Here is a 57671-nt window from a genome sequence, read left to right as displayed (position 1 = left end):
CGTCTGCGGTTGTTTAATCGCTGTTTTAAAGTTTTCTAAAAGTGTTAAAAGCAACCTGATGATTTCTTTATCGCTCTCGCCTTTTGTACGCAAAATGACTTTTACTTTTTTCCCTGCTGTACCAAGATGGATTCTTCGATCGATACTGCTTACGATGCCAAATAATTTTGAAGCATCAATCAGTTCGCCCGATTCCTCGGAAAACAAAATGACAAATTCCCCTTTTGACTCTTTAATTGATTCGATCCTCAGTTCTTTTGCACGGATTTTCATACGGGACATATCAAATAAATAGGCGACTTCATCCGGATAATCTCCAAATCGATCAATCATTTCATCTTGCAGGTCATCCACATCCTGTTCGTCCGACAACGCGCGGAACCGTTTGTACATATCAATTTTCTGCCGCTCATCACGAATATAACTCGAAGGAATGTAAGCGTCCATTTTCAGCTCAATTTCCACTGGCTGCGGTTTATCTGACGGCTTCTCGCCTTTCCGTTCTTCAATGGCTTCCTTGAGCATTTGTGAGTACAAATCAAAGCCCACAGAATCTATAAAACCATGCTGTTCCGCACCAAGCAAGTTACCAGCTCCACGAATGGATAAATCACGCATCGCAATTTTAAAACCTGAACCAAGCTCTGTAAATTCTTTAATCGCTTGCAGCCTTTTTTCCGCGACCTCTGTCAACACTTTATCCCGCTGGTAGGTGAAATAGGCATACGCCACACGATTGGAACGCCCAACACGCCCACGAAGCTGATAAAGCTGGGATAATCCCATCTTGTCAGCATCATAGACGATTAACGTATTCACATTCGGGATATCGACACCTGTTTCGATAATCGTCGTACTTACGAGTACATCATAATTCCCGTCAAGAAAATCAAGCATCACATTTTCAAGCTCACCCTCCGTCATCTGGCCATGTGCATGGGCGACGCGTGCCTCAGGGATGAGCATTTTGATTTGCTCTGCCATCCTTTCGATACTTTCTACACGATTATATAGAAAATACACTTGTCCTTCTCTTGCCATTTCCCGTTCAATCGCTTCACGAATCAGCGCCGCGTTGTATTCGACGACATACGTTTGGACAGGGAACCTGTTTTCCGGAGGCGTCTCAATGACTGATAAATCCCTTACGCCAAGCATCGACATGTGAAGCGTTCTAGGGATTGGAGTAGCGGTAAGTGTGAGTACGTCAATGTTTGCTTTCATTTTTTTGATTTTTTCTTTATGCTTTACCCCAAATCTTTGCTCTTCATCAACGACAAGCAAGCCTAAATCGTGAAAAACAACATCTTTTGATAGAATACGGTGAGTGCCGACGACGACGTCGATCGTGCCGTTTTTTAATCCTTTGAGCGTTTCATTTTGCTGTTTTTTCGTCCGAAACCGGCTAAGAACAGCAATATTAATGGGATGGTCGCTAAAACGCTCTCTCATTGTTTCATAGTGCTGCTGAGCTAGAATGGTTGTTGGCACAAGAAATGCCACTTGCTTGCCGCTCATAATTGCCTTAAAAATCGCTCTTAGGGCGACTTCGGTTTTTCCATAGCCTACATCCCCGCATAAAAGGCGATCCATTGGCCGCTCCATTTCCATATCTTTCTTTATTTCTTCAATTGCCCTTAGCTGATCCTCTGTTTCTTGATAAGGGAAAGACGCTTCAAATTCTCTCTGCTCCTCCCCGTCCTTATCAAACATAAACCCTTTACTAGCTTCACGCTCCGCGTACAGCTTAATCAATTCATCCGCAATATCTTCGACAGATGATTGGACGCGCTTCTTAACCCTCTTCCAATCGTTTCCTCCAAGCGAATAAATTTTTGGGACCTTCGCTTCAGAACCGACGTATTTTTGAACTTGATCGATTTGCTCAACAGGGACATAGAGCGTGTCGTTTCCTGCATATTTGATATTGAGATAATCTTTATGAATGCCGTTAATATCGAGCGTCTCAATCCCCAAGTATTTGCCAATCCCGTGATTGACATGAACGATATAGTCACCGACTTTAAGTTCAGAATAGCTTTTGATCCGTTCGGCGTTCGACATTTTTTGGGATCGTCGCTGTTTTCGGGTTCTTTTGCTAAAAATCTCTTCTTCTGTCACAACAGCAAGGCGTTGAAGCGGCAATTCAAAACCGCTTGATAGAGCGGATGTTAAAATTTGGATTGTTCCGCTTGCTAGCGGCCTCGTTCCATCAGATAGATGGGCTTCAATGCCGTAATCGTCCAAAATTCTTTCAAGCCGCTTTGCCCGCTCTTCGTTGGCGGCCAAAAAAGCAATTGAAAAGTTCCCTTTTTTCCACCTTTCAATTTCCGTCTTTAAGACGTTCATTTGCCCATGGAATTGCTGCATCGCCTTGCTGTTAGCATTGACAACATTTTGTGGGTTCGTATGTGGAATATGGCGCAAAAAGAGGGTGAAATGTATTTTGCTGTTTGCTTGATTCTGAAAAAGCGATTCAAACGAGAAAGACATCGCAAGATCAGCTACGGTTTCCCCTTGCTCAAGAACGGAAGTATGCCATTCTGCTTCTTCCTTATCCAGTTGTTGGGACATTTCTTGAATGCGGCTCGTTTCGTCAAAAACGATCATGCCATCTTCAGGCAAATAATCTAATAAACTTGCAGGTTGTTTATATAAGATAGAGATGTATTTATAGATTCCTTGAAAGGTTTCTTTATTCTCAAGTCTTTCGATCTCGTAACGAACATGCTCTGCAATGGCTTCTTTGACGCTTTTGTTTTTCACTTTTTTCAATGTTTTTTCCAGCGCTTTCGCAAGCTGTTCTTTTCCGTAATCAAAATCTTCGGGAAACAGCGGCATCTCAGAAGCAGGGCAAATTGTAATCGTGTCAATTTTTGATTGTGAGCGCTGCGTCTCTACATCAAAAAAGCGGATGGAATCAATTTCTGTATCAAAAAGCTCAATTCGAACAGGTTGTTCCTCTGTCAAAGGATAAATATCAATGATTCCTCCGCGCATGCTAAATTCCCCCGGTGTTGAAATCATCGGGGTTCGTGAATATCCACTTGCAATTAGCAAACTTAACGTTTCCTCAATTTGAAGCTCATCGCCGACTTTAAATGTCATTGTCGCCTTTTTCCATACAGACTTCGGTGTAATCATCCTTTTCACGCCTGCAATGGACGATACAACAATTCCCCGGGGGTTCTTTCCCCATTCCAACAATACTTGAAGGCGTTGGGCTCTTAGTTCAGGACTTGCAATTGCAATTTCAGATGAAATTAAATCATTCACTGGATATAAAAAAACATTTTGGCTGCCGACTATTTCTACTAAATCATCGTAAATCTTTTGCGCTTGATATAAATTATGAGTCAAAACGAGCTGTGGGCGCTTTGCTTGTTCAAAAAACGAGGCGATAAAAAGTGCCCGTGCAGAGCCTGTAAGCCCAGCGATTAACTGTTCTTGCAAACCGGCTTCGACACCGTTGATGACTGAACCCATCTCACTTCCACTCTGAAAATAGTGTCGCAATGCCAACATGAGTTATTTTTCCCCCTTCTCAGTACGAAAATGCCTATCTATTTATTCCAGTGCAACCGTCCGTAAGACCCCCACTTCAAGATTTAGAGATTTCGAAGAAGTCTAATTGGGGGATAACGGACGCTAACACCCCGGTAAGTCTCGCTTTATTGTATAAATGAATCAAGCTGGTGAAAGATTGGGTTTCGGTCCAGCGCTTCTTGACAATTTTCGCAAATGGTTTTTACCTTTACATCACCATTTTGTTCATAGGTGATCATTTCTAATCGTTCTTCATTTGTTAAAACTTGAAAGCCTAAGCTTCTTTCCTCCACTTCAATGGCATCAATTCTACCAACCTCTTGCTGGCAATGGCGGCATTCATAAACGATGGCCAATTCAAAGACCTCCTCTGTAAACTAAAAACTCCTTTTTATAGTATAAACAGAGGCGGGAAAGTCTATACAGCCGGCTTATATTAACCGTTAAACTCATTCATCACTTGAGAAAAAGGCGATCTTGCCCATTTCTCACACGCTTGGGCCGTCCGTGCGATAGCCTCATCAATGAGAGGCTGTTCATCTTTTGAAAAACGGGCGAGAACGTAATCAATTACATCCATTCGCGGATCCGGCCTTCCAATTCCAATGCGGATTCGCTTAAATTGCTCAGTCCCTACGTGTTTTATAATTGATTTAATCCCATTATGGCCACCAGCGCTCCCTTTTTGCCTGAGCCTAAGCTTGCCAGGAGCAAGATCGAGATCGTCATAAATCACGAGCAAATCCTCAAGCTCCATTCCATAGTAATCAAGCAGCGGCCTCACCGCTTCCCCGGATAAATTCATGTACGTAAGCGGCTTACAAAGCATGATTTTTTCTCCATCTATCATTTTTGTTCCATAAACAGCTTGAAACTTGTTTTTGTCGAATTCAAGTGAAAGCTTCTTTGATAAATGGTCGATGGCCATAAAACCAACATTATGCCGGGTTTGTTCATACTTCTTCCCAGGATTGCCGAGGCCAACTATTAACTTCATTCCAATCGTCCTTTCACCATAGTTAAAAAGACGTAACCGTTCGGTTACGTCAAATACATCGAGACGTGATTATTCTTCGCCTTTATTTTCTTCATTTGTTTCTTGTTCCTTTGCATCTTCAACTTCTGCTTCTCCTGAATCGCTCTCTTCTTCAACGCTAGGAGTGAGGACTGATACGATGGCTTCATCTTCATTGTTTAGAATCACGTAATCTGTTGATTTTGGTAAATCCCCAACAAGGATGGAGTCTCCAATTTGCAAACGATCGATAGAAACTTCAATGTTTGTCGGTAATTTTGCAGGAAGCGCCCGTACGTTTACTTCATACAATGAATGCTGGACAATTCCGCCTTCTTTCTCGCCCGGCGCTTCACCGACAAGCTGTATAGGTACTTCTGCATCAACCTCTACGTTCATATTTACTTTGTAAAAATCAGCATGGATAATCAAGTTTTTCAACGGATCGACTTGAAGATCGTACACCATGACCGGGTGGGCATCATTTTCAATTTCCAATGAGAAAACGCCGTTTCTTCCAACTTTTCGATACAATTTTGTGAAAGCCTGCTCGCTAATGGAAATCGCTTTGTTTTCGATTTCGTCGCCGTACACAATGGCGGGAATAAATCCCGTCCTGCGCAATTGATTCAAAACTGATTTTTTCGTTTTTCTTGGCTCTGCTTTTAAAACTTCTGTCATGTTCTTCATCCCTTTCTGAAAGTCGAGTCTAAGTAAACGCATTTATGCGTGAACGTCTATAAGTAGACGTAAGCTCCAATTGGTTGAATACCTATCTGTCTTTTATTTCCGATTCCAACTAGGTCTAAACATTAAACATCATTTTAAAAAACTAGAGGGCAGAGGATGTGCGAAGTTTATTATTTTCACGGAGTTTTCCGCTCTTATTGCCCTCCCTTTTGAAGCGGCATTCTATTGATTAATCAAATAACGTACTGACAGATTGCCTTTCATATACACGAATAATCGCTTCAGCCATGAGGGAAGCAATCGATAGCTGAGTAATTTTATCGATCATTTTTTCTTCGGGTAAAAGAATCGAGTTTGTGACAACAAGTTCTTTAATGCTTGAACTTTCGATGCGTTCAATTGCCGGCCCTGACAAAACAGGATGGGTGCAGCAAGCATACACTTCCTTTGCCCCTCTTTCGAGCAGCGCATTTGACGCCAGTGTAATCGTGCCTGCTGTATCAATGATATCATCAATAATAATCGCAGTCTTTCCTTCAATATCGCCGATTATGTTCATCACTTCAGCAACGTTTGGGCGGGGTCTGCGCTTATCAATGATCGCAATTGGTGTTTTAAGGCGATCAGCTAATCTCCTGGCGCGTGTTACACCGCCGTGATCAGGGGAAACGACCACAACATCGTATAATTCTTTCTGTTTAAAGTAACTTGCCAATATCGGAACGGCCATTAACTGGTCAACAGGGATGTCGAAAAAGCCCTGGATTTGCGGCGCGTGTAAATCGATCGAAAGGACACGGGTGGCACCAGCCGTTTCCAATAAATTTGCAACGAGTTTAGCCGTGATTGGTTCACGTGCTCTCGCTTTCCGATCTTGTCTAGCGTATCCGTAATATGGGATAACTATATTAATTGTCGCAGCGGAAGCGCGTTTTAAAGCATCGATCATAATTAATAATTCCATGAGATGCTCGTTTACTGGATCTGAAGTGGACTGTATGACAAAGACGTCGCATCCTCGAATACTTTCTTCGATGTTGATTTGGATTTCTCCATCGCTAAAACGCTGAACCGAAGATTTACCTAATTCAACACCAATGCTTTTGACAATTTCATTAGCTAATCCTGGGTTTGAGTTTAACGTGAAGACCTTTAAGCTGGAGTTGAGGTAATTTGACATGTCTCAGTTTTTCCCTTCGTCATTGTTTTGTTTACGTTTTACATATTCTTCTTTGTTTATTTGTCTTGACCGGGCAATCGAAAGCGCTTCAGCGGGGACGTTTTCCGTAATTGTTGATCCCGCCGCAACATAAGCATCCTTTCCAACGGTTACAGGAGCAATCAAATTCGTATTGCAGCCGATAAAGGCTCCTTCTTCCACTTTTGTAAGATGTTTATTCTTTCCATCATAATTCACTGTAATTGTACCGCATCCAATATTTACATCTTTTCCAATCTCGGCATCGCCTATGTAGCTGAGATGGGAAGCCTTTGCCCCGTCTTCGATGGTTGATTTTTTTACCTCAACGAAATTTCCAATTTTGATGTTGTCGCCAAGTGTTGATTGCGGACGAATGTGGGCGAATGGGCCAATGGCAGCGCCACTTCCGATTTTGCTTTCACAAACGACAGATTGCCTAATCGTTGTACGATCCCCGATGATGCTATCAACGATTTCCGTTTGCGGCCCAATCAGGCAGTCTTCGCCGATTTTTACACTTCCGCTCAAGATGCTTCCAGGCTTAATGATCGTATCCTGTCCAATTTCAACCTCTGCAGAAATATATGTATTGTCAGGGTCAATGATCGTAACGCCATTTTTCATGTGCTTCTCATTGATTCGCTTTTTCATGCTTGCTTCTGCCTTTGAAAGCGCGAGCCGATCGTTTACCCCAATTGTCTCATCGAAATCGTCTGTCGCATAAGCTGCAATCACTTCGTTTTTCTTTTTCAAAATTTCGATGACATCTGGAAGGTAATATTCACCTTGTGCATTGTCGTTTTTTACCTCACGCAATACGTCAAATAAGTATTTATTGTCAAAACAATATGTTCCTGTATTAATTTCCGTAATGCGCTTCTCATCCTCTGTCGCATCCTTTTCTTCAACAATCCGCTCAACATTGCCATCAGAATTGCGCACGATCCGGCCGTATCCTGCCGGTTCATTTGTTGAAGCGGTTAAAACGGTTGCTTTCGCGTTTGTTTGTTGGTGGTGGTTAATCAGCTTCTCTATTGTCTCTTTTGTAATAAGCGGTGTATCCCCGCACAGAACGATCGTAACACCATCTTGATGTGCGAGATGATCGCGGGCTTGCAAGACGGCATGAGCTGTACCAAGTTGTTCAGATTGCAGTGCATAAAGGACGGATTCGCCGACCGTTTCTTTCACTTTCTCGGCACCATGCCCAATGACTGTTACAATATCCTCTATACCAAGCTGTTTTACTTGATCAACAATATGTAAGATCATCGGTTTTCCGCACACAGGGTGCAGTACTTTATATAATTTTGATTTCATTCTCGTCCCTTGACCGGCGGCTAAAATAACCGCATAACGATTTTTCATAAATAGTTAATTACCTCCAGAAACGCAAATTCTACTATTCGAATATATCTCAAAAACACGTCTTTTTCAAGGAAAGCAAACTCCCCAAAAGAAAAAGAACCTAATCCCATCGTTAGGTTCCATGCTCCCTGGTGTCATCAAATTTTAGAAACATTCGTTCATATGGCATCAAATGCCTAACCCAAAAGTGAAGAAATCGACAGCTTCTGCTTTACGATGCGCCTGCTTCTTCAAGGGAAGTTTCTTCAGAATCGCCGACACGCTCATATTCCGCCAATACAGCAGTTTGAATCTTTTCTCTCGTATTCGATGTAATTGGGTGTGCAATATCCCGGAATTCACCGTCCGGTGTACGCTTGCTTGGCATTGCCACGAACAGCCCGTTATTCCCATCGATCACACGAATATCATGGACGACAAACTCTCGATCGAGTGTAATGGAGGCAATCGCTCTCATTCGCCCTTCTGTATTGACGCGACGTAATCTTACATCAGTTATCTCCATTGAAATCCCACCTTTTTGCAGAGTCAAAAATAAGCGTATATATCACTATTCAACAAGGCGGGAACATTTCCTTCTATAATTTGATAAAATCTTGAAATTAATTCCTAACTGTTTAAATTTTTCCAGTTTTAATACATTCGTGCGATCAAATCGATTTCAATCAATGCATCCTTCGGCAATCTTGCGACTTCGACACAAGATCTGGCAGGCTTGTGTTCGCCGAAATAGGAAGCGTAAATGTCGTTGATGACAGGAAAATCATTCATGTCTTTAATATACACTGTTGTTTTTATAACCGAATCAAAAGAAGCGCCTGCCGCTTCCAATACCGCTTTAAGATTAGCAAATACTTGGTGCGTCTGTTTCGTTATGTCTTGCTCAGCCATCTTTCCTTCAGGCGTTAGCGGAATCTGCCCAGAAGTGAAAAAAAAGTTATCGATCGCGATTCCCTGGGAATAAGGACCTATCGCTGCCGGAGCGCCGTTCGTTTCGATTTTTTTCATGTCTACCTTCCCTTTCCTAGTAAATGAAAAGTTCAAATCATTCTTCCTTTAAAGCAAGATTTATTGAGGTGTTACCGTCCGTTATCCCCGCTTAGACTTCTGCGACATCCTTGTGGGGGTCCTTACGAAGGTTCACCGGGATAAAAATTTTTCTTCTTCATCCGTATAATTGCCGGTGGCAATTTCAATACGTTTTTCTTTTTCATCAACACGAGTTAATTTTAACATTGAGACATATTTTTCAACAAGTCGTTCTTCTGTTCCTTCAGATTCCACGAAAACACCAATCCCTGCAAGAGTCGCTTGAAATTCATCAAGAAGGCTGATCATGCCGTTAATCGTTCCTCCCGCTTTCATAAAGTCATCAATAATTAATACATTGGCTCCTGCTGTTAAGCTTCTCCTTGCAAGGGTCATCGTTTGGATCCGTTTCGAGGATCCGGAAATATAATTGATGCTAACGGTTGATCCTTCTGTCACGCGGCTGTCCCTTCGGACGACGACAACAGGGACATTCAAATGGGAAGCAACAGAATAAGCAAGAGGGATTCCCTTTGTAGCGACGGTCATGACAACATCAATTTGATTGCCAGAAAAGACGGAAGCAAACAACCGGCCAATTTGATTAATATACTTCGGATGGCCAAGAATGTCTGTCATATATAAGTAACCGCCCGGTAAAATGCGCTCAGGAACTGCAAGCAATTGCTTAAGCTCTTCCTCAATTTTTATAGCTTCTTGCTTGCTCATTTTGGAAATAAATTTCACCCCGCCGGCAGCCCCTGGAACAGTCAAAATTGTTCCAATCCCTTGTTGTTCGAATTGTTCTTTTATAATCACCAAATCTTCGCTAATTGAAGACTTCGCCGATCGATAACGCTCAGAAAAAAAAGTTAAAGGCACGAGTTGATAAGGGTGTAGAAGCAAGTAATGTGTCATATCAACTAAACGCCCACTGCGCCTTATTTTCATGGGTAACCCTCCAAAATCCGAATGTTTTAATTAAAATATATCATTTTCATACGGGTTTAACAACCTAGTATTAACCGATCAGCCGTACAGCATACACTTGGTTGCAAAAACCACGCAACCCATTCACAAGCCTATGCTTCTTGTTTTCAAACCGGGTTAACCCAAATACGGTTGGCCCGCTTCCGCTCATTAAAACGCCGTCAGCGCCCAGCTTTTCCATTTGCTGTTTAATTTTCGCGACTTTCGGATAGTACTTCATCGTTACATCTTCAAGGGAATTGCCAAGCTGTTCGCACATTAATGCATAATTTTTTTGTTCAAGGGCTTTCACCATTTGCTCAACGTCCGGGTGCCTGCAAGTGTTCACGTCCAACTTTTGATAAATGTCTGACGTAGAGACGCTGATTGGGGGCTTTGCGAGCACCACCCATACAGGAAGGGGTGAAGCGATTTTCTCAATGATTTCGCCTCTTCCTGTTGCTAGCGCCGTACCGCCATAAACGCAAAATGAAACGTCCGATCCGATTTCGGCGCCTAATTCGGCAAGTTCCTGCGTTGTTAAGCCAAGCTTCCACATCTGATTCAACCCTTTTAAAACGGCGGCGCAATCACTGCTTCCCCCTGCAAGGCCGGCCGCAACCGGAATGATTTTTGTGATTTCAATTTTACATCCCTTTCTGATGCCAAAACGAGATTTCAGCAATTCTGCCGCTTTATAAGCAAGGTTTCGCTTATCAACCGGAATAAATCCGTCTGACGAATCAATTTCAATCACATCTTCACTAAGCTCCATTATTTCGATACGATCGGCTAAATCAATCGTCGTCATAACCATTTTTACCTCATGATAGTTATCTTCCCTCTTATACAGAACATCTAATGCCAAATTTATTTTTGCGGGCGCTTTTACGGATAATCTCAACCATGTCACCTACTCATCTCTTGACTTTCTATGATTAATTTCTTCATTATCTTATTAAAAAAGCTTCACGGTCTGCAAGCCTCAAGTAAGCAGCAAATACAGTATAACAAAAAACCGAAGCCACTAAGGCTCCGGTTCTACAAAGGCAAATTTATGAAAGATTTTCTAATGGCAATTAAGACTGCTTCTGGTTACCTAACTGTTCTTCGGCCTTTTGAATCGCGCGCTTCACCATGTTCCCGGCATCACGGGCGCGAATTCCTCCCCAGCCTTCTTTTTGAACGGTATCGTAAAAGCCCAATTCTTTTGCAATCTCTTCTTTTAAGCGATCAGACATTACGCCACCTCTTCTTGCCACTCTTTCCATCCCCTTTCTGCCCTTGCAAGCGAGGAATCATTCCTCACCTTTATTATGTGGGACAGAGAAAAAACTATAACGAATTTGTTTTTCCTTTTTTGGCCAAAAAAAAAGCAGTATGACATACGCCTTACTGCCCAACTACAACTGCCTTCTTTTTGTCATCTCCAAATGTAAGTTCGACTGTTTCTGTTAAAACATCTGTGTAGCTATAAGAAACCCGTTCAAATGAATTTGAATCTTGATCTAATTTTATAATAAATACAGATGGGAATGTTTCTTCTAGGATGCCGGATCTTTCAATCGTTTTACGGCGTCCACCATTTGCCTTTAATGTTAATGGTTTACCGATACGAGCATCTAAAGCTTCCTTGATCTCAACTATTGTTTTACCCATTAGACACATCCACCTCACTTACTCAAATTTTAACACAGATTGTTGTTTTTTGTCAAATGAAAGGAAACGAATCCTAAATTATAACAACGTATTAATTTTGTTGTCAATCATTATTTTTGTATTATGGCTTATCCTTTACAATTGGCAAATAAAATATGTATAAGAGGAAGAATCAATTAGAAGGCAAATCCTCTTGCTTTTCCAAGTCCTTTTCGATCGGCATTCCTGTTCTTAGCAGCCCGCGTGTCTCCACTCCGCCCAACCCGCCTTCGTTTGAAAGCGTATTGCGCAGAACATCCATGACGTGAACACGATCCATAAAAGAGGTAAGGCATATTTTTGAAACGATATATACCGGATCAAGGGCATGGATGTTAACACGTTCAGGCGAACTTGCAAAATTTGCGCCAGCTTTAATAAGGGATTCAAAGTGGGATTGGCATGCGCCGGCAAAAATAACGAGTTGATCAAGGTGGCGAATTTTTGTCCGTACTTCTTTTACTGTCCTCACAAAATGTTTAGAATGCCGGTACGCCTGCAAATCCTTTTTCCCGCCTTTCATTTTTAAAAAGGCATCATGCCCTGTGATTACCAAGACATCAGGCCGGACTTGATCAAGCAATTTGGGAACGCGCTGCGGCATGTCCGCCTCGCTCATATGGACGCCTACAACCGGAACGCCAAGCTTTTCATATAATTGAAGGCACTTTTCTAAATAGCGATTATCGCCGTCCACATGAAGTACTTTTCCAGGCAGTTCAAAATACCGTTCGTCATGCTTATACCCGCCCGTTGAAACGTATTCGCGTTTTTGCTGCAAAAGCTTAAAATCTTGGCGAAATAAACGAAAGGAACGATCGACTTTCTTTTTCAATTGATTCCGTAATTTATTTTTTTCTTCTTCTGGCATAAGGACAAGATCAGAAAGGGGAGCATCCGCAGAAAGCCGCATTTCTTCGCCAATGAGGTCAACAATTTGTGAATCTTCATGAATATGAACGACACGAAAGAGAATATCACAATTGTAAGACTTTCTTGCTACAATCGAATCTGCTTGAATCTTCACATTCCTTCCCCCTGACAACACATCGCTTACTTCACTATATGCCAGGCATTTGAGAAAAATGAGCTATCCTTTAAGACGACGATGGACTGCATTCGCAAGAAACGCAAACTCTTTGATTGAAAGCGTCTCTCCACGCCTTGAAGGTTCAATTTCAAGATCCGTTAACATCACTTGGAGGTCTGCTTTAGCTATAGGCACATTCAAATTTTTTGCTAAATTATTTAAAATCGTTTTCCGCCGCTGCGCAAAGGAAGCCCGAACGACTTCAAAAAACAGTTTTTCGTCTATAACTTGAACGGATGGCTCTTTAAGCATATGCAGCTTAAGAACAGCAGAATCGACATTGGGCTTCGGAACAAATACATTGCCAGGCACTGTAAACGCTGTTTCTGCCTGCGCATAATATTGGACAGCAATGGTAAGGGAGCCGTAATCTTTCGTCCCGGGCTCAGCGGAAATCCGTTCTGCTACTTCCTTTTGAATCATGCAGACAATTCCGCGAATGGGAAGCTTATCTTCGAGCAGCTTCAATAAAATTGGTGTCGTTGCGTAATACGGCAAATTAGCAACAACCATCAAATCCTGTTCTTTCTGAAATTCCTTTTCGATGACAGCATGAATATTGGCTTTCAATACGTCTTGATGGATGAGTGCAATATTTTTATAATCCGACAAGTTTTCTTTTAAAATAGGAATGAGCCGCCCATCAATTTCAAAAGCGACGACCTTGTTTGCTTTTTGCGCTAATTTTTCTGTAAGTGCCCCAAAACCGGGGCCAATTTCAATAATGCCGGTTGAATCTGTTACATTTGCAGCGGCCACAATTTTTTCTAAAACATTGGCATCGACTAAAAAATTTTGCCCCAAGCTTTTTTTAAAGGAGAAACCGTGTTTTTCCAATATTTCTTTCGTTCGTCTCGGCGATGAAATTTCTTTATTCATTTGTTTCCCCCTCTTTGATTTGATGGACCGCTTGTTCAAGCTCTTCCAGTGTAATTTGGAACATATTTAATCTTTTATACAACTGTTTTCCATTCATATAGCCAATATTTAATACGTTTCCGAGCTGCTCACGCAAGTTGCGGGCATTTCCCCCGCCAATTAGCTGAAGGCCAACGAGCACTTCCCATGGAATGGTTTCTTTCTCATCAGGCATCTCTTCCCTAACAGATGAGAGAGCCTCCCTTACCGCTTCAATTGGAGCGTGCTCAATGCCAAGCCCTTTTCCATTCTTTGCTTTCGCATCCTTTTTCATAAGGAAGGCATGCTTCACACCGGGAACAGATGAACTAATGATTTTACGGATTCGCTCTCCGGGATAATCCGGATCGGTGAACACAATGACCCCGCGCCTTTCCTGTGCAACTTGAATCCTTTTTAACGTTTCGCTGCTAATTTCTGAACCATTCGTCTCCAGTGTATCAGCATCAACTGCTTGTTTAATTTTTTCTGTGTCGCTTTTTCCTTCGACCACAATGATTTCACGAATTTTCATCGATTCCTCCAAAATTTTTTAAAATCTTTAAGAAAAAATGAAACTTTTCTAGGGCATAACTCGTCTCTATTTATAATAAAGAATTTCAAAAGAAAAACACAGGGAGGCACCCCTGTGTAAATTAATCGACAATTTTTACTTTCACATTTTTTCTTCCCCAGGAGGTTGCTTTTGAATTTGATGGAACGAATACATCGATTCTGTTCCCTTTAATCGCCCCTCCGGTGTCTGCAGCAATGGCATATCCATACCCTTCGACATGGACTTTTGTGCCTAGTGGAATGACATTCGGATCGACGGCAACCACTTTCGCTCCTGGGTTTGCTTTTAAGTTAACCCCTGTTGCTGTCACACCTGAACAGCCGGAACAATTTGCCGTATAAGCTGTGCTTGACATATAAATCGTTTTACCGCCTGATGGCGCTTTGGCAGCAGCTTGTGCAGATGGCTCGTTGGAAGACGCAGACTGCTTACGCGAAACGGTTTTCGGCACTTCCTTTGTTCCGACAGCAACAATTCGATTTTTGCTGTCCTTTACTTTCTCTTCTTTCACCAGTTTACGTTTGACTTCTTTGCCGTTCTCAAGAATGACCTCATAATGTTTCTTCACTTTGCCTTTTTGGCCCTCATCAATGACTTTTTCTTTCCCTTTGGACAGGGATCCATCTTTTTTCGTTACAGTCGCAAAGGCAACTGCTTCTTCCACTACATCGGTGACCTTTTCCACGCGAACGACGTTAATTTTCGTTTCAGGGGAAACTTCTTCATCTTTTCCAGGTTCTACTCGGTCAAGTTCATTAAGCTCTACCTTTTGTTCTTTTAAAAGATCAGCGACCGTAGTCGAAGTGGTCCACACTTTTTTCTCTTTATCGCCAATTACAAGTGGAATTTCAAAGGCGGACTCAAATTGAATTTCAAGATTTTCCTCAATCGCTTCTGACTGGGCTGGGTTTATTTTGTCATGCTCTTTCACTGTAATTTTGCGTTCTTCAAGAACATCCCCAACCGTATCTTTCACAGTCCATATATCATGTTTCTTCCCATCTATATTTAAAACAACTTGCTTTGCAGGTTTCCATACAACTTTCATTCCATCTTCAATTGCAGCATCTAATGCAGGCTCGATGAAATCGTGTTGATTTACGTCAATATCTTGCTCTTCAAGCACTTCAGCAACTGAATTTGCATGTGACTTAACTTGGATTTCTTTACCATCAAGAGAAAGTATGACATCGGATTTCATCGTCTCATACACCGAAAAACCAGTAACCACACTAAGTACAATCACACTAAATAGAATGAGTAAAAACTTCTTCCCCTTGAGCAGCCCGGAAAAACGCTTCCCGTTTGCTTCCATCATCATCCTCCTTTTACATGCGTGAAAGACCTTAAAAAAGAATTGACTCGAATAAAAACTCTATTGATTTTCTCTTAACATCCCTCCCAAATTGCGCTAATATTGGTAAACTATGTTAAGTTATCGCTTATTATGCATCTGGTAGAGAAGATTTAAAAGAGAAATCTCACGACAAAATTTCCCGCCTATTTGTAGAGCTTTGTTGAAACGTTATGGCTTAAAGCTATTCCAGCGCTTATTCGACAAACTTATCCATCAGTTTATGCCGAATAACTGTTTTGCATTGTCGGACGTTTTTTGGGCTAATTCTTGATAATCGATCCCTTTTAATAATGCAATTTGTTCTGCAACGTATTTGACGTAGGCCGGTTCGTTTCTTTTCCCCCGGAAAGGATGTGGCGCCAAATATGGGCAGTCCGTTTCAATTAATAATCTTTCAAGTGGAAGCTTGGCAACCACTTCTTTCAATTGCTTTGCATTTTTAAATGTGACAGGCCCGCCGATCGAAATATAAAAATTCAAATCGATGCATGCTTTTGCATCTTCAAGTGTGCTGCTGAAACAATGCATAATGCCGCCTACTTCATCGGCACCCTCTTCTTTTAAAATCGCGATCACGTCTTCCGTCGCTTCACGATTATGTATGATAAGCGGGAGATTTACTTTTTTAGCAAGCTGAATTTGCTGTCTAAAAACTGTTTTCTGTACCTCTTTCGGAGATTTATCCCAATGGTAATCAAGGCCTGTTTCACCGAGAGCAACCACTTTCGGGTGCGGACAAAGATCTTCAATCCAGTTTAAATCGTTCTCATTCATCTCGATGGCGTCCACTGGGTGCCATCCAACTGCCGCGTATAGAAAATCATAACGTTCGACGAGCGAGATGGCTCCTTCTATCGTTTTATGATCGAACCCGACGACGATCATCTCTGATACACCGGCTTCCTGCGCGCGAACAATCACGTCCTCTACATCTTCATGAAATTGTTCAGCGTTTAAATGCGTATGCGTATCAAAAAGCATCATAATCCCCTTTCATTTCCTAAGTAAGGATATCAAAAGACCTGGTCAAATACGAATGCACCACGGTTTCATTTCTGTTACATTTCGGTAACAAAAACCATAGGAATAACAAAAGACAGCCTTGCATATACATGCTAAGCTGCCTTCGTCACTATATTATTTAACGATTGTTCCATTTTTTAAACTAGGCACTTCGACAAGCTCTAGTTTACCTTCGCTTTTTCCAGCGAGAATCATGCCTTCTGAGCGTTCGCCGCGCAATGTAACCGGCTTTAAGTTTGTCACGCAAACAACTTTCCTTCCAATCAACTCTTCAGGATAGTAAAATTCCGCTATGCCGGAGACGACTTGGCGTGTTTCTTCTCCTAAATCAAGCTGCAATTTAAGCAGTTTGTCCGCTTTTTTAACAGGTTCAGCCGACACCACTTCCGCTACTTTTAATTCTACTTTGCTGAATTCATCAATTGTAATTTCGTTTGAATTTTGGACGGCTTCCACTGGATCTTTGTCTTCTTTTTTCGGTGAAGCGCCACCCATTTTTGATAATATGATATCGATTTCCTCTTTTACATCGAGACGAGGGAAAATCGGATCTTTTTTTACTACTTGCTTCCCGCCAATGTTGGATCCAAAGTCGTCTAAACTATCCCATGATAAAAATGCTTCATTCGGAATTCCAAGTTGTTCTGTTATTTTCTTTGGCGTTTCTGTCATAAATGGTTGCAAAAGAACAGCAATATGGCGAATCGATTCCGCTAAATGGACCATAACAGAAGCAAGCTTTTCCCGCTCTTCCTCTTCTTTTGCCAATTTCCATGGCTCTGTTTCATCAATGTATTTGTTCGTTCGGCTAATAAGCTGCCAGATTGCCGCTAATGCAATAGAGAATTCCATCTTTTCCAATGCATGCTCTACTTTTTCCTTTGTTTGGCTTACAGCTTTTACAAGGCTGTCGTCAAAGTCTGTCACAGCACCTCTAAATTCTGGAATCTTGCCGCCAAAATATTTATGAATCATCGCCACCGTACGGTTCAGCAAATTCCCTAAGTCATTTGCAAGATCGTGATTGATTCTTTCAACAAAACTTTCCGGAGTAAAGACACCGTCTGACCCGAATGGCACTTCACGCAGCAAATAGTAACGGAGCGCGTCCAACCCGTACCTGTCGATTAATGTGACGGGATCGACGACATTGCCTTTTGATTTTGACATTTTGCCGTCCTTCATCAAAAGCCAGCCGTGGGCAAATACTTTTTTTGGAAGCGGCAACCCAAGCGCCATTAACATGATTGGCCAGTAAATTGTATGGAAGCGAACAATTTCCTTGCCGACAAGGTGGACGTCGGCCGGCCAATACTTCTCATACTTCGATTCATCGCCTGATCCGTAGCCAAGCGCTGTAATGTAATTCGATAACGCATCAATCCATACATAAATCACGTGTTTCGGGTCGTTTGGCACTTTAATGCCCCAATCAAAAGATGTTCTTGAAACAGCTAAATCTTCAAGCCCAGGCTTAATAAAATTATTAATCATTTCATTTTTGCGTGACTCCGGTTGAATAAAATCAGGATTTTCTTCATAAAACTGAAGCAACCGATCAGCATACTTGCTCATTTTGAAAAAATAAGATTCTTCTTTGACCTTTTCAACCGGCCGGCCGCAATCAGGGCATTTTCCATCCACAAGCTGTGTTTCCGTATAAAATGACTCACAAGGCGTACAATACCAGCCTTCATACTCACCAAGATAAATGTCACCCTGCTTTACAAGCTGATCAAATATTTTTTCCACCGCTTTTTTATGCCGTGTTTCAGTCGTTCGGATAAAATCATCATAGGAAATATCCAATTTCCTCCATAGCTTCTGGATACCCGCTACGATATTATCGACATAGGCTTGCGGAGAGACCCCTTCTTCCTCCGCTTTTTGCTGAATCTTTTGCCCATGTTCATCAGTTCCTGTTAAATACAACACATCATAACCACGCAGCCGTTTATACCTTGCTAATGCGTCACCTGCTACTGTCGTATACGCATGGCCAATATGAAGCTTTCCGCTTGGATAATAAATTGGCGTTGTTATATAAAACGTTTTCTTATTCGGCTCCATCTTCGTTCCTCCTTTTTCCACTCAGGGCTTGAAAAAGCCCCCGCCCCTTGGGCGAGAGCATACAATACTTATCGGTCAAACATGTGCGAAAGCAAATTGAAAAATGACCGTTCAAGCAGGAAAGACATTTTTCATCCATCGCCGCCCGTACCAGTTCCTTCCCCAAAATATACCGAAAAAGCAAACGTCATGTCAAGATTTGCCTTCTTTTTCAAACTTGTAAAAAACATTCTTTATTTTAACACAGAATGTCATCAATTTGTAATTGACCCAGTTAATGGCACTTGGTATGATTTAAAGAAAAATGTCGAATTTTGACAAAGAATGAGGGGATTCATTTGAAATCTACTGGAATCGTACGCAAAGTCGACGAGCTAGGACGCGTTGTTATCCCAGTTGAGCTACGCCGTACACTTGGCATTGAAGTAAAGGACAATATCGAAATAATTGTTGAAAACGATCGAATTGTATTAAAAAAATATACACCGTCGATGTCTTGTCACATAACCGGGGAAGTATCGGATGACAATCTCGTACTCGCAGACGGAAAACTAATTTTAAGCAAAAAAGCCGCGGAAAAAATATTGGAAGAAATCAAAGCGATGTTCACCCCGCTATAATTAAGGGAAACTTCTCAGTGGGGGATTTTTATCCCCCCGTTAATGCGGGATAAATGAATTCAAAACCTCATTTTCACTCATGCTTTGGCTTAAGAGTCAATATGATAAATATGATATACTTCCCTTTTTGGCAATCCCCGATCTTTTGCTGCTTGTTTCACCGCTTCCTTTGTAGGCTGCCCTTCTTTTTCAATGTAGTAGGTGACATGTTCTTTCACCGAAAGATGGCTCCACCAATGATTCGTTTCAGAAGGTTGATCGTCTGAAGCCCCTTCAACAATGATGCAAAATTCACCTCGTATGGCGGCGTTTTCAGCCCAATTGGTTAAGTCTTGCACCGTTCCACGTATAAATTCTTCATATCGTTTTGTCAGTTCTCTGGCGATCACCGCATTCCGATCTCCGAATGCTTGGTGAATCTCTTTTAACGTTTCCTTTAAACGATGGGGCGCTTCGTAAAAAATGATTGGCACTTTCATGTAAACTAGATCCTGCAACGCTTGTTTCTTCTCTTTATGCGACCGCGGAAGAAACCCATAAAAGTAAAAATGATTGGTAAGTAGGCCAGAGGCAATCAGAGCGGTTATCGCGGCATTTGCCCCTGGAAGCGGTATAACTTGTATGCCTTCCCCAATGCATGCCGTAACAAGGTCGTTTCCCGGATCAGAAATGGCAGGTGTGCCCGCGTCAGTGACAAGGGCAATTTTTTTCCCTTTGATTAATTGTTCGATGAGGTGGGCGCCTTGCCTTTCTTTGTTATGTTCATGATAGCTGATAAGCGGTGTTCCAATCTCATAGTGATTGCATAATTTACGTGTCACCCGTGTATCTTCAGCGGCAATCACGTCGACTTCTTTCAACGTGGACACTGCCCGGAACGTGATGTCTTCCAAGTTTCCAATGGGAGTGGGAACGAGATAAAGACAGCCTTTGGAACCGGACGCTTCATCCATTTGCTTCTGGCTCATCCCTTTTCTTCCTTTCAATCAATGCCATTTTTTCACCGCGATTCAATGCTTTTATTTGATTTTCAACTTTGAGCGCTTCACTCTTTGTCTTGAACGCTTCTGTATAAACGACCGCTAACGGCCCTCTTCCCCTCGTATATTTTGCTCCTTTCCCTGACGCGTGCGCGGCCAGCCGTTTCTCGATGTCATTCGTGGAACCTGTATACAGGCTCCCGTCGCCGCAACGCAAAATGTAAACAAAATAGTTACCCACCATATAAAATCTCCTTTATTTCCGCTGTATACACATTGTTGTGATCGTAAACCGTTAATGGCGGCAAAACTTTTAAATCAGCCTTCCCATCTTTTGTTCCCTCAATTAAAACAATGTTCGCATCACTCCCGTTCTTTGGATGAACAAATTGCAGCCGCTTTGGTTCAAGCCGATACTTTTTCATTAATTCCAAAAGTTCAACAAGCCGGTTTGGACGGTGTACGAATGCACCTTTCCCTCCTTGCTTAAGCAACCGGCTCATCGTTCTTACACAGTCTTCCAATGTGCAATACATTTCATGCCTTGCCATTGCAGTGTGAAGGCTCTTTTTCACGTCTCGTTCATTCGTTCGTTTAAAATACGGGGGATTGCATGTGACAACATCGTATGACCCGTCCAAAAAAGAAGATTCCAATTGGGTTAAATCGTTGCATAAAATTTTAATGCGATCATGAAGCCCGTTCAATCGGACACTTCTTTCCGCCATATCGCACAGCTTTTCCTGCATATCCAACGCAATGATTTTGCCTTTTGTCCGCCTGCTTAACAAAAGGGGAATCACGCCATTTCCTGTGCATAAATCGATAAGCTTCCCTTTTTGGATCGGAACATAGACAAATTTTGCAAGCAAAACAGAATCCAATGAAAATGAAAACACATCGCCAGCCTGGATAATTTTTAAATCTTTTTGTCCAATATAATCGATACGTTCGTGCTTCAACAATTCTTCCATGCGGGTACTCCTTATAAAAATGTTACATAAAAAAACTTTCCTTTCGGAAGTTTTCTTCAAGGAAAGATCACATTATTTTTTATTTAAAAAGGAAAGGCAAAACAGGCAGTCTCCTTCTTGGCGGATGCTTCCATAATGCACATTGCAAATATGGAAGCCTTCCTGATAAAGCCTTGCAAGGTTGTCGTAGCCTTCACCAAATTTCGGTTGTTGTTTCTCGTCTTCCTTCTTTTCTGTTTCAGATAAACCTTCTTCACCAAAATCGTTTAATCGTTCACGCAAGTGATGGTTTTCAACTTCAAGACGGTGATTTTCTTCCATAAGGAACGCAAACTGTTCCTTCAATTCTCCAAGCTGGCGATACAAGCTGTCAATTTGCTCTTCCATTGAATTCACTTGCGAAAAGATTTCTTGTTTCTCCACTAACCATCCACCTCTTTTATCACGGTGCAACCGTCCATAGGGCCCAGTTTTAGAGAAATGGGGAAGTCTAAGCGGGAAAATATAACGGATGCTCATTTGCCGATAAATACCGCTTGATTGCGTGAGCAGCAAAAATCATTAGCATGTCGTTAGAAGAGAATACGCCTTCTCGTGTTTTAAGCTTTGTCAATCTCTTGTTTGCAATGAAACAATCTCTTCTTGAACGAGTTCTTCTAGCGTAAATTCTGTTACACGCTGCACTTCTTCCAATTCGACTAGGATGAGTCTTTCAAGAATGTTTAAGCCGACCACTTTCCCTTTTCCGTTCGGAGTTTCGACAACATGGCCAACATCCGGCATTTCCAGCTTTGCCTCTTCGTATTGATCGTTTTCATATTTTAAACAGCACATTAGCCTGCCGCATAAGCCGGAAATTTTCGTTGGATTAAGTGAAAGCTTTTGATCCTTTGCCATTTTGATCGAAACAGGTTCGAAATCCCCCAAAAACGTTGAACAGCAAAGCATGCGCCCACATGGGCCGATGCCTCCAAGCATTTTCGCTTCATCCCGTACACCAATTTGGCGAAGTTCTATCCTTGTCCGAAAAATAGCCGCTAAATCCTTAACCAATTCACGGAAATCCACCCTGCCGTCAGCCGTAAAGTAAAATACGATTTTATTACGATCAAACGTATACTCCGCATCAACGAGCTTCATCGGGAGATCGTGCTCAACGACCTTTTTTTCACACAGACTTAGGGCTTCTTTCGCTTGCTGGCTATTTTCTTTCACCATATCTTTGTCTTCAGATGTAGCTATACGGATGACTCGTTTTAGCGGAAGGACGATATCATTTTCCTCTACTTGCCGCTTTTCGATGACAGCTTTTCCTAATTCGACGCCTCTAGCCGTTTCGACAATAACAAATTCATTTTTCGGAATATCTAGTCCATTCGGGTCAAAATAATATACTTTACCCGCCTTTTTAAAGCGGACGCCGACAATATCATACAAAGTCACAATCTATATCACTCCTGTAGCTTAAGCACAGTTTGTTCAATCAATAATTGAGGATTCACATTGGCATTTAGGCGCTTTTTTGCTTCCAGGATAACTTCCATCTGCTTGATGACCTGCTGCTTCGTAAAGCGAAAATGAAATTGTTCAAGCTTCTCTCTTTCTTGAATAAATACCATTTCGTCTTCTTTACCTAATTTCAACTGCAACACATCCCGATGCCATAATAGAAGCAACTGAAGCCCTAGTTCCAATTGTTCCCTCTCTTTGAAGTGTGGAATCCATTTCTCGTGAATTGTAAGAAGAACCTGATAATGCCTTTCCAAGATTTCTTCCATCAATTGTATCACTAATTTTCGGGCTTGTGCAAACCACTCTTCTTCACATCGTGCTTTAGCCGACTCATAATCATTCGTAATCGCTGAAGCGAGATACGCAATTGATGTTGGAATGTTATATTCCTCAATAAGCATGCGGCGAATTTCGGCGCTTGGCAGTGGGTTAAATGTGATTGTCTGGCAGCGCGAGATAATTGTAGGGAGAAGTTGTTGGATCTGTTCAGTAAGTAAGAGCGCCGTTTCGTGTTCATTTGGTTCTTCTAAAAATTTAAGAAGGCTATTTGCGGCACTTTGTGTCATACGGTCAGCATGTTCTATAATGTATAATTTACGTTTTGACTCTGATCCCCGATATGAAAATTCTTTACGCAGCAAACGAATTTGTTCGATTTTTATGGAATGTCCTTCAGGCGAAAAAAAATGAACGTCAGGATGGTTTTTTGATGTGATCCTTTTGCAATCGCTGCATTCATTGCAAGGTTCAACGCCATCTAAAAAAGGGCAAAACAGTGTTTTTGCAAGCGTAACTGCGATGCCCATTTTTCCGGTTCCTTTACTGCCTTCAAATAAATAAGCATGTGAAAGGCGGTTTTTTTTCATGCTGTTTGTAAGCAATGCCGCTGCATATGGTTGTTTTCTTTTCCATTCTTTCCAGCTTGTCATGTTAAAACCTCTTACGTGTACAGGTTAATGAGCAACCCTTTAATTTCACCAATTTTTCCCATTAAGTCAATAGATTGTTTGTTTCTATCTAAAACGATCGTTGCTAAATTAAGAAGCTCCTCATCAATTTTTTCAACGAGTATGTGCGATTCCATTTTTCCAGAATGGCTGAACGTGCTTGAATGCTTCAGATTCATCCCGAAATGAACAGCTTCTTTTACGAAACGTTCGACGAGCTGCTTGTATTGGTGAAGCTCCTTAATCGTTTGAGAACGGGCGAGTTTTTCCCCTTGCTTTTCAATGTCGAATAACAGCCTTTTAAGCCTTTCTTTATGGGTTTTTTCATTTTCTTTCCTGAGCAGTACTTGAAAATCTTCTTTTCCTTCTTTTACATGACGTTGTTCTATCTTCGTTTTTTCAACAAGGGGGCGCATGTCTTGGCCAATTTTCATTTGTTCTTACTCCTTCTAAAATTGGTGAAAAGCTTCCACTGGCAAAACAAACACAGTCGCTCCACCCACTTCAACTTCTACCGGGTAAGGGGAATATGCATCTGCACTTCCGCCAAGGGGTGACATTGGTGCAACAAGCTGCTCCCTTGATTTGCAGTTATCTTTTATAATTTCAAGCAAACGGTCCAATTGTGTATCATCGGTCCCAATTAAAAACGTCGTGTTGCCAGCCCTTAAGAAACCTCCAGTCGATGCCAGCTTTGTTGCCCTGAAATTCTCTTTGATAAGTGCCTGTGACAACCTAACACTATCCTTATCCTGGATTACCGCCATAACAAGTTTCATTGCAATCCTCCCTTAAGCACTTACATTTTTAAATGCTTTCAAAGTCTTTTTTGATCAAAGAAAAAATAGCTTCTTCCGATTGGTGGCCATCGAGCAATAAGATACGGTCACGATGCTGCTTGTACAATTCCAAGAATCCGTAGCGAACTTGTTTGTGGTATTCGATTCCCTTTTGTTCAATGCGGTCAAGTGTTTCACCGCTGCGAGCAATCAGGCGTTTTTGGGCCTGTTCAGGTGAAATATCTAATAAATAGCTTCGATCAGGCGTAAGCCCGCCTGTCGCAAAGTCATTAATTTCAAGTATTTTCTGTACGCCTATTTCTAAACCATACCCTTGATAAGCAATCGAAGCATCGACAAACCGATCACAAAGGACGATCACCCCTTTTTCAAGCGCCGGAATAATCTTTTCCCTTACGTGCTGTGCACGTGAAGCAGCATAGAGAAGCACTTCCGTTTCTTTCATCATTTCCGTATGCCCAGGATGTAAAATGAGTGAACGAATCGCATCGCTTATTCTCGTGCCCCCTGGCTCCCTTGTTAAGAGAAATGGTTTTTCTTTTTCTTTCAAATAAGCTGCCAGTTTTTTGATTTGTGTTGTTTTTCCTGCTCCATCGGGTCCCTCAAATGTAATGAACCGACCATTTCCTTGCACTGCCCATTCCCCTTTTCATTTACCTCTTATAGAGGCCGTTCAAAAAGTTCAGGCCCCCTTTTTGAACACCCATTTAAAATGTATATATTTTTAGTTGTCCATCATTTAATAAGCTTCCGCCGTGAAACCGGGCCCCAGCATCGGCTAGCCGTTCAATTGCCATAAGATGCTCTTGCTTAATTTCCTCTCCCTTCAGAAGAAGAGGTATTCCTGGAGGATAGGGAATCACAGCTTCTGCGGCGACTTTCCCGATTGCTTTTCTTTGAGCAGTCCATTGGGGCAAAGCCTTAGCCATTGCTTTGTAATCCATCTTTAGTGTACTGAATGCCTGTGTGGGAATGATGGGCACCGCCTTTTTTAAGCGGGATGCTTGTTCGATTCCTTCCAATGCACAACTGATTAATCCGATTGTTTTTTCAATTTCCTGTAAAGGAGCAAACGGCATCACAAACAGGACATTCCATTCATCAGCCAGCTCCGTGTACACTCTTTTGTCTTCCAGCCGTTTTTGTAAATGAAATCCGCTGACATTCGTCTCACTTTGAATGACGATCTTTAAAGGATCTTGCTTATATTGACCGCATTCATTAAGCAATCGAATTCCTGGTATCTTACCAAGTTTTTCTCGAAAATCACGAATGTCCTTTATGATATGTTCTGTTTCTTCTTCCGATAATTGTGATAAATAATAACGTGCTAAATCAAGAGAAGCCATAATTGGATAAGATGGACTGCTGGACTGAAGCATTGCCAAAAATTTTTTTAGTTCTTTTCGTTTAGGAAAACATTTGTTGACGTGTAGATAAGAGCCCATTGTCATTGCCGGCAACGTTTTATGAGCAGATTGGACAACGACATCGGCGCCAAGCGCTAGCGCTGAAGTTGGAAACAGCGGGTGAATTCCTAGGTGCGCCCCGTGCGCCTCATCGACGAGAACGATCAACCCTTTAGCGTGTGCGAATTGGATAATTTCTTGTAAATCGACTGACATGCCGTAATAGTTTGGATTTGTTAAAATGATCGCTTTCGCATCTGGATACGCATAACATGCCTTTTTTACAACATCTATTGTAACACCTACCGCTATCTTTGCTTCACCGTCAACGAAAGGTGATAAAAAAACGGGATTGGCATTTGCAAGTTCCAAACCGTTCATAATCGATTTGTGGCTGTTTCTCTGTACGAGAACGGTTTCCCCTTCATGACATGAAGCGAGAATCATCGCGAGATTCCCAACTGTAGAACCACCGACAAGAAAATAGCTTTCTTCACACCCATACAGATTGGCTGTTAATTGCTGTGCTCTGCCAATTGCAGCTTCAGGTTCGTGAAGATCATCAAGTCCGTTCAATTCTGTAGCATCAATGGAGAGAAGAGATTTGTAAACTTTTTTGGCCCTCTCTGGAAAAAGGTTCCCATTTTTATGGCCCGGAACGTGAAATGAAAGCGGATTTTGGTCTCTCCAAGCAAGCAAAGCCTCAAATAACGGCGTTTCATTTTGGTCCATATAACAGTTTTTCCTTTATATCTTCGTTAAGTTTACCTATTATTCTACCATATTCCTCTACGTTTGTTACAGAAGAAAAAGTCAAAAAAACAGGCCTAAATCACCTGAAGCCTATTCTTTGTTTGTGATAAGGGCAGTCTTTAATTTTTCAAGCTGATGTAAATAAAACAGATACTTGGCATCATTCGTATCCGTTGAAACGACATTTCTCTCACATTCTTCACACATAAATTGATCGCTTATTGTTATGCCTGATGCTTGCTCTTTTTCACAAATGAAGCAAATATTTTGATGTGATTTTTTGTAAGCCAATCGCGCCATTTTTCCACCTCCAAAACAATGATGAGAATCAATTGTTTTTGGCTCCATTTTTCCCAACTGGAGGAAAAATATACATATAACTATCTTTATGTTTGCGATTAGCTATTTGTGTCTGTCTTAGGAAAAACGCCCTGTCGCGTTTTTTTTTAGAAGTGAGACTGCGAGCAAAGCGAGTTAGTGAGAGAAAGAACTCTGTGTGTGCTAACGATAAGCCTAACTTTTATAATAACAGCTGATCAATGGCTATAAGCGCAGCCACTCCGGGAATGCCAAGAAAACCGGAAACCGCTGCCGTTGCAATATTGATTGGGATATGAATATTTAACTGGACGCCGACAACATTTAGAAAAAATAAAAACAGGGCACCAATCATAATTTTTACAATGCCTAGACCAAGAAACCGCAAAGGTTTTATGGAAACTCCCATCAATAATAGTAAAATGATAAATCCGGCAAACAATGAAATGACAATCATGGATTCCACCTTCTTCCTCCTTTAAATAAACGTCATCAGCCTGTACATATATATATGAAAAAAGTTAAAAAAAAGAAGCCCCTCTTACGGCTTCATTGAAATCTTGCGTATCTTTGCTTCTTTTAACAAAAATAGATATTTTGATTCAGCAAGTTTTAATTCGTACAGAAGTTCATAAGGAGGTTCCACGCTTTTCTGAACAAGTTCTCTTTTTGTAAACCATTCCTCTTTCACTCTTTCAAGCGTCTCAATGAGATGTTCGTCATAGGTTTTCCGCAGTTTTTTCTTAAATAGCATCGTCTGCACCCTCTGCCTATAGCTCACGGCGCCCTTCAAGCGCCTTTGAGAGTGTGACTTCGTCTGCATACTCCAAATCTCCACCAACAGGGAGACCATGGGCAATTCGCGTAGTTTTTATTCCTACCGGTTTTACAAGCCTTGCAATATACATCGCGGTTGCTTCCCCTTCAATGTTTGGATCTGTCGCTAAAATTAACTCTTGGATCGTGTCATCACTTAGCCTTTTAAGCAGTTCAGGCACTTTAATATCTTCAGGCCCGATGCCATCAATCGGAGAAATGGCGCCATGAAGAACATGATACAATCCTTTATATTCTTTCATCTTTTCCATTGCCATGACATCTTTAGAATCTTGCACGACACAAATGACAGAGCGATCCCTGCTTGAGTCATCACAGATGTAGCAAGGATCGCGATCCGTTATATTTTGGCAAATGGAGCAATTTGTCAAATCCCGCTTTGCATTAACAAGTGCTTTCCCGAACTCAAACACGTCTTCTTCTTTCATTTCTAATACGAAAAATGCCAATCGGACAGCAGTTTTCGGCCCAATTCCCGGCAATTTCATAAAGCTGTCAATCAACTTGGCTATCGGTTCAGGATATCGCACATTACACTCTCCCAATCATTAAAAATCTAAAGCCTACAACTGCATCAAAATAGGCCTGGAATGTTCATTCCTTGTGTAAATTTCCCCATGCTTTTGTTTGCAAGTTCATCAGCTTTCTTTAGGGCGTCATTTGTGGCAGCCAGTACTAAATCTTGCAGCATATCAATATCTTCAGGATCAACGACCTCTTCTTTAATTTGCACGTCAAGGACCTCTTTATGGCCATTGACGATGACCGTCACCGCGCCGCCTCCAGCTGTCCCTTCAATTTTTTGCTCTTTCAATTCTTCCTGTGCTTTCATCATTTCTTTTTGCATTTTTTGCATTTGTTTCATCATGCCACCCATGTTGCCACCCATATTACCCATGCCTCGTTTCATTCACTTATTCCTCCCGTTTCTTTAATTTCTATAATTTCCTCGCCAAAAATCCGCTTCGCTTCGGCAATCAGCGGATCTTCCTCATGTTTACTGTTCTTCTTTCCTTCACTTTCTTCCTGCTGGTTCTGAACGAAAGACTCTTTTACTTTTTCCCAATCGCTGTCTATAATGGTGAGCATTGCCAACGGTTTATTAAGGATTTTACGGACCGATTGCTCTACTGTCGTCCGTATTTGGTCTTTGCTTGCCATTTGGCAATGCATTTCATAAGGAAAAGAAAGAAGAAAGGTATCGTCTGAACAGGCGACCGGCTGGCTGTCTTTCAACCATGCGTGGGCAGAAACTTTTTCCTGGCGAATCTCATTCATGATGTTTCCCCACATTTGCCGCAAATTGTTCAGCTCTTGTTTTGATGCTTTTTTTAACATCGCCTTTACAGGAGCGAACGGCTGCTTTCCTGAACTGGAAGAAGCTTGTTGTTTTGCGGGCTTATCTTTATTGGCCTCTTGAATTTGTCCAGATTCAACCGGCTGCTGTTGTTTAAGACGGTTCAATTCTGATTCCAGCTGTTCAATTTTGCCAAGCAGATTCGTATACATCTCGCTCTGTTCAGCGCTGCTGTCTTCCTGGCAAAGCTTAACGAAAGCCACCTCTAAAAAGATTCGCTTGCTATTGGTCCATTTCATTTCTTGCTGGCTGGCATTTAATGTATCGATGACTGAATAAATCCATTGTTTTGGACAATGCTGGGCAAGATTCCGAAAGCTCTCATCCTTTTCTCCCCGTTCACGGATTTCTTCAAGAGCAGGAGCAGTTTGAAACAAAAGCAAGTCACGAAAATAATAGATGAGATCCTCGATAAAACGCATCGGATCCTTCCCGTTTTCGATCAGTTCATCCACTGCTTCGAGTGCGCCCTCCGCGTCTTTATTTAAAAACGCACTGGCGATGCGCGACAAAAATGATTCAGATACCGTTCCGGTTACCGCCAAAACGTCTTGAACGGTAATCTTATCATCACTATACGAAATCACTTGATCGAGAATGCTTAGCGCATCCCGCATTCCGCCTTCCGCAGTGCGGGCAACGAGTGATAGTGCGTCGTTCTCTGCATCAAGCCCTTCTCTCTCCATAATGGTTTGCATGCGGCGAACCATCGCTTTATTCGGAATGCGCCGAAAATCAAACCTTTGGCATCTTGAAATAATCGTTGGGGGAACTTTATGGGGTTCGGTCGTCGCCAAAATAAAAATGGCATGGCCAGGAGGTTCTTCAAGCGTTTTCAGCAAAGCATTGAACGCACCTGTAGAAAGCATATGCACCTCATCGATAATATACACTTTGTTCACCGATTGGGCAGGCGCATATTTTACTTTTTCACGAAGATCGCGAATTTCATCGACCCCATTGTTTGAAGCTGCATCAATTTCAATGACGTCTGAATTTGAACCGTCCAGGATACTCCGGCAGGTGGAACATTCATTGCAAGGTTCCCTGACAGGAGCCTTTTCACAGTTTACCGCTTTGGCAACAATCTTTGCCGCTGTTGTTTTTCCTGTTCCGCGCGGTCCAGTAAAGAGGTATGCATGGGAAAATTTACCGGAAACAATCGCGTTTTGCAACGTTTTTGTCACGTGTTCCTGCCCGATTAAATCTTTAAACGTCCTCGGCCGCCAAACTCGGTAAAGCGCTTGATAGCTCATTCCCAATCCCCCTCGTCAATTCCTTCCTATTATACTGTTTTAACCGATATTTTACAAAAGAGAAAAGCAAAAATGATAAGAAAAGGTAAATAAAAAACCCACCCTTAAAAGAGTGAGTGAAATTACTTTTATATTATTAAGCTGCCGTGCACCTTCCATTGATAGAACCAGCCTAAGCGTTACTCAAGCAGTTAGCTCGATTCAGGCAACCCTGCGGCACACGAAAGTTCCCACTTACTGCTGCTTCCTTCCGGACCTGACAGGGTTCATGAGTTTCCGTTGCGCAGGACCCGAATGTCCACACCACTTACTTAAGTCAGGCCTTAAACTGGCTAAACCTCGGAAAGGAGTTCAGCCTCGCTATAGCGGATTGCGAGTACAGGGCACCGCTACCTCCCCGCCTAGCACGGCAAATTTGATAACAGGATTAAAATGTAACTGGCGGAGGCGAGAGGATTCGAACCCCCGCGGCGCGTGAACGCCCTAACTGATTTCGAGTCAGTCCCCTTCAGCCGGACTTGGGTACGCCTCCGTAGGGACAATATTAAATATAACATAAAAACAGAAAAAATTCAATTGGCACATTTCATCTCATCTGTCTTCTGCTTCCATTTTTTTCGTCTTTTTGCCTTCTCTTAATTTGCGGAAAAAATCACGCAGAAGTGTACTGCATTCCTCTGCCCTTACCCCAGTAACAACCTCTGAGCAGTGGTTAAATCTTTCTTCATTCAGTAAATTCATTAAGCTTCCTGCACAGCCGCCTTTCGGATCGTGTGCACCGAAAACGACACGATCCACTCTTGCCATCACAATCGCACCCGCACACATGACACAAGGCTCAAGTGTTACGTACAACGTGCAGTCTGTCAAACGCCAAGTGCCGAGCTTGCGGCATGCGGTGTCAATCGCAAGCATTTCAGCATGAGACGAGGCGCGCTGCTCAGTCTCCCGCAAATTGTAGCCAGCGCTTATGACTTCACCATCTTTAACGAGTACCGCACCAATCGGAACTTCGCCAATCTTCTCCGCTTTTTTTGCTTGTTCAATCGCCAGCCCCATCCAATACCCATCTTTATTTTTATCGATCATTCAGCCACCCCACACGCTTTTGTGCATTCCATTATACGCTTTTTTTCAATAAGAAAAAAGCTGCCCAACGCTTCAAACAGCTTCTTTGTCAAGGGGTTGCATTTTTTCCTTCATTCTCGGCCCCGGCCTTTGAATTCCGTCTTATACCCGTTTTCGAACAACAAAATTGTCCTGCACAAGCAGCCAATTCTGAGGAAAACTTCTACCAAGCACCCAATAGAAAAAGCCGCGAATGCCAAGCTCTTTCACTAAATTAAATTTCGCCTGGATGCTTCTCGCATCCTCAAACCATACTTCATGGCGTCGATTTTGTTCATCCGTATAAGTGAAAAATGGCGCTTGCGACTCTGTATCGTATTGAATGGCTGCATTGTACCTTGCAGCAAGTTCAATCGCTTGTTGTGGACTAATCGAACGTGCCCTTCTTCCCCCTGGCTCATAAGGCAGTGTCCAATCGTAGCCATACAAAGGAATTCCCATCATCACTTTATTTCTTGGTACGACAGAAAGTGCATATTCGAGCACACCGCGCACTTGATTAATCGGGGATACGGCCATCGGCGGGCCTCCCGACCATCCCCACTCGTATGTCATAAAGAAAATAAAATCGACAATCCTCCCGTGTGCAGGATAATCATGCCCTTCGTACAGCACACCTTGCTGCTCGCCACTCAGCTTCGGGGCAAGTGCTGTTGAAAGAAAAAAATTATGTTCTTTTACACGCCTACGTGCTTTTCGAAGAAATTGATTATACCGTTCCCGATTTTGTGAACCAACATATTCAATATCAAAATCTAAGCCAAGATAACCCTTTTCGATCATGATTCGTATTGCCTCATCGAGAATTTGATCTTGCAGATTTTCATCCGTAAAAAATGCGGTCGCCAGCTCTGTTGTAAACGTACCTTCTTCAAAATTTGTAACAACCATAAGCGGTACCGTGCGATGCGCATATGCTGCATTGATAAGCGGCTGGTCATTAGGTACAGGATCCAGCGTTCCGTCACGGTTAATCGAATACTGAAAGACAGTTAAAAATGTTAAATGTTCAGCAACTTGATCAATAACTTCCGTTGACTGCGCACCCGTTATTTTCGGATCGATATAGGCACTGACGTCGACGGCAGGACGGCTTTTCTGTGGAATATATAGCCTTAAGCCAACCGGGATATTTTGCGGATTAGAAATTTGATTGATACGGACAAGCTCTTCCAGAGAAACACCGTACCTTTCGCTAATTTGAGAAAGCGTTTCACCGCGTGTAACCCAGTGGTAGCTTCCCAAAATTGGAATAACGATCGTTTGTCCAACAACTAGCCGATCGGGATTTGGGATTTCGTTTGAGGAAACAAGTTCGTTTAAATTCACTCCATATGCCTGCGATATTCTCCAAAGCGTATCCCCTGGCTGTACTACATGAATTTGCATTTGACGTCCTCCTACATACGATTTATTTTATTAAATCGTATGTGAGACAGCGTAAAACATTACGAAAAAAGCTGATCCATCAACGATTAACTTTTTCATTGAATGGAACAGCCTTCTCATCTTATTCTATTTCATCCACTCGTTTACGAGATCTTGGTTCTTTTTAATCCATTCTTTTGCAGCTGCAATTGGATCTTCTTTTTCCTGGCCGATTGCCATCAGCTCTCCAAGCGAATCATCATCCATTTTCCAATTGTTCATCCATTCCACAACTTCAGGAAAATCATCCTTAAATCCTTTTCTCGTCATAAAATAAATATCATCAGCTTCCCCATAAACTTTCTTAGGATCTTCCAAATATTTTATTTTATATTCCGAAAAGGCCCAATGTGGATTCCACATTGTTACAACGATTGGCTCTTTATTTTGATACGCTTTATCAAGCTCACTAAGCATCGCTGTCTCCGAGCTTTCAATTAAATCATAATCCAAGCTGTATTCGTCAATCGCATTCCTTGTCAATCCCATCAAACTGGCACCCGCATCAATGCCGACAATTTTTTCAAGCTTGAATTCGCTTTTTTTATCATTCAGCTCTTCGATGCTGGCAATATCCATATACTCAGGTACCGCCAGCCCTAATCCTGTACCTTCATACCACGTTTCCCCTAGTTCAATATCATCTTTGTATTCTTCATACAGCGGCTCATCCGTGATGGGAAGCCAAACTTCCGGGGCGATATCGAGATCACCTTGCGCAATCCCTGTCCATACTGGCGCTTTTTCCATTGAACTAAGCTCTACCTCATAGCCCTTGTCTTCAAGCAGCACTTTCCACAAATTTGAAACAGCCACATTTTCAGCCCAGTTATTTAATCCAATGCTAACTTTACCTTTATTTTCTTTATTTGTTTCTCCATTTCCCCCGCCACCGGCATCGTTTTCTTGTTGATTCCCTCCACAGCTTGCTAGAAGAAATATAGAAACTAAAAATAGGAAGGCAAGCAAAATATTTTTCCGCATTTTCTCTCCTCCTAAAAATTTGTAACTAGTACACCATTATAAAGGAGTGAGTCAGTAAAGGCAAAATTCGCCAAAACTTAACTGCTTCTTGCCGCATCAATCATTAAAACAATCGCAGTTACAATATGCATCACCATTCCCACAAAAGGGATCCAAGCAACAAATGAAGTAATAATGCCTAAAATGCTTCCGTGTCTATTTTCACCTTCATTAATCGCAAAAATTAACGTAACAATATGTAAAATTGCCATAATGCCAAGGGGTGCCCATGCAAAGCCTAGAACAATCGTCGCCCCTAATATAGGAATGCCAAGCACGGCTTCAAGACCCCCGGAAATCCACTTTAAAATTGTTGATGTTTTCAAACTGATCACCTCCCATACTAGCAATATATCAATTAGATTTCCCATAAAACATATCGTGAAGTTTGTTCAATTATTTTGTCTTTTTTAAAGCTCAAAAATAATGAGATGAAGCATAGCCTCATCTCAATATACATCTTTGTAAAGTTTTTTAAAACGGCCCCGGAGAGATTCGAACTCCCGACGCACGGTTTAGGAAACCCTTTTATGAAGTTGGACTATAACAGTTATAGTTTGTTAAATGGCGTAAAATCAAGGTTTTTCAGCGTTGGTTTTGTTTTCATCCAGTTATTTTTGGGGACATTTTAGGCTATTTGTCCCCATTATGTCCCCAATTCATAAACGAAGTAAAACCCGGTATAACAATGTTTATGAGCGGTTCATTTTATGTTATGTCCCCAATTTATAAAAGCCTCCTTGCACCTTCCAGCCATAAACGTTCCCGCTGTGTCACACAATACATATACCTTTGCGCTATTTTTTCATATGTTTTCCAGTGCATGCCTTTGGGCTTATCCGGCGGGTAAAAGGCAGTAGGGTCATATTCAGCCCCTAATCGCTTACATAACTTCCTTAATTGGTCATGATAGTAACCCATGTCCCCGGAAAGTTGGCTGCTTCTGTAATTCAATTCATGGCATGATCTGCATGCAAAATATTTTCCCTTTAAATAAAGAATGGCTGCTCTTTTATTACAGGCAGGGCATAGAAACCACTTTCTAAGGCCATAGCCCGTTTTAGTGGAATCCAAATAAACGTTTGTTCTTATTGGTTCATCATTCACCTTGTATGCAAGGATGATATAATCTTTTTTGACAATCAAGCTAATGGAGCCTGTTTCCTCACCTTTTTCATTGCTCCATGTTAAGGTAAGAGCGGCGCCCGCCAATAACATATTTTCCCGCTGTAATTTCCTAATATCAATACTCCGGCAATGTTCCACTGCTGTTTTCCCTTTTGCTGCACCGCTTCCATAAAGGCCGCTACCATAACCACCCATTTGTACCACCTCCAAATGAAAATTTTTTTGCGCTATGTTTATGCAGCCGTTGCAACCTTTCTTTGTTCCGTTTTGTAAATATCCCTAAATGATAAGGGAATTCCATGCAACGTTTTTGCAACGAAAACCCCTTAACCCCTTGATACATAAGGCTTTAAAGAGGGTTGCAACGTTGCTATAAAAAGGTTGCATTTGCACCCGTTTTTGCACCCTTTTATGCATCATTTGTAGGTAATTTACCTTTAAAATGCAGGTTTATAGTCTGCATAATGTCAAAATACCGCTCATAATCCGACTTTTTCAGTATGGAAAAGTAGGTCAATGCTTCATCAAAGGCTATCCACCAATTAAGTTCATGCTTTTCATAAAAAGATTCATGGTCCATAAATGCTGCATCAATAAAAAGCTGTTCTTTATTCGTTTGAGTAACTTCCAATATTCGGACGTAGTTGCTTAATGATTCCTTGCGATCGTCGTCTATAACAACCTGCATGATAAGCCATTCCAGCCCGTTCACACCCTGTTTCAGCTTATCGGCTATGATGTCATTTTCCATTTTGAATATGGCCTCTGTGTCCTTTAAAAATTGGTTAAAGCTCCGCACCTTCATTCTATCCGCTCCCCTGAAAACTTCTCATTTTCCCGTGTACGCTGTTTTCTGCTTCTCAATATATATTTGCCCCGCTTAATCGCTTCTTTCCAAATAGCGGCATCTTTCTTCAATAGCTGCTGTATTTCATCATGGGTTAGAAAGACTGTATAGCCCTGTAGCTTTATTTCAATCAGTTTTTCCCGCATTGGATCCGCTCCCCCTAATATGTCATTTCCGATACAGAAAAAGGGCAGCCCTCTTGCTAACATTGCAAAAAGGCGATACCCTTATATTAGTTGTGTTTCACTGTTTACAGTGAAGCCTGTGCCGTTCCTGTTGCCCCAGGAGCGGCTTTCACTGTATGTACCATCAAATACCTATCAACCGTTACAATCAGCCTGTTCCGCTCTGTGACCAATTCGGACACGTTTAATCCCTCGGCTGAAAATTCCTCAATTTCCTCATTGATTGCCACGATCTCGCCAATAAGAAGATTCATTCTTTCTTCATTCATGATCTTTAACCTCTACCACGTTACTTTCATTTAATAAGCCAGCCGCTTCCAGTATCCTAATAAACAGCCAGTAACCCCGCATACCTTCAAAGAACCCTTTAATATACATATCATCCATATCATGATTTTCCGGGAGTGTAATACCATAGGATGCCTTTTGAAAGTCTATAAAAAGGTTTCTGCCGTTTGATGTTAATTCATCATAAAGTTTTTGTAAGTCCCCATTAATTACCGTGTGAAAGGTCCGTAATATAGCATCCATTGTGCCGCTGGGTAAGTCCATTTCTTTTTCTTGAATAAACTTCAAAAGGTATTCCATTTTACATGCTTTTGCTGTTGTCATTTTTCATTGCCCCTTCATCTAAAATATTTTTGGTTCATTGCCTGTTTGTATTGCATTAACCGCCGCCATCTGTTTTTTCTCCTGGAAGTAAATAGAGGGAGCTTTCCCGCTGCATTTACCTTGCTTAAAAAATAATGAAGCCGCCTTATTTTTTCTTTCTCCCTTGCTTCCTCTGCTGCTGTTAGATTGAACATGATCTCACCCCTTTCAAATGCCTGATTTCAGCGTTTCCCTAATAAGGTAATAGAAATGATGATATATATAATTCCCGCTTGTTTTAGGGGAAATAAAGACGCTTTGGAAGCCATACCGCATTTCAAACGCCTTTAAGGATGCAAGCAGGGCTTTTGCGTTGTATTGGCTTTTGTATTGGCCGGTAATGATATTTTGGTACCCGTCCGCTTCTTCAACCAGTAACAGGAATTTTGAACGCTGGGAGCGGATTAATTCATTTTCAAAGCGGATCCGCTCTTTTATGGTGCTTGCCAGCTCGTCCACGCTGTTTTTCCGCTCAATAGCCGCCGGGAAGTATAAAGGCCTTGGAATGTTTAAAACCTCGTTAGCGGGAATATAGGCAGCATAGTCGCCATATTCTAATTTTCTAGTTTTGTAGGATATGCCTTTACGATTAAAGTAATCGGTAATGTGTTTGTTCTGCTGCTCCCGGGTATCTATCAAAATAACGATGGAAGAAAGCAGCTCTTTCATTTCCTTGTCTGTAAAGTGGTATCTAATCGGTAAAGCGTTTATTTTCTTTCCCTCCGCTTCCGCTCGATGTAATCAAAATATCCCTTTGCCTTTAGCAGGACGTACTCAAATGTGGACCCGCTGCATATCACCTTTACGCTTATGGCTCTGTGCCTGCCTTTTTGGTAAGTTTCCCGCCACGCCTCCCACTGGCTGCCTATCTGTTCGATATAGACCATGCTATTTTTGCTTAAAGAGCGGGTATACACTTTGCCAGTAAGTCCAATCATAAAGCCGGCTTTTTTGGCCTTTATGTCCCTGTTTAAGGCTTCCAATATTACGTCCTTATTTTCCCTTATCTTCTCTTTAAGGGAAGCGGGAAGGTGTTTGCTGTCAGTTATTCGGATATGTTCATCCTCGGCCAATAGGTCACACCCTGCCCGATTCACTCCATCTATGATTTTCACGATCTCCATTTAAATAAGCTCGCTTCCATCATCATTTTTATTTTCATATCCTAGAAATTCATCCCTACTATTCCTAGAATTAGTTGAACCCTTGCTGTCATTGGGTTTAAAGTAGGTTTCTTGCTGTTTCCTATTAATCCTAGTATTCCTAGAATTGATTTTTTCGCTATCATTATTTAATTCTAGGGAATGTAGGTTATTAGTAGGGTCCTTTTCTTGATTGCTCGTAATCCTTGATATATCAACGCTTTGGCCATTTCTAGGAATACTAGGAATTGTAGGCATAGGGTTTAATAATAAATCATAACTTTTTCGGCCTCTTCCTTTTGTGTTACGATCAATCTTTTTAATGTAATTCCTTTGCTCTAGTTCATTAATGGCCATATCGTACCTTGAAGCGGTTTTGAATCTTCCTCTTGTTCCTTGCCAGGCGTCTTGCTTTGAATATTTTTGCTTCCCATTTTGAACAAGGTATTTTAAAAGATGTTTTGCGTCCTCGGCCGTTTCATCTATGGCCATTACTCCATAGGCTTCTTTTGCATGTTCAATAAAGTAATCAAGCAAAAGACAGGCTCTTAATAATGATTCCCGGCCAATTTCAGTTGGAATTTTGCTTATATCCGGGTTTCCAGGGGATAGGCTGCCTATGTGTTCTGATACATGTAATAGCCCGCTTATCCTTATTATTTGCCCCGCCAGTTTTCCACCCCATTCCTTCATATCCGCTAGCCGCTCACCATCTTTGAACATGGATTCTAAATGCTGCCTTAAGTCCAATTGAACTTTATGAGCGGATTGGCTAAACGTCAATTTGACGGGTTCCCCTGTTTGTAGCTGCATCATTGTTTTGATATTGGTTAAGTATTGGTTCTTAATCTCATTCGGTATAGATTCCGGGTCAATTTTTCGGTATCCCACAATAGAAGGGGGGAAAGAATATAAAAACCGCTGCATAAGCCCCCGTTCATCAAAGGAAGGCGGGACATCCCGGACAACCTCTGGCTGTACAAACAGGCCAATAGTCAAGCATGGTTCATTTAAAAGAATTGGTTCCCTGCCTATCCGATCAATGGGGGTATAGTCTCCTGTGTGGCCGTTTAAATAGATTTCAATATTCGCCCTGCCGTCGCTGGAATAACGGCCAGCCATGTTGCTGAAAACCCCGCCGCCCTCTGCCGATAAAACCGCTATTCGTTCATTGTTTTCTGCCATCAATACACCCAATTTCTCCGCTGTTACATCACCGGTAATGAAACGGGGGATGGTCAAAATTTCTTCACTGTCTATTTCTGCATTAAGAGTGGTAATTTCACTTAATATGGCGTTGTCTCCATTTTTGGCATAGTCCTTTTCCAATTGTTCTACTCTTTTTCTTTTCGCCTTCAATGTGGCTCTTTGCTCCGATACAAGGGGTTCCATCCGCTCCCGCTCTTCTTTTTCATAAGCGGTAATAGGTTCCTGTAATGCCTTGAAAACAGAACTTTTTCGATTGCCTGGGGGTAATGCTAAAATAGTGTAAGTATTTAATGATTCTTTCCATTCCGGCGTAATGCTCACATAAAACTTTTTTGTAAGAGCGGTTGATAAAATTGCAATAGCCCCTATGGCTGCCGCATCTATTGGCGTTTGTGTTGATTCTGCCACACCTTCCACATAAGCCCTTAACCAATTGGGGAATATGGAAGAGGGGAAAGGAGGCAGTGATTTTTCATCAAAAGGGATAGGCGGCTCCCATTCTGTTTCAGCGCTGTTGTTTAGCTTCTTTTGCTGAGTGGCTACACCGGGAGTATCTATATGTACGCCCAATGTCTTTTGAATCTCTTCCTTTGAAAAATGCTTTGACAATAATTCAGCGTTTGATTGATTCATGTATGGTATCACCAACTTTTCAAGTCCATTGTTTCAGAAATTGTTCCGCTTCTTTTACCGCTCCAAATTGTGTAATAGGATTTGGGTCTATTAAACAATCAAGCCAGTATTCTATTTGCTGCAAAGAGTGGTAAAGCTCGCCAATCCGCTCCATATCCTCGATTGTTTTAATGGCTGTTAGCTGCTTTTTTAAGTAGGTTTCCAGCCGTCTTAATGCCTCTATGTTCTCATTAACTTTGTTATCTAAGGCTTTAGATATGGCCAGCAGCTCCTGCTGCTCGGCTCTTTTTTTCTGCCATTCTCTCATTTGCTCACTATTGGGATTTTTCAATCCGTAATCATTCATCAATGTTTGAATGGCTTCTTTGGTGTCCAAATTGTAAGAAAGCCTTACGATGTCGATTACATCGCCCGGCTTGCCGTCATTGCAGCCGCTCCAGCACCTGAAAGTGTTTGTATCTGTGTAAACCGTAAAACTCGGGTTTCTGTCGGCATGATAGGGACAATGGATATTAAAGCGGGAGCGGTTTGTTTTAGCCTTTGAGAAATTGGCTCCGGCATACCGATCTAAGGCGTCCATGATAGGAACATGATGTTTGATTAAATCAATGGCCCCCATAAGTCCACCCGCTTATACTTCAATTTTCCGCAAAACTCCATATTCCTTATTGCTGACACTTTGCTGCATGGATCGCATTTCCTGCCCACTCATCCAGAGATCTAACGCCTCATTACGGAATAGAACCCTTTTTCCCGCTCTTATGCAGGGAATTTCTCCCCGTTTCGCCATTTCTAAAATAAGCCAGTAAGACACACCTATATATTGGGCTGCTTCCTTTGCCGTCATAGTTTGCCTTTCGATCATGGTTAGGCTCCTTTCCCTTGTTTATCAATAATAATTAGGTCATTTGGCGTGCAGTTAAAGAAATTACATAGAGTTTTGATTGTGTTAAAATCAATTCTTTTATTTTTTTCATGATAAATATTGGTGATTGTATTTCTTGAAATTCCCGTCACCTCCGAAAGTTGTGAAATATTTATGTTTTTCTCTGCCATTAATACCCTCAGATTGTTCCTGGTTGCCAACTTCACCACTCCTTATTTTGTTTTTATCATAATTTTGACATGTTAAGTTGTCATTTGACAAGTATAATAGCATTTATTTTATTGTTTGGCAATCAAAATGACAATTAAAGTTGTCGATTGGGTAAAAATATTGTAAGGTTGTATTAAATAATTAACATTTTGTGTAGGAAGGTGAACGTTTGTGATTAGAAATAGGCTTGCAGTTTTATTAGCGGAAAGAGGATTAAAAATTACAAGGGTAGCAAAGGATACCGGTATATCAAGGAATACCATTACGGCCACCGCTCAAAATGACAGTGAAATGATACGTTTGGAAACAATTAACACGCTATGTAAATATTTATCAATTACACCATGTGAATTTTTTGAGTACGAACCGGTTGATCTAAACTTTTCAGCTTATGTAAATAAAGTAAATCTTACTGGTAGTGTTTCTAATGATGAAATACGTATTGAAGAAATAAATATTGATTTGTTTATGGACGTAAAAGAGAGCCGAAATACTTCAAGTGTTGATTTGCATTGTTCGTTAGAGAAAGTATTTGAATTTGACCTAATACCATTCGGGGATAATATAATTCCTTTAAAAATTGAATTTGATAATGATAAAGAAAAGGAAAACTTTATTAAAGAAATTTTTAATCATATAAGTCCTTCATTTCAAAAGGATATTTATAATGACATCACAAGTGCTTTAAAAGGTGAATTAGTGAAGAAATTAAAAGAAGAGGCAAAAGATAGTTTTGTAATTGAATCTATAATGGAAAATTCATTTGGCCTAAATGAAAATATATTCGAGAATATTCAAATAGAGCTAATATCAGATGTATTTAAGCAATTTTAATTATCGTTTATTAGAAAAAAACAAGCGAAAGGGGAATAAACATGGCCGGCAGCATTGAAAAGAGGGGAAAGGATTCATACAGGTTGATAGCTTCCGGGGGAAGGGGACCCGACGGGAAGCGGATCAAGCATACAAAGACCATTAAAGCACCCAGCGATAGGGAAGCAAGAAAGGAATTGGCCAAGTTTGTAGCGGAAATTCAAAAGGGCCAGTATATTGAACCTTCTAAGCTGTCATTGGCGGAATTTGCTGCCCGTTGGGTTAGGGACTATGGGGAAAAGAATCTTTCTCCTACCACATTAAAACGGTATAGAGAATATCTTAACTCCCGTATCCTTCCGGCTATGGGACATTTAAAATTGGAACAAATAAAGCCGCTCCACCTATTAGAATTTTATAGGAACTTACAAGAGGACGGCATAAGGAAAGACGGCAAGAAAGGCGGTTTGTCTGAACAAACGATATTGCATCACCATCGCTTAATTTCTGCCATATTGGAAGCGGCCGTCAAATGGCAATTGATTGCATTGAATCCAGCTTCAAGGGTCCAACCGCCGAAAGTGAGTAAGAAAGAAATGAAGTATTATGATGAAGAACAAACGCTTAAGCTCCTGGCAGCATTGGAACATGCTGAACCTAAATATAAAGTATTGGTCACACTTGCCATTGCTACCGGATTAAGAAGGGGGGAACTCCTGGGCCTTGAATGGTCTCATATTGATTTTGAACGGAATACGATTGAAATTAAGCAATCCAGCCTGTATGTAGAGGGAAAAGGCGTCATAACCAAGACCCCAAAAAATAAAAGCTCGGAAAGAATGATCTCTGCCCCTGATTCCGTAATGGCCCTTTTGAGAGAGTATAAAAGAATTCAAAATGAAGAGCGGCTAAAATTGGGGGATATATGGCAGCATTCAGACCGCTTGTTTACTACATGGGATGGAAAACCCATGCACCCAAACACCGTGAATAATTGGTTTCCAAAGTTTTTGAGAAAGAACAAACTGGACCCGCTCCCGTTTCATGGATTGCGGCATACGGCAGCTACTTTGCTTATCGGAAAAGGTGTCCATGTAAAGACAATCAGCAATCGTTTGGGCCATGCGAATATTTCAACCACTATGGATATATACGGCCATGCCCTGCAAAGCTCAGATCAAGAGGCAGCCGATAAGATAAATGACTTTTTCACACCGGCAAATGAAAAAAGAGAACAAGCATAATGCCCGTTCTCTCGTTTTGCCATAAGCCTGTAATAGGCTTTTTATTTTTGTTTTGAAAGGGGAAAATGAGCCTAAATTTTAATGTTTGTCCCCAATTTGTCCCCATTTTTGATGTTTCACCCTAAGGCATATAACAGACCATTACAGTCTAACCGTTGGTATGAATGAGTTTATAAGCGGCCCCGGCAGGAATCGAACCTGCGACGCACGGTTTAGGAAACCGACGCTCTATCCCCTGAGCTACGGGGCCATACAAAAAAATTCGTTACACTGTAACGAATAATGTTTTTATATCATGGCGGAGGAGGAGGGATTCGAACCCCCGCGGGCCGTGAAGCCCCTGTCGGTTTTCAAGACCGATCCCTTCAGCCAGACTTGGGTACTCCTCCAAAACCAATTGTGACACGAAAAATATCATACTACAGCTTTTCAAGCTTGTCAATAAAAAATCGAGAAAAGGCAGACACGCATCTGCCTTTTTTAAAACCCAATTTTATCTTTCCCGCCCATGTAAGGCTTTAATACTTCAGGAATCTCAATTGTTCCGTCTTCCTGCTGGTAATTTTCTAAAATGGCGGCAACGGTGCGGCCGACTGCAAGGCCTGAGCCATTCAAGGTATGCACATATTCGGGCTTGCCATTCGCTTCGCGGCGGAAGCGGATGCCTGCCCGCCTAGCTTGGAAGTCTTCAAAGTTGCTGCAAGATGAAATTTCACGGTACGTATTGTAGCTTGGCAGCCATACTTCAAGATCGTATTTTTTCGCAGCCGAGAAGCCTAAATCGCCCGTACACATGCTCATGACGCGGTATGGAAGCTTTAATAACTGCAATACCTTTTCAGCGTGTGCAGTCAGTTTCTCAAGCTCTTCATAGGAATCTTCTGGCTTTACGAAACGGACAAGCTCAACTTTGTTGAATTGATGCTGCCGGATAAGCCCGCGTGTATCACGGCCTGCTGCCCCTGCTTCAGAACGGAAGCATGCACTGTATGCAGCGTAGGCAATCGGCAGCACGTCACCATTAAGAATCTCATCACGGTGATAGTTTGTGACAGGGACCTCGGCTGTCGGAATAAGAAAATAATCTTCTTCTCTAATTTTAAATGCATCTTCTTCAAACTTCGGAAGCTGTCCTGTCCCTGTCATGCTCATCCGGTTAACTAAGTACGGCGGTAATATTTCTGAATAGCCGTGTTCATCCGCATGTAAATCCATCATGAAATTAATAAGCGCACGCTCAAGCCTTGCACCCATTCCTTTGTAAAAGGCAAAACGGCTTCCTGTTACTTTCGCGGCACGTTCAAAGTCTAAAATATCAAGCGCTGCAGCTAAATCCCAATGTGGCTTTGCTTCAAAAGAAAAGGAACGGACATCACCCCATTTGCGGATTTCCACATTATCGTCTTCGTCTTTTCCAATGGGTACACTTTCATGCGGGATGTTTGGTATTTGCAGCAGCAATTCATTCAAAGCTGCCTCCACTTCTCGAAGTTCATCGTCAAACGCTTTGATCTTGTCGCCAACGTCACGCATCTTTTTAATAAATTCATCTGCCGGTTTCTTTTCGCGTTTGAGTTCCGCAATTTGTTTTGATACGTCATTCCGTTGCTTCTTCAGATTTTCCGTCTGTTGGATTAAATAACGCCTTTTTTGATCCAGTTCTTCAAATTGGCCAAGCCCGCTTAAATCTTCGCCGCGCGTTTTTAATATTTCTTTAATCTCTTTAAAATTTGTTCTTAATCGTTTAATATCCAACATATAAAAACCTCCTTAACGATTGAATTGTACCTAAAAAAACAAAAAACTCCCGCCTCTATTGATAGAGACGAGAGTTTTCTCCCGCGTTGCCACCCTACTTGCAGACCAAACAATCTGCCGCTTCATTGGATAACGGAGTGATTCCGGAAATGCTTACTCGTTTCAGCATTTCGCTCAAGGATGGATTCACATGGGCTTTTGGCCGGTTTTCAGCGGCCACCGGCTCTCTGGGCAAAAGCATCATGCTACTATTTCCTATCAAGAGGTTGTTCAAAAAGTCCAGAGGCTTGCAGGACGTGATGCTTTTAGTCAACTTCCTTTTTGAACGCACTTCAACGCTTTTTTTATATTATTTTCAATTACCAGCCGCGCTCTTGCATACGTTGGGCAGGATCTAAAGTTGAAATGTCAATTCCTTTCATTGCCGCTCCCAAATCTTTGGAAAGTTCAGCAATCAGCTCATAGTCTTGGTAATTTTCAGTAGCTTTTACGATGGCGCGTGCATATCTTTCCGGGTTGTCTGATTTAAAAATACCTGATCCAACGAAAACGCCGTCAGCACCAATTTCCATCATAAGCGCTGCATCAGCCGGCGTTGCGACACCGCCGGCTGCATAGTTGACAACAGGCAAGCGGCCAAGTTCTTTTACTTTTAGGAGCAATTCATACGGTGCTTGAAGATTTTTAGCCTCTGTCATTAATTCGTCTTCAGACATGCCGGCAACGGCGCGGATTTGTTTTTGTACGAGGCGCATATGTCTTACCGCTTCAACGATATTGCCTGTCCCAGCTTCACCTTTCGTACGAAGCATTGAAGCCCCTTCACCAACGCGCCGCAATGCTTCACCAAGGTTACGGGCACCGCATACGAATGGAGTAGCGAATTTACGCTTGTCAATATGATACTCTTCATCAGCTGGCGTCAAAACTTCACTTTCGTCGATATAATCGATTCCTAACGTCTCAAGAACACGTGCTTCGACAATATGGCCAATACGGGCTTTTGCCATAACAGGGATGGAGACTGCTTGCAACACTTCTTCGCAAATTGTCGGGTCTGCCATCCGTGCGACACCGCCGGCTGCGCGAATATCAGCAGGTACACGTTCAAGTGCCATAACAGCAATGGCACCAGCTTCCTCAGCGATTTTCGCCTGCTCCGCATTGACAACGTCCATGATAACGCCGCCTTTTTTTATTTCTTTCATTCTCGTTTTTGTGCCAAACTCTTGACTTTGAGACATGGCTATCCTCCTCCTGTGAATGAGTGATGCATTTTTCACGATCTGATTCCTTTATTTTACTAAAATTAGCTATAGATAACAAACCCTATCGCTAAAAAAGGTTTTTTACTTTTTCAGTTGTTTTATCCCATAGGTTTCCGAAGAAGCTTCCTGTGCTGCGCATGCCGAGCGTAAACCAGTTTGCTTTTTTCACTTCTTCTTTTGTCACAAGTGGTGTTGAATAAGCTTTTTCCCCGGTGATGTACCCATAATCTGATTCATTTCCTTTGTATTTTACTGATACGGTTCCAACTTTTTGCCCTTTTTTCAATGGCGCGACAAGCGCATCATTTTCAAGTTTCTTTTTATCCAATTGAAACGTTGGTTCATATTGGTCTTTTTCATTGTTTTTCATGATCATTTGAAGGGCTTCCGCAGCTTCGACTTCAACCTTTTTCTCTTTACCTTTTACAACAGGGACCGTCGTATTCTTTTTAAACTGATAGCCTTTTGGAACGACTACCTGCTTAGAGAAATTGCTGAATGCCCAGTCAAAAAGTTTGGCCGTTTCTCTAAACCGGGCAACATCTGAATTTGTTTTCATGATAACGGAAATAAAGCGCATGCCGTCTTTTTCGACAGTACCGGTAAATGAATATCCAGCTTGCTTAGTTGAACCTGTCTTTAAACCGTCAACACCAGGGTATTCTAGAACCAACCCTTTAAGCATCCAGTTCCAATTTTTCATTTTGATCGCTTTGCCTTCTTCCAACCCTTTTGTAAATTCCTTTGTTGGAATGCTCGCTGTTTCCAATACGTTAGGATGTTTTTTTAGCAATTCATAAGCCAATCGAGCTGTCGAGCGCGCGGACATCATGTTTTCTTCTGTCGCTTTACCTACAGGGTGCTTCCCAAGCAAATCTTTATTATTTAAGCCGGTTGTGTTAACAAATTTGGCGTCATCCAGCCCAAGTTCTTTCGCTTTTTCATTCATCATTTTGACAAAGTCGGCTTCTGAACCACTAACGAGTTCGGCTAATGCAATTGTAGCACCATTCGCTGAATAAATCGCCATTGCCTCATAAAGTTCTTTTACCGTGTACGTTACTTCTGTTAAAAGCGGCACATTCGATAGGTTGTTGTTTTGTGATACCTTTTGTGCGTAGTCGCTTACTTTCACTTCTTGATCCCATTTAATTTTTTTATCTTCAATCGCATCAAGAACGAGATATTCCGTCATCATTTTTGTCATACTTGCAATCGCAAGTTTTTTATCTGCTTCTTTTTCATAGAGAATTTTTCCGGACTCTGCATCAATTAAAATGGCAGCTTCCGCATTGACATCAACACTTTCCGCAGCTTGTCCTATGTTTACGGGAGAAAATAAACCAAAAAACAAAAATACGCTTAAAAGCGTAAAAATATGTAGTTTCTTCACTATGCGTACACCCCTTTGTAAAATTGCACAATTGCTATTTTAGCACATCCCCTGCAATAAAAATAGATAGAGGCGGTGCCTCTATCATGCTGAATATCGTTAAAACCCACTGGCGCCACTGAAGGTGTGGACTCCAAGCTTTTTGAACATTTTTTGTATTTTTTTACCCCGATTAACTGGCCATTTGTGGCCTTTTTGAAAAACCTCTTATAGTGAATAGTTCGGTGCTTCTTTCGTAATTTGCACATCATGAGGGTGGCTTTCTTTCAGTCCTGCATTCGTGATTTTTGTGAATAAGGCATTTTCCCTTAAATCATCAATTGATGCGGTTCCGCAATAGCCCATTCCTGCACGGAGCCCTCCGACAAGCTGGTGGATTGTATCCTCAAGCGGGCCTTTGTACGGTACCCGCCCTTCAATTCCTTCGGGAACAAGTTTCTGGTTATTTTCTTGGAAATAGCGGTCACTGCTGCCTTTTTCCATTGCAGCGACAGAGCCCATTCCGCGGTAAACTTTAAATTGCCTTCCTTGGTAAATTTCGCGTTCGCCAGGGCTTTCTTCCACCCCTGCAAGCAAGCTGCCCAGCATGACGGCATTGGCTCCTGCTGCAATTGCTTTCACGATGTCGCCGGAGTATTTGATTCCACCGTCTGCAATGATAGCTACGCCATGCTTGCGCGCTTCCGTCGCGCAGTCATACACTGCAGTGATTTGAGGCACGCCGACCCCGGCAACAACGCGCGTCGTACAAATGGATCCTGGCCCAATTCCCACTTTAACAATCGTCGCCCCGGCTTTAATTAAATCGCGGGTCGCTTCTGCTGTTGCTACGTTACCTGCAATCAGATCAAGATCAGGGTATTTCTCCCTTATTTCGCGGACTTTTTCAAGCACGCCGGCGGAATGTCCGTGTGCCGTGTCAACGACAATAACGTCAACACCTGCTTCAACAAGCTTGTCCACGCGCTGCATCGTATCTTTCGTAACACCAACTGCAGCACCTGCAAGCAGCCTGCCTTGCGAATCTTTCGCAGAGTTCGGGAATTGGATGACTTTTTCAATGTCTTTTATTGTGATTAAACCTTTTAGGATGCCGTTGTCATCAACAAGCGGGAGTTTTTCTATTTTATGCTTTTGCAAAATTTTCTCGGCTTCTTTCAGTGTCGTGCCGACAGGGGCCGTTACGAGATTGTCTTTCGTCATGACGTCGCTGATTTTAATAGAGTAATCTTCAATGAAACGCAAATCACGGTTCGTTAATATTCCAACAAGCTTTCGATCGTCATCAACAATCGGAACACCGGAAATGCGGTATTTTCCCATTAAATGCTCTGCGTCGAACACTTGGCGGTCAGGTGTTAAAAAGAAAGGATCAGTAATGACGCCACTTTCAGAACGTTTTACCCGATCCACTCGTTCAGCCTGTTGATCGATTGACATGTTTTTATGAATGATTCCAAGACCGCCCTGGCGAGCGATGGCAATCGCCATTTTTGCTTCCGTCACTGTGTCCATTCCTGCACTTAAAATAGGAATATTTAACTGCAATTTTTCACTTAATTTCGTTTTTACAGAAACATCGCGAGGCAATACGGATGATTTTTGCGGAATGAGCAATACATCATCAAATGTTAAACTTTCTTTTGCAAACTTGTCCTCCCACACCGTTATAAGCATCTCCTTTTCGTTTTTCTGCCTAAAAATATTATTAGTAGCTTATCAAGCGGATAAAATACTGTCAAGAAACGAACAATATGTTAGAGAATTCAATTAATTAGAGGTGTTTTCATGCAAAATGAAGATGAGATTTGGCAAAGTTTCACTTCTTTTCAGTCAACCTCTGCAGCCCAAAAATTTTTAAAGAAAAATTATGACAGGCTGGAGCTGCCTGAAGCCGATATGAAAAGCTATGACAATAGTTATGCGTTCATTTATTATATTGAGCATGGAAAAAAATATTATCATCTAGCAAGTCTTGCACCGACCGAGGTAAAGCCTGTCTTGCTTTTTTATGGCATGATCCAGCTTATCAAAGCCTGTATTTTAACAGTTGATCCGGAGTATCCCGCCACAACGGCCGTACTTGCCCATGGCGTAACGACGAGAAAACGAAAAAAAAGAGACTATTCCTTCTTGCTTGATGAAGTGAAACTTCAAAATCATGGCCTTTTAAGCCACTTTTCTGCCCACTTATTCGATGTCAATCACTTCCCGTTCGAACGCATAAACATGGAAACGCTTTTTGCAAGAATTCCTGAGATGAATGGGACGTTTGCCGAAATAAAAAAATGGAAGCCGTTATTGGAAATTCAAGTCGAAAAGAATTCCTTAACCATTTCTCCATCATTGCTTGATGAATTAAAAATGACGGAGCGGCGTTTTAGAGACTTTTTCTTGAAAAAAACATCCCTTGCTGTATCTTCTTTTGAAATGAAAAAAGATGGATTTACGTTACAATTCGATGGTTCGTTTCCTTGTTATTCCTGTCAACCATTTCTTTTTCATAAAAACGGCCAAGCTTTCATACCAAAACGAAGAGAGCTTTATTTTATTCTTGATGAAGTCATTGTCCATTATTTACTGCTTTATAATTTAAGCATGATATGCCGTTATGAAACAGAATGGTGGTATGAGCTATTTTATACGTTCGCGAGCGACGATTTGCCGTTTATCCATCAGTTTTTACACACGACGGCGACAAAAATACCTTATCTCCTATCGCTATATTTAAAGAAGAGACGGAACTAACAGCTCCGTCCCTTCCCTTATTATTCCTCTTCATTCGTTGTTGTATTATTTTCAATTTGTCCGTTTGGATGTTCTTCCGGCATGTCATTATCTCCAGTATGTTCGTCAGAATCATCGTCAATATTTACCTGTGCGACCGTGCCGACTTTTTCTCCTTCCTCCAAACGAATTAACCTTACACCTTGCGTATTTCTTCCCATTTGTGAAACACCGCTTACAGCCGTACGAATTAAAACGCCGCTTTCAGTAATGATCATGAGATCGTCTTCTTCAGATACTGTTTTTAGCGACGAGACCATTCCATTGCGTTCAGTTATATTAACCGTTTTTATTCCTCTTCCCCCGCGGCTTTGCACACGGTATTCTTCAACTGGCGTCCGTTTTCCGTAACCGTGTTCTGTTACGATCAAGACATCCTGATTATCTTGTACAATTCCCGCTCCAACTACTTCATCATTGCCATGCAGCCTAATGCCCCTGACGCCGGACGCGGTTCTCCCCATTGAACGTACGTCTTTTTCATGGAAACGAATCGCCATCCCTTTTCGTGTCCCAATGATGACATCCCTATTTCCATCCGTTAATTTAACAGCGATAAGCTCATCATCTTCACGGAAATGAATCGCAATTAATCCGCCTTTGCGAATGTTTGCGAACGCAGGCAATTCTGTCCGTTTTGTTAACCCATGCTTTGTAACAAAAAGCAAATACCAATTCTCTGTAAATTCCCTAATTGGGATAACAGCAGTAATTTTTTCATCCTTTTCAATTTGGAGGAGGTTAATAATCGGGATGCCTTTTGCCGTTCTTCCGAAATCAGGAATTTCATAGCCTTTTAATCGATAGACTTTTCCTTTATTCGTGAAAAACAGTACAGTGTCATGTGTTAGTGTTGTGAACAAATGCTCAACAAAATCGCCCTCATTCGTTCCCATACCTTGGACACCCCGTCCGCCTCTTCTTTGGCTGCGGTACGTGTCAATTGGCAAACGCTTAATATACCCATTGTGCGTTAACGAAATAATAATATTCTGCTTCGGAATTAAATCCTCATCTTCAATTAAATTAAAGCCTGCTTCAATCGAAGTCCGGCGTTCGTCGGCAAATTTCTCTTTCACTTCTGTTAGTTCTTCGCGAATTATGTCGAGTACTTTTTCCTCATCTGCCAAAATTGCTTTCAGTTCCGCAATTCGCGCCACCAATTCCTTATATTCATTTTCAATTTTGTCGCGTTCAAGGCCTGTGAGGCGCTGCAAACGCATGTCAAGAATCGCTTGCGCCTGTTCGTGGCTAAGAGAAAATTGGGCCATTAAGCCTTCCCTTGCAATATCTGTCGTTTCTGAACCACGGATTAATGCGATCACTTCGTCTAAATGATCAAGTGCAATTCGCAATCCTTCAAGAATATGGGCTCTTGCCTCAGCGCGGTTTAATTCAAACTGTGTTCTTCTGCGAATCACGATCTTTTGATGCTCTAAATAGTGATAGAGACATTCTTTTAAAGAAAGGACTTTCGGCCGCCCGTCAACAAGCGCAAGCAAATTGATCCCGAAGCTTGTTTGCATTGCGGTCTGTCTGTATAAATTATTCAACAGCACATTCGCATTTGTATCCCTGCGTACTTCAATAACGATGCGCATTCCATTTCTGTCTGACTCATCTGCTAAATGGGTAATCCCATCAATCCGTTTATCCCGGACCAATTCAGCAATTTTCTCAACAAGTTTCGCCTTATTTACTTGGTAGGGAAGTTCACTTACGATAATCGTTTTCGTACCGTTATCATGTTCAACTATCTCTGCTTCTGCCTGAATGACAATTGAACCTCTACCGGTTTCATACGCTTTTCTAATTCCTTCACGGCCTAAGATTTTTCCGGCGGTCGGAAAATCCGGCCCTGGAATAATATTCATCAATTCCGGCAAACTAATTTCAGGATTGGTGCTTAACGCAAGCACGCCGTCAATGACTTCACCCAGATGATGTGGAGGGATATTGGTCGCCATGCCGACTGCAATCCCTGAAGCGCCGTTGACGAGAAGGTTTGGAAAACGCGAAGGCAGTACGACAGGCTCCCGTTCAGAACCATCGTAGTTGTCTTGAAAATCAATCGTGTCTTTATTGATATCACGGACCATTTCCATTGCTATTTTTGACATGCGGGCTTCTGTATAACGCATAGCAGCAGCGGAATCGCCGTCAACTGAGCCAAAGTTGCCGTGTCCATCAACTAGCATGTATCGGTAGTTAAAGTCCTGCGCCATACGTACCATTGATTCATAGACAGGGGAATCACCGTGCGGATGGTATTTACCGATAACATCCCCAACAATTCTAGCTGATTTTTTATGTGGTTTATCAGCGGTCATTCCAAGTTCATTCATTGCATACAAAATCCGTCTATGCACAGGTTTCAAGCCATCACGGACATCAGGTAAAGCCCGGCTGACAATAACGCTCATCGCATAATCCAAAAACGATGTCCGCATTTCTTGACTTATATTAACTTCTTCAACTCTTTGATTTTCCATTTCGGACATAGATCATTACCTCCGTCTTTACTTGAAAAGTTGGAAAAACAGTGACATTAAAAGAAACACGACCTCACCAAGCATAGACAAAAGTCTTCAGTCGCATGTTCATTAAAAATTAATTTTTTTCGCTCTATATATCTAAATTTTTAACATACTGGGCATTTTCTTGAATAAAGTCCCGTCTCGGTTCAACTTTATCGCCCATTAAAATGTCAAAGATTTCATCGGCTTCAATGGCATCTTCAAGACTTACTTGCAGCGAAGTTCTTGATTCGGGATCCATCGTTGTTTCCCATAGCTGATTGGCATCCATTTCCCCCAAACCTTTGTATCGCTGAATGTCGGGCTTAGGACGTTCGCCAAGTTCAGCCAGAATTTGATCCCGTGCACGGTCGCTGTATGCGTAGCGAACTGTTTTTCCCTGTTTGATTTTGTAAAGCGGCGGCTGGGCAATGTAAATATATCCTTTTTCAAGAAGCGGGCGCATATACCGGTAAAAGAATGTCAATAATAAAGTTCGAATGTGGGCGCCGTCAACATCCGCATCTGTCATAATAAAAATTTTATGGTAACGCGCCTTATCGATATCAAAGTCTTCTCCGATTCCTGTGCCGATCGCGGTAATAATCATGCGAATTTCATTGTTTGACAAAATTTTATCTAGCCGTGCTTTTTCGACATTGAGAATCTTACCCCTTAAAGGCAAAATCGCCTGAAAATGCCGATCTCTTCCTGATTTTGCGGATCCACCCGCAGAATCACCCTCAACAATATACAGCTCCGAAATCGACGCATCTCTGGACGAGCAGTCCGCTAATTTTCCCGGCAACGAACTTACTTCAAGCGCACTTTTTCTGCGTGTCAGTTCCCTGGCTTTTTTGGCTGCCAGCCGCGCCCTTGAAGCCATCAAGCCTTTTTCGACAATTTGTTTGGCAACTTGGGGATTTTCCATTAAAAATTTGGAAAAATCTTCGTTGAAAAGAGATTCTGTAATTGTCCTCGCATCTGTGTTCCCAAGCTTTGTTTTCGTTTGTCCTTCAAATTGCGGATCGGGATGTTTAATCGAAATAATGGCAGTCAGCCCTTCACGGACATCATCGCCCAAAAGGTTTGCATCGTTGTCTTTAAAGAGATTATTTTTCCGCGCATAGTCGTTAATCACCCTTGTTAAGGCTGTTTTAAATCCAGACTCATGGGTTCCACCTTCATGGGTCTTAATGTTATTCGCAAAGGAATAGATATTGCTTACAAACCCTTCGTTGTACTGCAGCGCTATTTCCAAGGAAATACCGTCTTTTTCCGCTTCAATAAAAATCGGCTCTTCATGAAGAACTTCACGTGACCGGTTTAAATGCTTCACATAAGATTTAATGCCGCCTTCATAGTGAAACTCGAGTTCTTTTCCTTCTCCACGCTTATCAATTAAAACCATTTTTAATCCGCGATTTAAAAAGGCGAGCTCTCGTATTCTGCTTTTCAGCATTTCAAAGTCATACTCAACCGTTTCGCTGAAAATTTCTGGATCAGGCTTAAAATGGATCTTTGTTCCTGTGCGGTCTGAATCTCCGATAACTTGTAATTCTCCTTGCGGAATGCCGCGGCTGAACTTTTCATAATAAATATGTCCATCGCGGTGAATCGTTACTTCAAGGATGCTTGAAAGCGCATTGACGACCGAAGCACCTACACCGTGCAATCCGCCGGATACTTTATAACCGCCGCCGCCGAATTTTCCTCCGGCATGCAACACTGTAAAAATAACTTCAACAGCTGGTTTTCCCACTTTTTCCTGAATTCCGACAGGGATGCCGCGCCCATTATCTTCAACGACAATGCTGTTGTCTTCCTCAACAGTCACAATAATTTCATCACAGTAGCCTGCCAATGCTTCGTCAATACTGTTATCAACAATTTCCCAAACGAGATGATGGAGGCCGCGTACACTCGTTGATCCGATATACATTCCTGGACGTTTTCTTACTGCCTCTAAACCTTCAAGCACTTCAATTTGATGTTCATCATAGGTTTGATCTAATCGTTGTTCTAATGACATTCTACCACCCACATTTCCGTTTAATCCGTATCAAAAAGGTTGTTTCACTCTATTAGTCATTCACGACTTCCTCGATATATTCAGCAAATTGGGATTCTATGGAAGCCTGTGCCCTTCGTTTTAAAGTTAGTGAAGAAAGCGGCGATAAATAGAGGGTATCGTTCGTCACGACGATGGACTTAGTTAAATTTTTCCCGATATCGACAAGCTTTTCTTTCTCCTTAAATCGTTTCACACAGTCGTTCAGATTGTCAGAGAGCTGCCAATCAAGAATTGCGACAACATCGTTTGCACGAATGACAACGTCTTCGCCTAAGTGGATAAACAATGTGCCTCACCTCATTCCATCTTATAAATTTCCCCTTGCACCACTTTGTAACGCGCCGCTTTTTGCAATGTGTCATGATAAATCCCGCTTACACTCGTCGTTGTTACGAATGTTTGTACTTTTCCTTGGATCGCGTTCAATAAATGGGATTGCCTGTTGTCGTCAAGCTCTGATAAAACATCGTCCAAAAGCAAAAGGGGGTACTCGCCGACCTCTTCTTTCATACATTCAATTTCAGCGAGTTTTACCGACAAGGCTGTTGTGCGCTGCTGTCCTTGTGAGCCAAACGTTTGCACATCTTTTCCGTTAACATAAAAACTGAGATCATCGCGGTGTGGCCCAGCAAGTGTCATACCGCGTTCAATCTCTCTATCTTTTATTTTATCAAACTTTAGTTCATACGCTTCTATTATTTTCGACAAGTTCGCTTGTTCTGATACCTCTACAGATGGAAGATAGCGTAATTTGAGCACTTCTTCACCCTGGCTGATCTTGTGATGAATTGGCGCAGCCCATTCTTGAAGCTTTCCTATGAACTTCAAACGCCTTTCAACAATTTTTACCGCTAATTCAATTAAGTTTCCGGTTAAGATTTCAAGCATGATGAACCGTTCATTTTCCTTCATGCGCTGCAAATCTTTTAATAAAGCATTTCGCTGCTGCAACATTTTTTGGTATTGCCCTAAATCATGTATATAAACAGGCTGAATTTGGCCGATTTCCATATCAAGAAATCGCCGCCTTACGCCTGGGTTTCCCTTTACAATGTTTAAATCTTCCGGTGCAAACATAACGACATTAAGCGCGCCGACGTAGTCGCTAAGTTTCCTTTGCTCCAGGGAATTTAGCTTTGCTTTTTTCCCCTGTTCAGAAATGACGATTTCCAAGGAGAGAGGTCCGCTTTTTTTTTCCACTGTCCCTTTTATTTTAGCATATTTTTCATCCCAACGAATGAGTTCCTTATCTTTCTGTGTCCGGTGTCCCTTCGTCATCGCCAGCGTATAAATGGCTTCCATCATGTTCGTTTTTCCTTGTGCATTCTCGCCGAGGAAGACATTGACATGATGATCAAACGAGATGTCGGCCTTTTTATAATTGCGGTAGTTTGTTAGTTGAATTGAGTTTAGATGCACCGTTGGACCTCCATTCAGCTTGTGACGATGTATTCGCCATATCCGTCAATCGAAATATGATCCCCAACGTAAAGCTTGCGTCCCCGCCTTGATTCTTCCTCACCATTTACCAACACTTTATTTTCTTGCAAAAACCATTTTGCCGTTCCACCTGAATCGATGATTCCCGCTAATTTGAGAAGCTGTCCCAATGTAATGAATTCATTTTGGATGTTTATTTCACTTTTCATTTTGCCCACTTCCTTACTATATCTAATTTTAACATAGAAAAGAAAAAAGCTATCGGTTTATGATTACCAATAGCATGTAAATAAAAACCGTTTTTGTTTTGAAGGGTAGAGGTGAGAAGTTGGATTTGATAAATTGGCGAACTGCTAAAATGTCCGGACAGGGAGGATAAGCTGCAAAATTGAGCTGTCATCAACAGGGCGGATTAGGAATGGGCGCATTGCCCCTGTAAAATCGATAATGATACTTGTCGCATCGATTGTTCGAAGTGCGTCTATCATATATTTTGCACTGAATGAAATTTTTAATTCTTCGCCATCGAATGAGTCTGCTTCAATTTGTTCAAATACTTTTCCAACTTCCGGGGAATTTGAGGATATTTCCATCGTTTTATCATCTAAATTTACTAGTTTTACAACGTTGTTCCGTCCTTCTCTCGCTAAAAGCGAAGCCCGTTCAATGGCTTGCAAAAACTGCTTCGTCGCCACAACAATGCTCGTTTTGCTTTCAGTTGGGATTAATTTAGACGTATCAGGATAATTGCCGTCAAGCAGCCTTGAGTAGAACAGAGTGTGTTTAGCTTTAAATAAAATTTGATTTTCTGTAACGACAACATCGATCCAATCCGTATGGTCATCAATAATTTTTGAAAGTTCGTTTAGGCTTTTGCCAGGAATAATCACATTTGAAAATGAAAGCGTATCAGAAGCACCTTCAATCGTTACATGTCTCAACGCAAGCCGATGGCTGTCTGTTGCCACAGATTCAATCTTTCCATTTTTAAAACTCCAGTTGACGCCAGTTAATACAGGACGTGTTTCAGAAGTTGATACGGCAAAAACAGTTTGCCGAATAATATGTTTAAGAAGCTGTGCGTCAATTTGAAACGAATTTTGTTCTTCAATAAGCGGAAGCCTCGGATATTCCTCTGGATCAAGTCCGTTTAAATTAAATTCTGACTGGCCTGATTTTATTTTCGTCGAAAATCGATCCATTACCTCTAATTCAACAGTATCCGCAGGTAATTTTCTAATAATTTCAGAGAAAAAACGTGCTTGCAATACTACGCTTCCAGGCTGGTGCAGCTCAATGTATTGTTCATCATTCTCTTCGAGTGGAACAAACCGTTCGATAGAGATGTCTGAGTCGCTCCCTGTTAGACGAACGCCTTCTTCATCTGCTTCCATTTTTATTCCAGTTAAAATCGGGATGGTTGTTCTTGAAGAAACGGCTTTTAAAACATCTTGCACAGCTTCTATTAATCTTTGGCGATCAATCGAAAGATGCATAGGTACCCTCCTTATATTTAAAACAAAAAAATGGACGATCATGTATTAATATTTACTCAACTTTCGCAGACTGAAACAGGCAGATATACCTTGATATAATTAGGTAAGCCTGCAATCCA

64 protein-coding genes, 3 tRNA genes, 1 other RNA gene and 1 other annotated feature (1 of these 69 running past the window's edge) are annotated in these 57671 nt (G+C 41.7%); of the genes, 4 read left to right on the top strand and 64 right to left on the bottom strand.

The annotated features are described in order from the left end of the window. The 18 genes from mfd to metG form a co-directional block, all read right to left on the bottom strand. Positions 1 to 3525: the 5' portion of a transcription-repair coupling factor gene (gene mfd / locus DCC39_RS07730; protein WP_116554320.1), read on the bottom strand. Its footprint begins 6 nt before the window's first position; 3525 of the gene's 3531 nt are visible here — the first part of the coding sequence; it begins with the start codon at positions 3523 to 3525; the stop codon falls past the left edge of the window. Positions 3526 to 3671: 146 nt separating this feature from the next. Then, positions 3672 to 3902, bottom strand: a complete 231-nt coding sequence (locus tag DCC39_RS07725; RefSeq protein WP_116554319.1) for an anti-sigma-F factor Fin family protein — start codon at positions 3900 to 3902, stop codon at positions 3672 to 3674. A gap of 80 nt (positions 3903 to 3982) precedes the next feature. Beyond that, entirely contained in the window at positions 3983 to 4543 is a 561-nt protein-coding gene (gene pth / locus DCC39_RS07720) for an aminoacyl-tRNA hydrolase (RefSeq protein WP_116554318.1), read from the bottom strand. Positions 4544 to 4612: 69 nt separating this feature from the next. Further along, complete coding sequence (locus DCC39_RS07715; protein ID WP_165820802.1) at positions 4613 to 5242, bottom strand: 50S ribosomal protein L25/general stress protein Ctc; 630 nt, start codon at positions 5240 to 5242, stop codon at positions 4613 to 4615. Positions 5243 to 5480: 238 nt separating this feature from the next. Continuing rightward, entirely contained in the window at positions 5481 to 6431 is a 951-nt protein-coding gene (locus DCC39_RS07710) for a ribose-phosphate diphosphokinase (RefSeq protein ID WP_116554316.1), read from the bottom strand. 3 nt (positions 6432 to 6434) lie between these two features. Beyond that, complete coding sequence (gene glmU, locus DCC39_RS07705) at positions 6435 to 7820, bottom strand: bifunctional UDP-N-acetylglucosamine diphosphorylase/glucosamine-1-phosphate N-acetyltransferase GlmU (protein WP_116554315.1); 1386 nt, start codon at positions 7818 to 7820, stop codon at positions 6435 to 6437. A gap of 211 nt (positions 7821 to 8031) precedes the next feature. Continuing rightward, positions 8032 to 8325, bottom strand: a complete 294-nt coding sequence (spoVG, locus tag DCC39_RS07700; RefSeq protein ID WP_116554314.1) for a septation regulator SpoVG — start codon at positions 8323 to 8325, stop codon at positions 8032 to 8034. Positions 8326 to 8453: 128 nt separating this feature from the next. After that, positions 8454 to 8828 carry a RidA family protein gene (locus tag DCC39_RS07695; protein WP_116554313.1) on the bottom strand — a complete coding sequence of 125 codons (375 nt, stop codon included), beginning with the start codon at positions 8826 to 8828 and terminating at the stop codon, positions 8454 to 8456. Between the two features lie 132 nt (positions 8829 to 8960). After that, positions 8961 to 9800, bottom strand: coding sequence for a pur operon repressor (purR, locus tag DCC39_RS07690; protein ID WP_116554312.1), 840 nt, complete (start codon positions 9798 to 9800; stop codon positions 8961 to 8963). Between the two features lie 70 nt (positions 9801 to 9870). Continuing rightward, positions 9871 to 10722, bottom strand: a complete 852-nt coding sequence (ispE, locus tag DCC39_RS07685; RefSeq protein WP_116554345.1) for a 4-(cytidine 5'-diphospho)-2-C-methyl-D-erythritol kinase — start codon at positions 10720 to 10722, stop codon at positions 9871 to 9873. A gap of 175 nt (positions 10723 to 10897) precedes the next feature. After that, positions 10898 to 11080 (bottom strand): small, acid-soluble spore protein, alpha/beta type, encoded by a 183-nt coding sequence (locus tag DCC39_RS07680; protein WP_116554311.1) that lies wholly within the window; start codon positions 11078 to 11080, stop codon positions 10898 to 10900. Between the two features lie 130 nt (positions 11081 to 11210). Next, complete coding sequence (veg, locus tag DCC39_RS07675) at positions 11211 to 11477, bottom strand: biofilm formation stimulator Veg (protein ID WP_116554310.1); 267 nt, start codon at positions 11475 to 11477, stop codon at positions 11211 to 11213. Positions 11478 to 11649: 172 nt separating this feature from the next. After that, on the bottom strand, positions 11650 to 12543 hold the full coding sequence (yabG, locus tag DCC39_RS07670) for a sporulation peptidase YabG (protein ID WP_116554309.1): 894 nt from the start codon (positions 12541 to 12543) through the stop codon (positions 11650 to 11652). Positions 12544 to 12606: 63 nt separating this feature from the next. After that, on the bottom strand, positions 12607 to 13485 hold the full coding sequence (rsmA, locus tag DCC39_RS07665; protein ID WP_116554308.1) for a 16S rRNA (adenine(1518)-N(6)/adenine(1519)-N(6))-dimethyltransferase RsmA: 879 nt from the start codon (positions 13483 to 13485) through the stop codon (positions 12607 to 12609). Then, positions 13478 to 14038, bottom strand: coding sequence for a ribonuclease M5 (rnmV, locus tag DCC39_RS07660; RefSeq protein ID WP_205948481.1), 561 nt, complete (start codon positions 14036 to 14038; stop codon positions 13478 to 13480). Before rnmV ends, rsmA begins: the two co-directional genes overlap by 8 nt. 121 nt (positions 14039 to 14159) lie before the next feature. Continuing rightward, entirely contained in the window at positions 14160 to 15395 is a 1236-nt protein-coding gene (locus DCC39_RS07655; protein ID WP_116554306.1) for a G5 and 3D domain-containing protein, read from the bottom strand. Positions 15396 to 15650: 255 nt separating this feature from the next. Continuing rightward, complete coding sequence (locus tag DCC39_RS07650) at positions 15651 to 16418, bottom strand: TatD family hydrolase (protein ID WP_116554305.1); 768 nt, start codon at positions 16416 to 16418, stop codon at positions 15651 to 15653. A gap of 156 nt (positions 16419 to 16574) precedes the next feature. After that, a complete protein-coding gene (gene metG / locus DCC39_RS07645) occupies positions 16575 to 18530 on the bottom strand; it encodes a methionine--tRNA ligase (protein WP_116554304.1) in 1956 nt (651 codons plus the stop codon). Positions 18531 to 18868: 338 nt separating this feature from the next. Between metG and DCC39_RS07635 the strand changes: the two genes are divergently transcribed. Continuing rightward, positions 18869 to 19150 carry an AbrB/MazE/SpoVT family DNA-binding domain-containing protein gene (locus DCC39_RS07635; RefSeq protein ID WP_116554302.1) on the top strand — a complete coding sequence of 94 codons (282 nt, stop codon included), beginning with the start codon at positions 18869 to 18871 and terminating at the stop codon, positions 19148 to 19150. Positions 19151 to 19239: 89 nt separating this feature from the next. Here the strand turns inward: DCC39_RS07635 and rsmI are convergent, their stop codons facing one another. From rsmI to DCC39_RS07465, 34 genes are all read right to left on the bottom strand, one after another. Continuing rightward, positions 19240 to 20118: a 16S rRNA (cytidine(1402)-2'-O)-methyltransferase gene (gene rsmI / locus DCC39_RS07630; protein WP_116554301.1), complete on the bottom strand. Its 879-nt coding sequence runs from the start codon at positions 20116 to 20118 to the stop codon at positions 19240 to 19242. Next, positions 20096 to 20374: a GIY-YIG nuclease family protein gene (locus DCC39_RS07625; RefSeq protein WP_116554300.1), complete on the bottom strand. Its 279-nt coding sequence runs from the start codon at positions 20372 to 20374 to the stop codon at positions 20096 to 20098. Before DCC39_RS07625 ends, rsmI begins: the two co-directional genes overlap by 23 nt. Beyond that, on the bottom strand, positions 20364 to 21104 hold the full coding sequence (locus DCC39_RS07620) for a tRNA1(Val) (adenine(37)-N6)-methyltransferase (protein ID WP_116554299.1): 741 nt from the start codon (positions 21102 to 21104) through the stop codon (positions 20364 to 20366). The genes DCC39_RS07625 and DCC39_RS07620 overlap by 11 nt, the downstream gene beginning before the upstream one ends. A 72-nt stretch (positions 21105 to 21176) precedes the next feature. After that, the gene (gene yabA / locus DCC39_RS07615; protein WP_116554298.1) at positions 21177 to 21527 is read right to left on the bottom strand and encodes a DNA replication initiation control protein YabA; all 351 of its coding nucleotides are present in this window, start codon (positions 21525 to 21527) and stop codon (positions 21177 to 21179) included. Positions 21528 to 21713: 186 nt separating this feature from the next. Then, entirely contained in the window at positions 21714 to 22541 is an 828-nt protein-coding gene (locus DCC39_RS07610) for a PSP1 domain-containing protein (protein ID WP_116554344.1), read from the bottom strand. A gap of 14 nt (positions 22542 to 22555) precedes the next feature. Then, positions 22556 to 23545 carry a DNA polymerase III subunit delta' gene (holB, locus tag DCC39_RS07605; protein ID WP_116554297.1) on the bottom strand — a complete coding sequence of 330 codons (990 nt, stop codon included), beginning with the start codon at positions 23543 to 23545 and terminating at the stop codon, positions 22556 to 22558. Between the two features lie 11 nt (positions 23546 to 23556). Next, entirely contained in the window at positions 23557 to 23997 is a 441-nt protein-coding gene (locus tag DCC39_RS07600; protein ID WP_116554296.1) for a YaaR family protein, read from the bottom strand. Between the two features lie 15 nt (positions 23998 to 24012). Continuing rightward, entirely contained in the window at positions 24013 to 24342 is a 330-nt protein-coding gene (locus tag DCC39_RS07595; RefSeq protein ID WP_116554295.1) for a cyclic-di-AMP receptor, read from the bottom strand. 28 nt (positions 24343 to 24370) lie between these two features. Further along, the gene (tmk, locus tag DCC39_RS07590) at positions 24371 to 24997 is read right to left on the bottom strand and encodes a dTMP kinase (RefSeq protein ID WP_116554294.1); all 627 of its coding nucleotides are present in this window, start codon (positions 24995 to 24997) and stop codon (positions 24371 to 24373) included. A 73-nt stretch (positions 24998 to 25070) separates the two neighbouring features. Further along, entirely contained in the window at positions 25071 to 26504 is a 1434-nt protein-coding gene (locus DCC39_RS07585; protein ID WP_116554293.1) for an aminotransferase class I/II-fold pyridoxal phosphate-dependent enzyme, read from the bottom strand. 111 nt (positions 26505 to 26615) lie between these two features. Next, complete coding sequence (locus DCC39_RS07580) at positions 26616 to 26825, bottom strand: sigma factor G inhibitor Gin (protein WP_116554292.1); 210 nt, start codon at positions 26823 to 26825, stop codon at positions 26616 to 26618. Positions 26826 to 27045: 220 nt separating this feature from the next. Next, complete coding sequence (locus DCC39_RS07575) at positions 27046 to 27300, bottom strand: pro-sigmaK processing inhibitor BofA family protein (RefSeq protein WP_338066545.1); 255 nt, start codon at positions 27298 to 27300, stop codon at positions 27046 to 27048. An 84-nt stretch (positions 27301 to 27384) separates the two neighbouring features. After that, positions 27385 to 27597, bottom strand: a complete 213-nt coding sequence (locus DCC39_RS07570) for a YaaL family protein (protein ID WP_116554290.1) — start codon at positions 27595 to 27597, stop codon at positions 27385 to 27387. 16 nt (positions 27598 to 27613) lie between these two features. Next, entirely contained in the window at positions 27614 to 28210 is a 597-nt protein-coding gene (gene recR / locus DCC39_RS07565) for a recombination mediator RecR (RefSeq protein ID WP_116554289.1), read from the bottom strand. 44 nt (positions 28211 to 28254) lie between these two features. Continuing rightward, positions 28255 to 28578, bottom strand: coding sequence for a YbaB/EbfC family nucleoid-associated protein (locus DCC39_RS07560; RefSeq protein WP_407071843.1), 324 nt, complete (start codon positions 28576 to 28578; stop codon positions 28255 to 28257). 8 nt (positions 28579 to 28586) lie between these two features. Further along, positions 28587 to 30293 carry a DNA polymerase III subunit gamma/tau gene (dnaX, locus tag DCC39_RS07555; protein WP_116554287.1) on the bottom strand — a complete coding sequence of 569 codons (1707 nt, stop codon included), beginning with the start codon at positions 30291 to 30293 and terminating at the stop codon, positions 28587 to 28589. A 144-nt stretch (positions 30294 to 30437) separates the two neighbouring features. After that, an RNA gene (ffs, locus tag DCC39_RS07550) (signal recognition particle sRNA large type) lies at positions 30438 to 30703 on the bottom strand. Between the two features lie 29 nt (positions 30704 to 30732). Then, positions 30733 to 30825: transfer RNA gene (locus DCC39_RS07545), tRNA-Ser, on the bottom strand. A 59-nt stretch (positions 30826 to 30884) separates the two neighbouring features. Continuing rightward, positions 30885 to 31379, bottom strand: coding sequence for a tRNA adenosine(34) deaminase TadA (gene tadA / locus DCC39_RS07540; protein ID WP_116554343.1), 495 nt, complete (start codon positions 31377 to 31379; stop codon positions 30885 to 30887). A 144-nt stretch (positions 31380 to 31523) separates the two neighbouring features. Beyond that, complete coding sequence (locus tag DCC39_RS07535) at positions 31524 to 32810, bottom strand: glycoside hydrolase family 18 protein (protein ID WP_116554286.1); 1287 nt, start codon at positions 32808 to 32810, stop codon at positions 31524 to 31526. Between the two features lie 126 nt (positions 32811 to 32936). After that, complete coding sequence (locus DCC39_RS07530; RefSeq protein ID WP_116554285.1) at positions 32937 to 33833, bottom strand: glycine betaine ABC transporter substrate-binding protein; 897 nt, start codon at positions 33831 to 33833, stop codon at positions 32937 to 32939. A 77-nt stretch (positions 33834 to 33910) separates the two neighbouring features. After that, positions 33911 to 34207 carry a hypothetical protein gene (locus DCC39_RS07525; protein WP_338066544.1) on the bottom strand — a complete coding sequence of 99 codons (297 nt, stop codon included), beginning with the start codon at positions 34205 to 34207 and terminating at the stop codon, positions 33911 to 33913. Positions 34208 to 34598: 391 nt separating this feature from the next. Next, complete coding sequence (locus tag DCC39_RS07520) at positions 34599 to 35195, bottom strand: hypothetical protein (protein ID WP_116554283.1); 597 nt, start codon at positions 35193 to 35195, stop codon at positions 34599 to 34601. A gap of 214 nt (positions 35196 to 35409) precedes the next feature. Next, positions 35410 to 35805, bottom strand: coding sequence for a hypothetical protein (locus DCC39_RS07515; RefSeq protein WP_116554282.1), 396 nt, complete (start codon positions 35803 to 35805; stop codon positions 35410 to 35412). Continuing rightward, the gene (locus tag DCC39_RS07510) at positions 35802 to 35993 is read right to left on the bottom strand and encodes a hypothetical protein (RefSeq protein ID WP_116554281.1); all 192 of its coding nucleotides are present in this window, start codon (positions 35991 to 35993) and stop codon (positions 35802 to 35804) included. Before DCC39_RS07510 ends, DCC39_RS07515 begins: the two co-directional genes overlap by 4 nt. Positions 35994 to 36097: 104 nt before the next feature. Continuing rightward, the gene (locus DCC39_RS07505; protein WP_116554280.1) at positions 36098 to 36301 is read right to left on the bottom strand and encodes a hypothetical protein; all 204 of its coding nucleotides are present in this window, start codon (positions 36299 to 36301) and stop codon (positions 36098 to 36100) included. Next, positions 36294 to 36644 carry a hypothetical protein gene (locus DCC39_RS07500; RefSeq protein ID WP_116554279.1) on the bottom strand — a complete coding sequence of 117 codons (351 nt, stop codon included), beginning with the start codon at positions 36642 to 36644 and terminating at the stop codon, positions 36294 to 36296. The genes DCC39_RS07505 and DCC39_RS07500 overlap by 8 nt, the downstream gene beginning before the upstream one ends. Before the next feature lie 14 nt (positions 36645 to 36658). Further along, entirely contained in the window at positions 36659 to 36838 is a 180-nt protein-coding gene (locus DCC39_RS07495) for a hypothetical protein (RefSeq protein WP_116554278.1), read from the bottom strand. Positions 36839 to 36851: 13 nt separating this feature from the next. Further along, positions 36852 to 37352: an ERCC4 domain-containing protein gene (locus DCC39_RS07490; RefSeq protein ID WP_116554277.1), complete on the bottom strand. Its 501-nt coding sequence runs from the start codon at positions 37350 to 37352 to the stop codon at positions 36852 to 36854. 38 nt (positions 37353 to 37390) lie between these two features. After that, entirely contained in the window at positions 37391 to 37756 is a 366-nt protein-coding gene (locus tag DCC39_RS07485) for a pathogenicity island protein (RefSeq protein ID WP_133243475.1), read from the bottom strand. 51 nt (positions 37757 to 37807) lie between these two features. Continuing rightward, positions 37808 to 39667: a YfjI family protein gene (locus tag DCC39_RS07480; protein WP_116554275.1), complete on the bottom strand. Its 1860-nt coding sequence runs from the start codon at positions 39665 to 39667 to the stop codon at positions 37808 to 37810. Positions 39668 to 39686: 19 nt separating this feature from the next. Beyond that, entirely contained in the window at positions 39687 to 40286 is a 600-nt protein-coding gene (locus DCC39_RS07475; RefSeq protein WP_116554274.1) for a CHC2 zinc finger domain-containing protein, read from the bottom strand. A 12-nt stretch (positions 40287 to 40298) separates the two neighbouring features. Continuing rightward, on the bottom strand, positions 40299 to 40532 hold the full coding sequence (locus DCC39_RS07470; protein ID WP_116554273.1) for an excisionase family DNA-binding protein: 234 nt from the start codon (positions 40530 to 40532) through the stop codon (positions 40299 to 40301). Positions 40533 to 40534: 2 nt separating this feature from the next. Next, positions 40535 to 40759: a helix-turn-helix domain-containing protein gene (locus DCC39_RS07465; protein WP_276309899.1), complete on the bottom strand. Its 225-nt coding sequence runs from the start codon at positions 40757 to 40759 to the stop codon at positions 40535 to 40537. Between the two features lie 175 nt (positions 40760 to 40934). Here DCC39_RS07465 and DCC39_RS07460 point away from each other — a divergent pair, with 175 nt between their 5' ends. Further along, positions 40935 to 41597, top strand: coding sequence for a helix-turn-helix domain-containing protein (locus DCC39_RS07460; protein ID WP_116554272.1), 663 nt, complete (start codon positions 40935 to 40937; stop codon positions 41595 to 41597). Positions 41598 to 41638: 41 nt separating this feature from the next. Then, complete coding sequence (locus tag DCC39_RS07455) at positions 41639 to 42820, top strand: tyrosine-type recombinase/integrase (RefSeq protein ID WP_116554271.1); 1182 nt, start codon at positions 41639 to 41641, stop codon at positions 42818 to 42820. A gap of 177 nt (positions 42821 to 42997) precedes the next feature. On the opposite strand, the gene DCC39_RS07450 is transcribed toward DCC39_RS07455, so the two are convergent. The 6 genes from DCC39_RS07450 to guaB all read right to left on the bottom strand — a co-directional run bounded on the left by DCC39_RS07450 (position 42998) and on the right by guaB (position 48904). Further along, positions 42998 to 43070, bottom strand: a tRNA-Arg gene (locus tag DCC39_RS07450). 46 nt (positions 43071 to 43116) lie between these two features. Next, positions 43117 to 43209: transfer RNA gene (locus DCC39_RS07445), tRNA-Ser, on the bottom strand. A gap of 91 nt (positions 43210 to 43300) precedes the next feature. Then, entirely contained in the window at positions 43301 to 44578 is a 1278-nt protein-coding gene (serS, locus tag DCC39_RS07440; protein WP_116554270.1) for a serine--tRNA ligase, read from the bottom strand. A 60-nt stretch (positions 44579 to 44638) separates the two neighbouring features. After that, positions 44639 to 44849 (bottom strand) — a binding site (T-box leader). An 88-nt stretch (positions 44850 to 44937) separates the two neighbouring features. Further along, positions 44938 to 45822 carry a pyridoxal 5'-phosphate synthase lyase subunit PdxS gene (gene pdxS, locus DCC39_RS07435; RefSeq protein ID WP_116554269.1) on the bottom strand — a complete coding sequence of 295 codons (885 nt, stop codon included), beginning with the start codon at positions 45820 to 45822 and terminating at the stop codon, positions 44938 to 44940. Positions 45823 to 45913: 91 nt separating this feature from the next. Continuing rightward, positions 45914 to 47242, bottom strand: coding sequence for a serine hydrolase (locus DCC39_RS07430; RefSeq protein WP_407071842.1), 1329 nt, complete (start codon positions 47240 to 47242; stop codon positions 45914 to 45916). Positions 47243 to 47446: 204 nt separating this feature from the next. After that, positions 47447 to 48904: an IMP dehydrogenase gene (guaB, locus tag DCC39_RS07425; protein WP_116554267.1), complete on the bottom strand. Its 1458-nt coding sequence runs from the start codon at positions 48902 to 48904 to the stop codon at positions 47447 to 47449. 123 nt (positions 48905 to 49027) lie between these two features. On the opposite strand from guaB, the gene DCC39_RS07420 reads away from it, so the two are divergent. After that, positions 49028 to 49987, top strand: coding sequence for a YaaC family protein (locus DCC39_RS07420; protein WP_116554266.1), 960 nt, complete (start codon positions 49028 to 49030; stop codon positions 49985 to 49987). 20 nt (positions 49988 to 50007) lie between these two features. Here DCC39_RS07420 and gyrA read toward each other — a convergent pair whose 3' ends face one another. The 6 genes from gyrA to dnaN all read right to left on the bottom strand — a co-directional run bounded on the left by gyrA (position 50008) and on the right by dnaN (position 57552). Next, the gene (gene gyrA, locus DCC39_RS07415) at positions 50008 to 52527 is read right to left on the bottom strand and encodes a DNA gyrase subunit A (RefSeq protein WP_116554265.1); all 2520 of its coding nucleotides are present in this window, start codon (positions 52525 to 52527) and stop codon (positions 50008 to 50010) included. A gap of 124 nt (positions 52528 to 52651) precedes the next feature. Next, entirely contained in the window at positions 52652 to 54574 is a 1923-nt protein-coding gene (gene gyrB, locus DCC39_RS07410; protein ID WP_116554264.1) for a DNA topoisomerase (ATP-hydrolyzing) subunit B, read from the bottom strand. A gap of 52 nt (positions 54575 to 54626) precedes the next feature. Beyond that, positions 54627 to 54902, bottom strand: coding sequence for an extracellular matrix regulator RemB (gene remB, locus DCC39_RS07405; protein ID WP_116554263.1), 276 nt, complete (start codon positions 54900 to 54902; stop codon positions 54627 to 54629). A gap of 11 nt (positions 54903 to 54913) precedes the next feature. Continuing rightward, the gene (gene recF, locus DCC39_RS07400; RefSeq protein ID WP_116554262.1) at positions 54914 to 56035 is read right to left on the bottom strand and encodes a DNA replication/repair protein RecF; all 1122 of its coding nucleotides are present in this window, start codon (positions 56033 to 56035) and stop codon (positions 54914 to 54916) included. Positions 56036 to 56049: 14 nt separating this feature from the next. Continuing rightward, entirely contained in the window at positions 56050 to 56265 is a 216-nt protein-coding gene (yaaA, locus tag DCC39_RS07395) for a S4 domain-containing protein YaaA (RefSeq protein WP_116554261.1), read from the bottom strand. 144 nt (positions 56266 to 56409) lie between these two features. Beyond that, the gene (dnaN, locus tag DCC39_RS07390; RefSeq protein ID WP_116554260.1) at positions 56410 to 57552 is read right to left on the bottom strand and encodes a DNA polymerase III subunit beta; all 1143 of its coding nucleotides are present in this window, start codon (positions 57550 to 57552) and stop codon (positions 56410 to 56412) included. Positions 57553 to 57671: the final 119 nt, after the last annotated feature.

This window comes from Pueribacillus theae, from assembly GCF_003097615.1.
In the GTDB taxonomy this organism is placed as follows: domain Bacteria; phylum Bacillota; class Bacilli; order Bacillales; family UBA6769; genus Pueribacillus; species Pueribacillus theae.
The sequence above is the reverse complement of the archived record's forward strand: the minus strand, read 5'-3'. Positions and strand labels throughout refer to the sequence as shown.

Coding starts and splice junctions, on each gene's coding strand:
- DCC39_RS07570 (WP_116554290.1), bottom strand. CDS start 27,597: ATGCTATTTAAGAAAAAACTGCGGAAAACCTATGACGAACATCTCATT.
- DCC39_RS07655 (WP_116554306.1), bottom strand. CDS start 15,395: ATGGAAGCAAACGGGAAGCGTTTTTCCGGGCTGCTCAAGGGGAAGAAG.
- DCC39_RS07580 (WP_116554292.1), bottom strand. CDS start 26,825: ATGGCGCGATTGGCTTACAAAAAATCACATCAAAATATTTGCTTCATT.
- gyrA (WP_116554265.1), bottom strand. CDS start 52,527: ATGTCCGAAATGGAAAATCAAAGAGTTGAAGAAGTTAATATAAGTCAA.
- DCC39_RS07535 (WP_116554286.1), bottom strand. CDS start 32,810: ATGCAAATTCATGTAGTACAGCCAGGGGATACGCTTTGGAGAATATCG.
- DCC39_RS07575 (WP_338066545.1), bottom strand. CDS start 27,300: ATGATTGTCATTTCATTGTTTGCCGGATTTATCATTTTACTATTATTG.
- DCC39_RS07495 (WP_116554278.1), bottom strand. CDS start 36,838: ATGTTCAATCTAACAGCAGCAGAGGAAGCAAGGGAGAAAGAAAAAATA.
- spoVG (WP_116554314.1), bottom strand. CDS start 8,325: ATGGAGATAACTGATGTAAGATTACGTCGCGTCAATACAGAAGGGCGA.
- yaaA (WP_116554261.1), bottom strand. CDS start 56,265: ATGAAAAGTGAAATAAACATCCAAAATGAATTCATTACATTGGGACAG.
- gyrB (WP_116554264.1), bottom strand. CDS start 54,574: ATGTCATTAGAACAACGATTAGATCAAACCTATGATGAACATCAAATT.
- DCC39_RS07600 (WP_116554296.1), bottom strand. CDS start 23,997: ATGAAAATTGGCCAAGACATGCGCCCCCTTGTTGAAAAAACGAAGATA.
- pdxS (WP_116554269.1), bottom strand. CDS start 45,822: ATGTCTCAAAGTCAAGAGTTTGGCACAAAAACGAGAATGAAAGAAATA.
- DCC39_RS07560 (WP_407071843.1), bottom strand. CDS start 28,578: ATGGGTAATATGGGTGGCAACATGGGTGGCATGATGAAACAAATGCAA.
- rsmA (WP_116554308.1), bottom strand. CDS start 13,485: ATGAATAAAGAAATTTCATCGCCGAGACGAACGAAAGAAATATTGGAA.
- DCC39_RS07490 (WP_116554277.1), bottom strand. CDS start 37,352: ATGAAAGAGCTGCTTTCTTCCATCGTTATTTTGATAGATACCCGGGAG.
- DCC39_RS07625 (WP_116554300.1), bottom strand. CDS start 20,374: ATGGTGGGTAACTATTTTGTTTACATTTTGCGTTGCGGCGACGGGAGC.
- DCC39_RS07500 (WP_116554279.1), bottom strand. CDS start 36,644: ATGACAACAGCAAAAGCATGTAAAATGGAATACCTTTTGAAGTTTATT.
- DCC39_RS07455 (WP_116554271.1), top strand. CDS start 41,639: ATGGCCGGCAGCATTGAAAAGAGGGGAAAGGATTCATACAGGTTGATA.
- DCC39_RS07710 (WP_116554316.1), bottom strand. CDS start 6,431: ATGTCAAATTACCTCAACTCCAGCTTAAAGGTCTTCACGTTAAACTCA.
- DCC39_RS07595 (WP_116554295.1), bottom strand. CDS start 24,342: ATGAAACTTGTTATGGCGGTAATCCAGGATAAGGATAGTGTTAGGTTG.
- DCC39_RS07420 (WP_116554266.1), top strand. CDS start 49,028: ATGCAAAATGAAGATGAGATTTGGCAAAGTTTCACTTCTTTTCAGTCA.
- metG (WP_116554304.1), bottom strand. CDS start 18,530: ATGGAGCCGAATAAGAAAACGTTTTATATAACAACGCCAATTTATTAT.
- DCC39_RS07520 (WP_116554283.1), bottom strand. CDS start 35,195: ATGGGTGGTTATGGTAGCGGCCTTTATGGAAGCGGTGCAGCAAAAGGG.
- rsmI (WP_116554301.1), bottom strand. CDS start 20,118: ATGAGCCAGAAGCAAATGGATGAAGCGTCCGGTTCCAAAGGCTGTCTT.
- DCC39_RS07510 (WP_116554281.1), bottom strand. CDS start 35,993: ATGCGGGAAAAACTGATTGAAATAAAGCTACAGGGCTATACAGTCTTT.
- serS (WP_116554270.1), bottom strand. CDS start 44,578: ATGTTGGATATTAAACGATTAAGAACAAATTTTAAAGAGATTAAAGAA.
- veg (WP_116554310.1), bottom strand. CDS start 11,477: ATGGGTAAAACAATAGTTGAGATCAAGGAAGCTTTAGATGCTCGTATC.
- purR (WP_116554312.1), bottom strand. CDS start 9,800: ATGAAAATAAGGCGCAGTGGGCGTTTAGTTGATATGACACATTACTTG.
- dnaX (WP_116554287.1), bottom strand. CDS start 30,293: ATGAGCTATCAAGCGCTTTACCGAGTTTGGCGGCCGAGGACGTTTAAA.
- DCC39_RS07515 (WP_116554282.1), bottom strand. CDS start 35,805: ATGAAGGTGCGGAGCTTTAACCAATTTTTAAAGGACACAGAGGCCATA.
- DCC39_RS07530 (WP_116554285.1), bottom strand. CDS start 33,833: ATGCGGAAAAATATTTTGCTTGCCTTCCTATTTTTAGTTTCTATATTT.
- DCC39_RS07695 (WP_116554313.1), bottom strand. CDS start 8,828: ATGAAAAAAATCGAAACGAACGGCGCTCCGGCAGCGATAGGTCCTTAT.
- holB (WP_116554297.1), bottom strand. CDS start 23,545: ATGACAAGCTGGAAAGAATGGAAAAGAAAACAACCATATGCAGCGGCA.
- DCC39_RS07585 (WP_116554293.1), bottom strand. CDS start 26,504: ATGGACCAAAATGAAACGCCGTTATTTGAGGCTTTGCTTGCTTGGAGA.
- DCC39_RS07475 (WP_116554274.1), bottom strand. CDS start 40,286: ATGGGGGCCATTGATTTAATCAAACATCATGTTCCTATCATGGACGCC.
- glmU (WP_116554315.1), bottom strand. CDS start 7,820: ATGAAAAATCGTTATGCGGTTATTTTAGCCGCCGGTCAAGGGACGAGA.
- DCC39_RS07505 (WP_116554280.1), bottom strand. CDS start 36,301: ATGAATGAAGAAAGAATGAATCTTCTTATTGGCGAGATCGTGGCAATC.
- pth (WP_116554318.1), bottom strand. CDS start 4,543: ATGAAGTTAATAGTTGGCCTCGGCAATCCTGGGAAGAAGTATGAACAA.
- rnmV (WP_205948481.1), bottom strand. CDS start 14,038: ATGAAAATTCGTGAAATCATTGTGGTCGAAGGAAAAAGCGACACAGAA.
- DCC39_RS07480 (WP_116554275.1), bottom strand. CDS start 39,667: ATGAATCAATCAAACGCTGAATTATTGTCAAAGCATTTTTCAAAGGAA.
- DCC39_RS07715 (WP_165820802.1), bottom strand. CDS start 5,242: ATGACAGAAGTTTTAAAAGCAGAGCCAAGAAAAACGAAAAAATCAGTT.
- DCC39_RS07470 (WP_116554273.1), bottom strand. CDS start 40,532: ATGATCGAAAGGCAAACTATGACGGCAAAGGAAGCAGCCCAATATATA.
- dnaN (WP_116554260.1), bottom strand. CDS start 57,552: ATGCATCTTTCGATTGATCGCCAAAGATTAATAGAAGCTGTGCAAGAT.
- DCC39_RS07620 (WP_116554299.1), bottom strand. CDS start 21,104: ATGGAAGAATTGTTGAAGCACGAACGTATCGATTATATTGGACAAAAA.
- DCC39_RS07650 (WP_116554305.1), bottom strand. CDS start 16,418: ATGCTTTTTGATACGCATACGCATTTAAACGCTGAACAATTTCATGAA.